This window comes from Halorussus ruber, from assembly GCF_004765785.1.
GTDB classification, from domain to species: domain Archaea; phylum Halobacteriota; class Halobacteria; order Halobacteriales; family Haladaptataceae; genus Halorussus; species Halorussus ruber.
Map to the genome: position 1 here is coordinate 1 of NZ_SBIT01000019.1, position 57,671 is coordinate 57,671.

The window sequence follows — 57,671 nt, forward strand, 5'->3', positions numbered from 1 at the left end:
GCAGTCTAACTGGCTCACGACCCGGTTTTTGAACCCAGTGTAGTGGGCTAGTGCGACATCCTCGTCGCCGGTATAGTCCAGCAAGAGTGCTAGCGCAAGTTGCGACGGGCCACTTCCACTATATCCCCAGCTGAAGCCCGAGGGACTGTGGTTCGCCAGTTCGAGGCTTGGTTCTGGTGTCACCCGCTCTTGACCGGGTTGTTTTTCTACGACAGCGCGTCCGCGTCGCCGGTAGCCGACGTAGACGATATCCTGTTTCTGGTTTGGCCGTGTCTGTTCGAGCGATTGCGAGTCGGTTGTTCCACTCATGATTCGATTCGAGGGACTACTTCGAGTCCCCTGCACTCCTCAGGGGGTGAAAAACTCACCGCGGTCGCTTCTGGCCTAGCGTTTATGGAAGCGAGATCTCCTCGGCTAGCGAGACGTCCGCTCCATCCCGCTCGACAATCCCCTTTTCAGCAAGAGTGGTGACTGCCTTCCGGACAGTTTCTGGCCGGTCAATGGAGTCGTCGTTGTCTGTAACTTCCCGATACAGAACCTCGATTTCCAGAGAGCCAGTTTGGAGATGTTCGATGACGGCCTGCTCGGTGAAGGCACGGTCTGCGAGTGCTTCGACTCGGTCGGTGAACCCCGAGGGAAGCCCATCGAATCGCGTAATTGTCTGCTCAAACGTCATAAGGGGATGAGAGTAGCTGTACAGTTGGTGAGCCTCGACAGTCCCTGAATTGACCGGGAGTTGTGCCTCAAGCTCTTCTCCGACAACGCTAAACTGCAGGCCAGACCGCACAAGCGCGAGCATATCTTCGGGGTCGTATCCACGACCTGCAACGCCTTTCAGGAGGAACATATCCCCTTTTGAGAGCGTGAAACCAGCAACTGACTCTCCTCCGTATATTCGCTCTGCGCGTTCGCGCATCTTCGTCGAGAGCCGAAGCTTCCCGACGATCTGCTCCTCGAACAAGTCCACCTGAACACCCGTCTCACTAGCCAACTCTAATGTCCGTCCAACATCCTCGAACTCTGAGGTCGGCTCATTCTCAATGACAAACCCCATATCGAGGAGAGCATCTCGAACGAGCTCGAATTCCGCGGAAACGCCGAGCACAAGGTCGATGTCTTTTGTCTGATCTTTCAGCTGGTGTGCAGTCATCGCGCTTCCACCGACGAGATAGACCTCGACGCTCTGGTCAAGCTGGTTATCCACGTCTTGGAGAAATTCGGTGATTGCCTCACGGCCACTAAACGGACTCATGGTGAGACCTCGTATTGCTGTTTGAGTGCCTCGAAATCACGTGTAGTTGGGATATACTCCGAGCTAGTTGGTTCACCGTGGAGGAACGAAAGCATATCTTCAATGAGTCCAGTCAAGCCGTATTCCGTTGCAGTTGTGCGTAATTGCTCTTCATCAAATGCGGTCGTCGTCAGTAGGAGGAGTGCGTAGCTCGTCCGCCGGCTGTCGGTCTTGGCGACGAGTGTGTGACAGACGAGCTGTTCGACAGTAATCTCGGTGTCGAGTTCGGAGTAGAAGACCGGCGGTTGGTTCGCACCAAAGAAGGTGAGGCCGTATTCTTCGTACCGTACAAGCCCTGATACTGCCCAATTATCCGTATCTACGAGCTGTTCTCGGTCCTGTTTCGCTTCGACGGACACGAGTGCTTCCGCGGGGGTACTCCACAGAACGACTGCGCTTGGGGCGTCTTCTCTCGCTCGGTGTGCGTGTTCGTGGTCGACGAATGCCCGAGCAAATTCGACGAGGTCCGTGAGGTCGTCTGCAATCTTGTACTGGGTTCCGTCTTTGGTAAGCATTGCACGCTCTTGCAGTGGTGCAAGGAGTTGGTAGACCCGCTGGCGTGTTATCGGGAGTCGGTCTGCAATCTCGCTCACTTTCCGGGGTTGGTCCAGAAACCAGCAGACATGGAGGGTGCGTCGAGAGAGAATCTCCGAAAAATCGATATGGGGGTGTTGGCTTTGGAGTCGCCGGTAGGCGCGAAACACGGCTGTTTCTGTGGCTGAAGCCACTCTTCGATTGCGATTTCCGCGTTTCGTCACGACGAGGCCGTTCTGCTCTAACTCTTCGACCACTTCGTGGACGCGGCCCATGCTATAGCTCGTTTGCTCGTGAAGGGCTGTAATCGATCGGTCCTCGGTCAATGCGTCGAGGACTCGAAGATGCGCTTCCCCCATCATCTGGTAAGAGATACTAAAGCAGTATATAAGAGTCTTCGGCTTTAGTTTACAAACATCGGTTTCGGGTTTTGTTTCAGCCACCGGTACTCGAATATCGATCCGTTGGTCGCTCCACAGTAACTCGGACTTCATGCACCCCTCAGGGAGAACGAAAAACTCATCGCGGTCACTCCGTCACGTTCCCTGGCTAGCTCGGGCACTCAGTAGTGAACGTCTGCTGGAACAATCCAGAGATTCTCGCCCTCGTCGAGGATACGGTCAAGCTGGTCTCGATGCCGAATACCGCTCCCATGTTCGTCGTACAGGAAGATGGTGGGGCCGTCGTACGCGCCGACTTGGTGGAACGCATGTCGGGCAAGCCCTTCATCACGCATGATCTCCTCGCCGCTCAATTCCTCAAGCGCGTCCCGGACGCGGTCAAGGTTCCGCTCGAACTCGCTCTTCGTTGCCTCCCACCCACGTTCCAGCAATTCCTGACCATCGTCGGATTCCACAGGAACGGCTACTGGCAGGTCGCCCCACCGGGCCTTCCCAGCGACTGACGTGCCCGACTCGTCAAACGTTACGTAGTAGTCGAACACAGCATCTGCGTGTGGGCTGGCCCCGACGAGTCGGTCGAATACCGTCTTTCCAGTCGCGAGTGCTTCGTCTCGTGTCGATGCCTCTACCAAGCTGTAAATCACCATATGCATTGGTTCTCACTTCGGTTCGCCGACGCACACGACTACATGCCGCGCTACTGGTTGATGCGCCGGCACTCATCGCCGGCGCAGAAAAACCACGGACCGACATCGTCCAACTGGAAAGGAGTGGTGAGTGGGACTGCAGTTAACCAACAAATGCCGAAATACGCGCTCGACTGTTGGTTAAGATTGTCCCACTGTCTACTGGTCTGCTTTGGGTTCTGGCCCGTATCGAGGCAGCCTACATACCCGGCATTCCCACATCGGCTGACCACTCCACTTGTCGTCAGGGACGGTCTCGAAGTCGAGGAATCGGTGCCTCGTATCACGGTCGCACTCACGACACTCTAATTGTCTCCTGTTCGGTCGCTCGCGTTGCTGGCTGTCAACCGTGGTCTCTTCGACAGATCGCTGGAGTGCAATTGCGGGGACCAGCCACACGTCGTCTGTGTCCTCAAGAAGCGTCATAAGACGATGTTCATCGTGAACGCTATGTCCGCTTTCGTCGTAGAGGAACGTCGCATGTTCGCCGTTGTGACCTGACTGCGTCGTGTCCTGCCACTCCGTCAGTTCACGGGCAGTCTCGAGTAGCTGTCTCCCCGAGTTGGACGTAATCCGTACTGCTTCGGGAAGCGAAGGCCATTCGCTGGCAAGTTGTGAGGCAGGCTCTTCGTCGAACTCGGAGATTAGTTGGCAGTCGTCGACCGCGGGGTCTCTGTCGGCCTTCACGAGGAGGCCCGCCGCCGCAGTCCCCTTCGCGACGGCGCTGTCGAACGTCGATGCTTCCACGACTAGATGAACAACGTGAAGCAGTGTCCACTCGGTATCTGAACTCGACTGGTCCTCTTCGGAGTTATCGAGGTGGTTCACCAGACAGAACCGACATTTGGTCCGACTCGAAGGAATAGTTGCTCCACATGAGGAACACTCGCTCTCCGTTACTGTCGTCTCGTTTGGATATCTTGTAGCGACTGCATCTAGTCGCTGTTGGCTCGACTCCTCGTCACTACTGTTAGAGAGTTTGTCGTCGGGAACATGCGTTGCTTCGCCGAGCGGCCGAAGTTCTTCGTGGTCTGAGTCCCGCTGAGTCATCAAGTAATGTAGTACTGCTGCGTCTTCGTATTTAAACGATAGCCCTTGGTCAACCTATTGAGGCCCGCGAATTAGGGGAACACGCGCATTTACATAACGAGTTCGTTCAATGTGTCTCGGTGGGTACGGATGGTCACCGTCGAGACATTCGCGGCCCGTGCGACGTCTGATTGGACCATCAAGCGGCCTGCGTCACATCCCGCTTTGTATAAACATGCGGCGGCGAATCCTGTCGGATCAACGCCTGAAACGGCACCTGCTGATTCTGCCTGTTCTGCTAACTGCCGGGCACGATTCCTGATTCGGTCGGGGATGTTGAGCTCGGAGGCTAACTGGGGAATGAATCCACTCGGCCTCACCGGTTGGGCTGGAAGGCCGAGCTCCGTATTCAGCGTCTGATACGCAGTCCTCACTCGGGCCTGCTCGACACGAGCTGGCTCAGTAACGTCATCGAATGTTCGCGAGAGGCCGTTACATCGACATGCGCCGTGGACGCTTGCCGCCGCCATCGCCTCGATTGACTGACCCCGAAGCAGGTCTTCATTCTGGGCGCTCCGGAAGAGTTGGCATGCTTGGTCACGAATCGTCTCGGCGAGGCCGAGCGCGCTACTGATACGGCGGACCTCCCCGAGGCCGTGTGCGAGGTTGCGCTCGGCCTTCGATTGGAAGCGCCCGCGGGACTGTTCCCGGCGGAGTCGACCGAGTTGTCGTCGCTTTCGCCCGGACAGGTCATTTCCGTTCGCGTCGGTCCCACGCCCGATTTCCGTCGAGAGACCGCGGTCGTGGCGCGTCGTCGTCAGCGGCGCACCTGTACGCTCTCGGTTCTGTTCGTCGTTACTGAACGACCGCCACTCCGGCCCGTGGTCGATGCGTTCGTCTTCGAGAACGAGTCCACACTCCTCACAGACGGTCTCTGCGACGTTGGTGGTGACCTGTCCGTCGCACTCCGGGCATTGGTTCGTTGTATCGTTCTGTACGTCCTCGTCGAACGCCGTCTCGTAGATAGCACTACTTGCCATAGATATCACGACTTGTTCGAGGATATCGCCGACTCGACACCCTCGCCCCTCGTGGGGTGTATAAAAATCAGCCTCGGCTCATCCATATCCGAAATAGTAGTCCGATCAGTACCGCATAAGCGTTAAATCACAGCGGCGTAACCAGTCTGAGTGAATGGCCGAGACCGAGGAACGAGCGTGCTGTCGCGGTGCCCGCGTCGCCGACAGCGAAGAACTGACGAAAGACGCTGTTCGGGCCGCCTGCCGTGACGGTATCCGGTCGGCTATCGAGACGCAACTCGACGATGCAGACTCGACACCTATCGTTATCGACGGGCTACCAACCATCGGGAAGACCCATCAAGCGTCGCGTGTCGCGGCTGAGCTTGACGAGCAGGTTGCAATACTCACGCACCGATACGAGACGCGCGATGACCATCTCGCCGCCCTCAAGGACCACTTTGAGGGGAACCCGGTCGAGATACCCACCTTCGACCGTACCTGTCCGACGAAACGAGGCGAACACGGCGAGCGATGGAAGGACCGCCTCAGCGAGTACCGCGCTCGGGGCGCGTCGCCGACGTACCTCCACCACTATTTTCGCGACACACTTCCCTGCATGGACGGCAAGGACTGTCCGTACCTCGCCCGACGAGACGTAGTCGAATCTGCAGACGTGGTCATCGGAGGGCCAGCACACGCCGGACTGGAAGATGTCGTCGAAGACCGCGTCGTGATCTTCGACGAGGACCCTCAAGAGACGTACCAGACCGAGTTCGACGCTTCGGACCTCGCCGAGTACGTCTCGGCGTTCCTCGCCAATCGGGACGAACTCCCGATAGACAATTACGAACAACTCCGCCTCGTGGCGGGCAACAAGGATGGATTCGCACCCCAACACGAGACGATTCGTGACTTCCTGACCGACAGCGACAGTCTCGACCAGCAGACAGAAGCGATACGCGACGAGGGTGGTCACGTCGAAGCACCGACGGCCGTCTTCGCATTCCTTGAACTCGATGGCCCGACAATCGGCGAAGCGTCAGGTCACGACTGGGACGATACGCTCCGCTCGGAAGCTCAACTCGATTACGCTGAATTACCGGACGGTGCGAGCGTTGTCTACGACCAGAAAGAATCACGACTCGTCGTTCGGCGCGCACCTGACCTTTCCGGGACGCGTGCGGTCGTCGGTCTCGACGGGACGCCCGTTGAACGACTCTGGCAAGGGCGACTTGGAGCCGACGATATCGAGTCGTGGCGCGTCCTCTGTAACGACTGTCGGAAACAGTACCTCACCGAAGTCGTCGGGTACACGTTCGTCCAGACGACGACGTCGGTGAAACCGTATAGTAGTGGCGAACATGTGAACGAGAACGACGACTACGGACTCATCGAGGGCGTTGCCAACCGGCATGAGACGAAGCCCAATGTCATCACGACACTGGCGGCGGAAGACCAACTTTTCGAGAACGTTTCGTCTGAAGCGTTCGTTTACCCTGACCGAGTAGCAGAGCAGATTGAGGACTCGAAACACTACGGGAACCTCCGAAGCAGTAACGACTTCGAGGGTACCGACGTAGGTATCATCCTCGGCTCCCGACATCCGGGGGACCGCGCGATTCAGATTACTGCAGCCTTAGAAGGGTATACTGCAGTCCGTGACGAACAAACGAAAGGAAACGAACTTGATTACGGCATCCCCGGAAACCCGTTCCTTCGCCATTACCGAGAACACGAGGTCGCCCAAGCAGTCCTTCGGTTTGGACGAACGTCCCCGGCGACGGTCTACATCCACACGTCTGCAATTCCCGACTGGTTGGCAGAGATGGTAGCTACCGACCCGTCCGCGGTCGATATCCGGTCACGTAGAGAAGGTGAACGCAGTATTCTCTACTCGCTTCACGACGACGGTCCGGGAACGGCTGGTGACATCGCGTCACGAGACACAGTCACGGTCGGAGAGAAACACACTCGGGACTGTCTCAAACGACTCCATCGGGAAGGCGTTGTCGAGCGCAACGATACCCAACCCTACTGCTGGCAGGGGACCGACCTCGGCGACGTTCCACATACTGCTGCCGTTGACCTCCCCGAGAGCAATGACTTGACGTCGTCCCAGTGAAAGCCGACCTGCGTTCCATTGGCACGGAAGATTTATATCCCCCGTCTCGTGGTCCCCCGTCGAATCGGCGGTAAATCGAAAGCAGTTCGCGGCGGCCCGCCTCGCGGCGTTTTCCGAATCCCGTCTACCAACCAAGTAGAACGTTCACCGTCTCCCAATCCCTGCTACTTGGCCTTTCCTCCAGTACCTCGGAAACTGAGCTACCACGTATAATTCTCTATACGGATCCCCTCAGATTAATCCCCTAATTCCTACCTGTACCCAACCTTTCCTTCTTCCACTACCCTGGCAATCCGTTTCTTCCTCACTACTGTCCTATCCCCTCCTTCCAGAATTGTCGGATACCGACCTTTCGCCGCGAGGCGGGCCGCCGCGGGGGCGCGCCTCTACGGTAGTGGAGCGCGCCCGTCGCGAAGTTGCGACGAGCGCGCCACCTTCGACCATGACGACAGAACACCCTGTCCGCAACGCGGACACGACTGAATCGAGGTATCGATCGACTCCGCGGTTCGAGCAACCGCTCAGCGACGATGAGGTCTGGACTATGCTCCAGACTGCGGCCAACAGCGACCGCATCATGCCCATCGTGAAGGGCAACTGGCAGCAGTCGGCCCGAGACTACGACTCGGCCGAAAGGGCTGCTCGGGCCCTCGTCTTCGACCTGAGTTTCTACACGAACTACCGGTTCAGCCAGGTTCGTCGGCTGTTCCGCCAGACTGGAATGCGAGACGTCCTCACCGACGTAGAGATCGACGACATTGTCGAGGCGGCCTACTTTGAGCAGGGTGGCCGGAGTTACCCCACGTTTGAGTAGGTCTGCCCTCTTCGAGTTCGTCTCGTCGCAACAAAATTGAATAACTGACAGTAGTTTTCTCCGTTCTCTCTAGAGTTTCTTTCTCGGCATGAAAGAGAGTACATTTCGCTGTCAAGGTCGTGGCTGCGCGCGCAACGAAGTGAGCACGGAGCGGAGGGTGGGGCGGCGGGCGTCGGGTGGACGGTATCAAAAAAGAAAGAAACTGCTTAGCGCGCTACTCCCACCAGCGACCGCGCTCAGGGAACTGGATAGTCGTCCACCCAGTCACGGCGAGGGAGACACGTCCTTCGTACCAGTTCCGAGCCGCCCCACGGATGCACACGCGCTCGCCTTCCTCCATCCACGGCGCATTCGAGTTCTCCCAGACCGTGACCCGAGTTCGCCCGCTTTCGTCTTCGATGAGCCCGACTTGTGCTATACTGGGATGCGAGGGTTCCCACAACGTCTCGACACGTCCGGAGATGCTCACCTCCTTGCGATTCACGTCTTCAAGCTTGCCGATTGGAATCACGTGTCCCGGCGCTGTCTGCAATTCTCCGTGAACGCCGACGACCGCACTCATCATGCTCGCCCCTTCGACCACGCGCTCGGCCAATCGCCGACTGATCGCCGCTCTCGTCCACCCATCCAACTTCTCGCTTAATCGCTGTGTCTGCTCGTTCACGCTCGCTAGCTCATCTTGGGATAGCTCCTCACGTGGGTCTAGACGGTCTGGGTCCGCCATTGGGTCTACGCTCGCCGCCCGCTTCTGGAACTCTCGACGCCGCTCCTTGCTCCGCTCTGCCGCGATATCTCGCGCCCGCTTTGCCCGTCCGTCCTGCGTTCCGAGTTCGGCTTTGGCACTAATTCGCTCTAGTTCCGCTTCTCGTGCATTGATGCGCTCTTCCTGTTCGAGGGTCGCACCTTGGATCCGCTCCTCATCCGTTTCGACGATTCCGTCTGGGTGATTCGCATCCACCTTCGCTTGGGTCTCCTGCTTGACCGTCGCCTTGAACTCCGGCGTCTCGTCCACGACCTCGAACCCGTCCGCATCGACCTCCGCTTCGTCCGCCTGTTCGAGTGCCTGTTCATCGACCGAAACGACCTTGCCGCTTGCGTTGTTACTAGACATTGGTGTACTTGCACCTGAAGGCGTTCACGCGCCCGACACCGCGATGCCTCAACATCGCGGATTTCCTCGACAACTACACCCAACAGACTCATCTGCGCTCTCGCTCGCGCCTTCGCGCGCCCCTTTGGGGCGCGAGCGAGAGCGCGTCCGAGAAGGCGACTCATCCAACACCGCGCGGCGACCCGGCCGCTGCGAGCGTCCAGCGGAGTATGCGTCGCGGGGTGAGCACCCACGGCGCGCAACCCCCGACGGATACCCGCTGGCGTCGAGACCAGATGCATTTTAGCCCGGACCGGGCGCTCGCGGTGCGGAGAGCGCCCGCACGCCCGGAATGGTCGGTCGCGAGCGATGCGGCGGCCGGAAAGCGGCGAGCGGGGCGGGCCGTACTCAATAAAGGCAACCTCGGTGATTAGAGGCCTTCAACTGCCACTAATCAGTATCCCAGCTGAAATAAACAGAGTGTCTTCTTCAGACGGGGGATACGGAGACACAAATGGTGATTTCACTAACCGGAAGACAAATACCGATTATTACGCAGGTTGAACTATGCAACGCCGGACTGCCCTCACTACGATAGGTGGCGTCACGACAAGCGTAGTCGCTGGCTGCCTCACCCCGATGCGCGGCGATTCTGACGATCAAAACGCAAAGTCATCAACCGACGATAACATCGGCGCGGGCATATGGCCGCAAGTTGCCCACGACGCCCAGAACACCTCCCATACGCCGGACACACGCGGTCCTCGCGACGGGGCCTCTATAGCGTGGACTAGTCTCGGTGACCGACCTGTCTACCCACCTGTCGTCGACGATGCCCTCTACTTCACCGAGGCGTGGACTGACGGAACCGCATTTGCGCTTGCGTCCACGGATGGCACAGAACAGTGGTCGAATACCGAACTCCCGCCGATGCGGTGGGCTCCAGCCCTCTACGAGGATTTGTTGCTCGTCATCACGCGCCAGCAGGGCAACGTGGTCCGACTCCACGCGCTAGATACGGCGACCGGCAACCAAGCGTGGGTCCGTGAAGATGGGATCACGGCCTCTAGCGGGGAGCGGCCACCGATTGGCCCAACCGTCGCCGATAGGTCTGTCTACCTCGGCTCGAACCGCGGCATAATTGCGTGTGAGGCGGCGACAGGAGCTATTGAGTGGACAGCTACGCTCGGGAAGCACGTCGTTGACACCGAGGATGGCCCGACGTGGCGGACTGACTGGGCGACGCCAGCAGTCACCGCCGAGCGCGCGTTCACGTTCGACATGAACGACAGCTACCAGCAGACACGAGAGGTGTACGCAGTTAATCGGTCGACAGGCGACCGAGAGTGGACTAGAGAGTTAACGGTCGGAGATGGTTGGTTTCTAAAAGGTCACGTTGTCGCAGGTGCCGACTACGTCTTCGTCTCAGCATTGAAGCCACACGTTTCGGTCGGGTTCGATGATTCGGAGTGGTCGGGGACAGAGAAGTTATTCGCACTTGAGGCCGAATCGGGGGCTGTTGTGTGGGAGTGGGAACTTCCTCGGAAAACACTCACCCCTCCGGCATACGCAGACGGTACGCTATACGTCGGTGAGTGGTATCCAGATGCCGATACCGGCCGGTTACATGCTCTCGTTGCGAGCGACGGAAGCCACAGATGGACATACCGGACCAATACCGGTGCTGTCAGATCACCTACGGTCGCTGGCGATACCGTTTATATCAATCAAGGTAAGGAGCTTGCCGCTGTCGCAACTGCGGATGGAACACGCCGCTGGCAGTTAGAGGTCGGTGCACGTACTGGGTCTCTGGTTATCATTGGAGACACGGCGTATGTTCAGACAAACCCTGGCCACAATTACGATAGCCAGTTATTGGCAATCCGTGAATCGTAGTCTAGATGCTTGCGTGGTGCCCTCTAGAATAGTCGGTTGCGAGCGCAATAGCGTTCTTGTGAGCGAAGCGACTGAGGGTCTGAGACGGAGTCCCGCGCGGTCACAGGATGCTGAGCGGATAAGGACGTTCGAGTATCGTGACTCTCGTATCATTGAACGTCGGCTTGTCAGTTGTCGTCCGTCAGGAGATCCTCGATGAACCGGAATCCATTCACAAATGTGATCGAGTCCTCGTATCCCTCACTCGCGAGCACGGCCTCGGCTCCCTCGCCGGCAAGGGTATCGGTCGTGTAGATATACACCTCGGTCACTACTCCATTACTGAGCTGCTGGGCTGCCAACGCGGCAAGGGCAGGATCAGCCCGCTCGACCTCGTCTGCTGGGCGGTCGTCGGCGTTCGCGATGTACCGCTGGACGCCATCCATCACCCGTGAGACGATTGGCTCCGAGAACTCGAGCGGCGGCGCAACCGTCACCCACCCCTCGTTGATCGCGGCGTCGACGGGCGGCGTTTCGACGTCAGGGTCGTCGACGGTCAACTCCTCGTACACGCGTTCCGGTAAGACGAAGGTGACGTCGTTCCGGCGAGCGAATCGCCGAACAGCCTGGTACCGGCTGTTCGACGGCTGCCCCATCGCGACGAACAGGCCGGTGTCGGCGATATGAAGCGCGCTCACGCGTCGCCAACTGCGTCGCCGTCGTCAATATCCAACTCGTCGAGCGATGCTCCCGACGCTTCGATATCGTAGTGCTCGTGGACGACAGGCCGGAGCGCTTGGAGAATCATCTCCGCAGCCAGCGGCGAGATATCGAGATCCTCGGCCATCAGCCGGTGGGTCACCTCGCCGCGTTCGCGGGCAATGGCGTAGGTAAGCGCCGTCGCGAGGCCGGCGACGCCGTGGCGGTCGATGTAGGTGTCGATGTCAGCGTTCGTCTCGCGACAGCCGACCGCGTCGATGAGCGCCGGCGTGATCTTGTACTTGCGGTCCCCGGCAGCCGTCGTCACGGTCAGGTCTATCTCACGGGCGGCATACTGGCGTGGCTGCTCATCCTGCGTGACTTCGACGACGTTGGCGTCGACGAGTCGGTTGACGTAGCTGTATGCGGTACCCTGTGCGAGTTCAAGGTCGTCCATCACGTTCTGGACAGTGGCCTCGCCCTCACGAGCGAGATACGCGTACAGTTGGGCTAGCTGTGGCTCTTCGAGGAGGTCCGCGACCGAGAGAAAGTCGCGGACGATGTCCCCGTCGGCGCGGTTTGAGGTGCGTGACACGGGCCGTTCTTGATTACAGTTTACAGCGAAACAGTAAAGAGTGTTGGGGTCACTCCGCCAGCGCCGCGACGAGGTGCTCCTCGGGGTAGCGCGTCCGGTACGTCGCCAACCCGCCCAGGTACGCTGACGCGCGCTACACGCCTCTCGGCGCGACCCGACACAAAGCTTTTCCAGCATCTCCGAGGAGTCACGACTATGCGCCGCCGCGCCCTCCTCGCGACCGCCGCCACGTCTCTCCCTGCAATCGTCGCTGGCTGTACCAGTTCCGGCGGGTTCAGTGGGGAAAACGCCGTCGCGGAAGTCTCTACAGCGAGACTTGAACTAACGACGATTGCTGACGCGGAACTCCCGACAGAGGTACTCTATACAGTCCGCTCAGCTGAAGGCGACGACGCGACTGACCAACTGTTCGATCGGATTCTCAACGGCGGTGCGACAACGAAGGCGACACGGCCGCCACTCCCCGAACAACGACATATCGCCTACCAGGAGGGCGTCTACGAGCTGTCCCACGACGTAATTGAGGAAACCCCTGCCACGAGGTACTCCGTAAAAGTGGATATCGTCACAGGCTCAGTGACCAAGGCAGAAGCCATTCAGTTCGCGGATCTCCCCGAGGTCGACCAGAATGAATTTGCCGGTCACGGGCTCGCTGATGGTGATCCGGTCGGTATTGGGACGACATTCCTCTACACGGACGCCGAACGCGAGCAATCTGTCCTCGTCCCTGAGTCAGAGTACTCGTACATCACCTGGGACAACGGTACTGAAGCCGAATGGGTCGTCGACGACGCCTACGACACGACCCTGAACACCTATCGATATACTGCCGAACAGGTGGCGACGGCCGCCGATTACGGCCAACAGATGCGTGAGCGGTTTGCGTTCGAACTCACGGGGCTTCCGGACGCCCAGCGGGACATCGTCGAAACGGCGATTACAGAGGGGCAGTACATTGTCGGCCCCGACGAAACGCCATCTGATGCGCTTGTGGCGCTCGCCGATCAGTTTCGCGGTCACGAACAGGCCCATGGACTCGACGAGGACGGCGAGGGTGATCTGAGCGGCACGTATCTGGTTCGGTATCAGGGTGACGTGTACTGGACGACGCTCGTCGTCCAGCGCGACGCGTTTCAGACGACGGCAGGTTGAACGAGGGGCCGCTTAGGGAGCGGGAGCCATAACAGACGACAGGTGGGACTGAAAAAGGCTGGACGCTCAACGTGCCCCGACGACGCAAGCACGAAGTGTATTATCGAATGCGTCTATATTGGTTATGGGAATCACGCTGGCGCGCATCCACGTGCTTCGGCCTCTTAGGTGCGTCCAAACTGCTAGTTCCAACGTGTTTAACCAACACTACGAAGGACTACGGTTCTGTGTTGGTTAACCAGTGACGGTCTAGAACTGATGTTCGGGCTTCACGTGGAATGTATCTGTGTCTGCGTTCGGCGTCTCGTTGGTTCGTTTCGAGGACGACCGTGAGAGGCGATTGACTAACTCGTCGCGAACTGCTTTGCGGTTGACTGTTGTTTCGTGCCAGCCGAGACGTTCGTCGTAATACCGCTTCTGGAATACCTCACCGACGTCGTCGACGGCGATGAACTGCGTCCGCTTCATGCCCGCTACGCTTGTCGAGACGTACTCGGCACCGACGTCTTCGTGGGTGAGTTCGACGAGTACGCACTCAACAAAGGAGATGATGGAAGTCGGACTTCTGTTGTGGGGAATCGTCAGTTCGAGATCTGCCCACGGTTCTTCGCTCAGTTGCTCAGTTTGCTCGCCATGGAGTCGTGATTGCTGTTGCTCGTGTTCTGAAGACATGGTTGTTGAGTGGGCACTTACTACAGCCCCTCACCCCTCTCGGGGGCGACAAACTCCACTGTGAATCGCAACAGCATCCAATGAGTGTATTCTGATATGTCGGCGACAGACGTTCGTCGTTTGATGGCCCCTCGGCCGGAGAGAGCCATCGGTGTGCTCTAGCTCTTCTTTGGATAATTCTGGAGGTACAGAGAGCGCTTAATCAGGTCAATAGTCACTTGTTTGCTGAAGCTCGTCCGGAAGTCGATCGAGACAGACTTCGAGGAAGCTGAGCGGGGCTTCAACCTCTATCACTCCCGGTTCATGGACTGATTCATCATCAGTTTCGAGCTGGAAATGCGTTGTTCCGAGGTCTGGATGGTCATCGTCTTTGTGCCAGCCGAGATTCACGACATCGTCCGCCCAATGAACGCGCTGCACGTCAGTTCCCTCACGTGGCCGCCAGAGGACCTCCACTTTAGCATCCGTCCGAGGGAATGACTCGCCAAGTAATAGTTCCACATCGACGTCTGCAACGACGGTTCGTGGCCGAATCCGCGAGGGGTCATATCGCACATCGTGGAACCCAGGGACGTTCTCCATTCGTTCTTTGATACGACGAAGGCCTTCTCGTCGGGTAAATCCCCGACCACCAGCAAGCAATAGCACCATCTATCTTGTTATCCTTCCTGCGGAAGCTTTGTAGACGACTCATCACCAAGCGACTCAGCACCTAATGTCGTAAGTGAACTCTTGAGGCTAATTGCGAGTTGAATTGATTCACGCATCTCAATGTTGTATTCCCACTCTTCGATGATTTCGAGGCGTTCACGACGTTCGTCGCCAGTCAAGTCATCACGGCCGATGCTCTGGCGCAGTTCTGCGAGCGACTCAATTTCGTAGGTGTCCTTCCACGCATCGACCTCCTCACCGACTGCATTGAGTTCGTGCGTGAGTTCGTCGAGTGTGTGTGCTTCCGCAAGTTCACGGACCTCACGGAGGAACTGCGTGACGCTATCCGGCTTGTAGCTCTTGCCCTCGTTTGTCTCGACGACCTCTAGATCACCCTGTTCGACCATCCGCTCAAGATACTTCACAGCGGTATCGCGTGAGACATCTGCTTCTTCAGCGATCCATCCTGCGTTACGTGGTTCTGTCCGCGTTAGCGCGACATAGTGGACACGTTCTGCTGCATCCGTGTTCTCGGGCCAGCGGGGTTCTTTCTTACTCATGGGTTGTGTCTTCGTCATGGCTACACTAATAGTTTCGCACTAGTGCGAATTATTTAGCACTCTACGATGGGTCAGTCATAGCGTCCTCGAAAATCTCGTACAGAGTGCGCCTCACCGTTCTGGCGCACAAAAACTATTACTCGGAGTCGTTTCCGAACAACTGCTTCGTCCGCCCCCAGACAGACTCCGACTGTGATTCCTCATCATCCGGACTCCCATCAACAGTACGCTCTTCGTGGGTCTGATCTGTCGCTTGGTCACGCTGTGTAAGTTCGGCTGTGAGCCGCTCGACTTCTGCTTCGAGTTCGTCAATGCGGTCGTTCTTCCATTCGAGGAGTGTCTCTAGCTCTTCGACGCGCTCGTTCAATAGCCGATTCTTCTCGGTGAGATACGCTTGACTCCGGGCTGAGTCGTCACGGCCGGCGTCAGCGGATAAGTCCCCGGTCGAGGCAGAGGCCTGGGTCGATTCCTCCCTCGGTTCTGGGTCGTAGAAGTCGGAGGTGTTTCCAACTGCTCGCTCGATAGTCTTCTCCCCGTACGTCGACCCGTCTGCGTAGTGGACCTCGTCCCATTTGTCCCGAAGCAGACCCGACTGGCGGAACAGATCGTCCATCCGCGTTTGGTCGCCACCAGTCCAGAACGCAAGCAGATTGCAGAGTGCCATGTCGGCCTCCGACTGGCTGTCGTACCCGCCTGTACTCCCCTTCCAAAGGCGCTCGAACTTCGCGCCGTTTGACGCGTCCATCGCCTTCTCAAGCAGTTCTTCATCCTCGAGGTCAACGTCAACCTCACTCGGCCCATCTGCCGCGGACCCCTCGTCAGCGTTCCCACGCCGGTCAGAGTCGGCCTCCGAGTCGTCGTCGGTGTCTTGGACATACTCACGATGGATCGCCGCGAGCGCGTCCTGCCGTCGTGCAACCCGCATCGGTGTCTCCTCGACATGGTCGCCGGTGACGGTGAAGAACCGCGCCGTATCGTACAGCTCGAAACTCCCCCGCCGGTTCCGACCGTCGGGGAGGTCACCTTTGATGAGCACGTGATAGCCGGTGCCGGACGGCGACACCTCCGTGTACGAGTCGAGGCGGTCGATAATGTCCAACGCCGCGTCATCAGCATCTCCGGTTTCGGGGTCCCGGCAGTCGTCGAGGTCCACGCCGACGATCGGATCATCATCGGTAAAGACGAACCCGATGCCGGCCGCGTTCCCCGTTTGGACGTAGTCGAGGGCGGTCTCGAACCCTGTCCATGTCTCCGAATCCGTCGAAGATGCGAACTCACCACTTCCCGGTGTCACCGGAATCTTCGTCATTTTCCCGTCCCGTTGCTCCTCTTTCCAGCACACCCATTGATCGCGCTCGGCCAATTCATCTGGTAGTTCCGATACCGCAACTGGTGATTCAGAATTCATCCTTAATCCTCTTCGTGAAACTTTCTCGGCACATCATGCACCCACCATCACGATGATGATAGAACGACTCTTGACCGATAGACTGTCCACGCACCTGTCCAACGGGTGCAACCCATTCTATAGTAGTTGGTCTCAGGTCGGTGTTTTGCATGGACAGCACTCCCATCTTGCGATTTTGCGTGGACAAGGGTGTCCATGCAGTTTCTTTGGCTGTCCAGTCTGCGTGGACAGGGAGCGCGGACCCCATATTCTGCTTGTATGAAGGTTTGTACTGCGGGGAATCGTAATCTGGCTCCTGCCGGATACGGGTACCTCCTAAGCCACGCCCACATTGTATCATATTTCTTGTGGATTTCATCGTTCGGGTAGTGTCTGGCCGTCTTGTGTCAGCGTGATTCCAACGTAGAACTGGACACGCTCACCGTCTACTCTCGACCGATCAGTCTCGAATTCAATGACGTTTCGCAACTTCCGAGTGAACCATCCCTTGTTCGTCCCGTCGATATCGTGCTGATCAGTCCATGTGGAATACGCCTGAAACAGTTCCTCCTGTGGAACTTTGGCCTCGTCCACCTGCCGGACATACATTGCGGTGAATGCCTCGACACCGTCGCCACTTGGATCGACGTCCACCGACTCAGCAGGTGGCTGGGAGTCAACTTCCTCGGGAGATGAGGAGATCGCCTCACTCTCAGTAGAGCTCTCGGACTGACCTGAATTGTCGGTCGGAGCGTCCAGCCACAAATCCGCAGGGCCGGGATTCTCTGAAAGCGCATAGGTCTCGCCCTCCTGGAAGAGCGTCGGACTGCCGTCTTCAGGTAGAACTAGTACGACGTAGCTGTCTCGCGGAACAGTCGTCTCCGGCAGTTCGTCACTCGGGATGAACGGGCGCTTGATTGGTGTCCAGTCTGTCTCGAACTCGTCTTTTCCGTCGTAGACGTGTGTTTCGCCGGGTTTATGAACGGTGTACTGTCCGGTTTCGCGGTCGTAACTGTAGTAGGCCGGAACACTATCTTTCGAGAGCGTTGCCTCGTCTGGTACACGGGCGAACTCTGTCTCGCCGTCAGAGAGTACACGCTCGTCACCGTCGCGCGTCCAGACTGTCCGGTTCGTGTCGGAGGTACACGGTCGGACCGCGGTCACGCCGCCGTGGGCGGTCGCGCCACCGCCGAAGGTGACGACCTCGTCACAGTTGTAGAACTGCTCGGTCCCATCTGCGCGCTCACGGAATGGCGGTGAGAGGATGTTCTCAACTCGTGTTGCCCATTTCGTCTCCGACTCACCCGGCCGAACAACCAAGATGGGCGTTCGGTCTGCGTCGTGGGCGCGCTTGAAATTCTGCAGAACCTTCACGGGGCGATCTGGTGTCGTGGTCTCGGCTTCGATATTGAACACGGTGTCGTGGTCCGGATGCGTTGCGACGGCGTCGGGTTGCTCACTCCCGTCCTGTTCGACAATCTCGACGCTAAACCCACGCTCGGTGAGTGCTGACTCGGTATCGACGAGAACTGCATCATGAGTTTCACCACCCGCAGATCGAACCGACCCCGTCTCTGGCTCGACCATCGTCTCTCCATCGTCAGTAAGTCGGACCACGATATCGTCATTTTTCAGTTTGACTTCCATCAGCCCCGAGGCGTCGCGCACGTCGGGCAAGTCCTCGTGCTTGTAATCGATATCGGCGTCCTGATTGTCGAGGCGGACCGCGAGTTCATCGTCGACGGCGGCGACATCTATCCAACCATTCTCGTCTCGCACACCTTCTCGAATCTGGACTGCGCGAATCGCCTCGGCCATCGTCCTGTCCAGTATCTGTGTCGGAGTGGCCGCTTCATTCGAGTCGCTGTAAACGAGGTTTTGCATAATCTCCTCGTCAGTCAGCGGCTCCGTCCCATACCGCTCTAAACTCTGCTCGATGATGTCGTCAACCGCCTCAGTTGACCGGAGCGGTGGATACGGTGGGAAAGAATTGAGCAGGACCGGTTCTGAGTAGCGACCACCGTCGAGTGGGAGTTTTGTCCACGCTTTGTACTGGTCGGTCGAGATGAGGTCCTCGGCCGTGTAGTCGCGGAACCGCTTCATCAACAGGCGGGCGTCGTCCACGTCGTTCACTGAGAAGGCGATGAGGTTGTCGCAGTTGTTCTGCATCGCTTTAAGTGTCTCGTCGTCGAACTGCGATGGATACTGGGACGCAAGCGTCACGGAGAGACGCATCGACCGGGCGCGAGCGAGCATCGATTCGATGTCGAGGTTGTCACTTGCGATGTCGTCGAACTCGTCGCAGAGGACGAAGTACGGCTCGGGGTCATTGTCGTGTTCGTACGACCGCTGTTGGATTGCGCTCCAGAGATTGCGCATCACGCCGAGCGTAATCATCTTCTTGATGTCCGTGTTCTCGACGGGCGTACGGACGATGACGATGCGGTCGTTGTCGATGATATCCCGGAAGTCGATAGTGCTCTCGCGGTGGGAGATAATCCGACGGATGACCGAGTTCTCCACCCACGACTTGATGCGTTTTAGGATTGGCCGCACCGTTTCGTCGTCCATCTGGGCGATTTCGATACAGAACTCGCGGACGTAGGGGTCCTCGACGTTGGCCGCAAACTCCTCGCGGCGCTCGGCGTTCAACAGCGTGAAGTACATATCGATCACCGAGAACGGTTTCTCGGACTGCATCATCGCCCGACCCATCGACTCGGTAATCGACTCCATGTTGATCCCCCAGTACTCGTCGGTATCGAAAATCGCCTTCAGATTCTCGATGCGATTCTCGATCTCGTTTTCACGCTCCTCCTCGGTGTCACAGTCCGGTACTTCGAGGAAGTTGAGTCCGACCGTCTTGTTGAACTCGGACGAACCGGGTTCGATCCAGACTACGTCGTCAAGGCGATCTGCAGGGAGTTTCCGGAGGAGTTCTCGGGAATCACGGCCTTTCGGGTCGAAGTAGACGAAACCGTAGCCAGTGTTCGCCCATTGGACCATCATATTCTCCATCTCGGTGGTTTTCCCGTAGCCGGTCGTGCCCGTGATCCAGATATGGCGGAAGAGTGATTCGAACTGGAGCGGGGCTTCTCGAAAGCCGCGTTGGGGGTCTTCGTTGTAGCCAATCCAGAGCGGGGCAGACGACGTGTTGGCACCCGACTCGAGCATCTCACGGATGTACGAGCCTGCAACAAGGCCCTCGGTAGCTGTGTCGGTAATCGCTGGCTTTCCACCGACGTACGTCGTATCTCGCTCGGTGATATCGTACACCTCGCCGAGACGCGACTGAGCAGCTTTTGAAGAGTCGGACGCTGAACTATCGTCGCCAGGCGTCGATGACTCAGGCTGTGCTTGGTCGTCGGTCGTCTGTTCTGCAGAGTCGCTTCTATCGAAGAATCGGTCAAACACCATTGTTTCCTCTGTCTTCTGGGTTGTAATCGGTAGACGGACCGTCGTCGGTGGGCCGGTCGTAGTGGCCTGCGTCGGCAGGAATCCGATCGCCGCGCTGAGTGTGCCGCCAGTCAATATTCGGCGTTTCGATGTCGTCGTTCGGGATGTGTGCAACCCCGGCGAGTTCATCGACAGTCATAATCATCCGCCGGTCGATCCAGTCACGGTCGGCCATTCGGGTGATGTGGTCGTGGAGTTTCTGCGCTCGTTTGTTCTCAGTCCGGTGCCAGACTGGCGTATCATCGAGGCCCTGCTCGGTGATGCCGTTGTAGTAATTCCGGAACATCCCGGCAACCCCGTGAGCACGGGCCTCGGCTTCCTCCTTGTCCGGAGAGACTGCGAGAATACGGATATTGACGTGGAACGCCTGCTGGCCACGCTGTTGTTCGATGGTTTTCGCGGCCTGCTTGTCCTTCTGACTGGCTGGCCGGGTTCGTGGATTCAACCACCCGACCGAGGTTCCCTGGCGGAGGGCGTGAGCCAAGTCATCAACGCTGTTGTGCTTGAATCGGTCACCACTCGTCCACGATTGCTTTGCTGGTCGGAACACGACCTGTGTGACGACCTTGCTGTCGTCAAGCGAGAGCATCTCACTAGTGATTTCGCCGTACGGGTCGGCTTCGAACTCCTGGCTGTTGTAGTGGCGAATCGGGTAGTAGGGTATCTTCTCCATCTTCAGCCACGCCCCAGCGACGTACTCGTCGGGGGCGATTCTGGGGAATGCGTGGCCGTCCTCGACGGGGAAGACCTCGCTGTTGGCATAGTTGTTGCCGACGCGGCGACGGAACTTGTCGGCGGCCGCCTCGGTCGCGGCGTGCATGTAGAACTTGATCTTGCCCTCGTCGAACCAGACCTCGAAGGAATGGTGGTCGCTCGTGTTCTTTCCTCGGAAGTTCGTGGTCACGTCGTGGACTGATTGCAGGAGGCCTGCACCGTCGACCACGCCTTGATTCTCTTTGAACGGCCGAATCCGGAGGAGGACACCGGGCGTACTCTCCGGTCGCTGGACGAACGGGTCGTCAATCTGGAGTTGTGTTGCATCGTACTGGGACGACCCGAAGAGAATCTGGCTGAGTTTAGACATGGTCGTCCTCCTCGGTCATTGTTTCAGTTTGGTCGCTCTCTGCCGGTGCGCTTCCACCATCCATCCGAGCAGTTGCTTCGGACGTCCTGGTTCCGAGTGTCTGTGCAACGACTGCATCCACGACTTCTTGCTGTGAGAAGTCGTCTTCGAGGAGACGCGTCGCTTCTTCCTCACGGAGGTCGAATCGATTGGTGAGTGCGTTGCGGCGGGCCTCATTCTCGACGAACTCCTCGAAGGTGACGAACTCCTCAGGCTCAGCGTTAATTGCCTGCTGGATGAACTCCCGATCGTCGGGTTCGTAGTCGATGACACGCTTCTCGAACTCGTCGGCCACGACGTGTAATGGGTACGTCCCGTGTTCCTCAACGCGGACAAGCGCCTGACTATACCCGAGGTCTTCCTTGCCAGCGTCGGCACTCCGGACGTACTTTCGTTGCTCACGAGTCAGCCCAATCTTGTCTGCCGTTTCCTCGTCTAAGTCCGGCAATTTGTGGAAGACCTTGATCGGACACATACCGATGATTTTCTCGGCTTGGTCGGTCTCGTAGAACTCTTGGGCGGTCTGTGAGAGCAACACCATCCGAAGGCCAGCGTGGCGCTGGTGACGGAACGCGGTTTCGAGGAAATCGAGATTCGCCTGGTCCTCGAAGAGGTAGTGAGCCTCGTCGATTGCGAGTTCGACGTTCCGGTCGGTCTTCTTCGCCTGCTGGTAAACCGTCGAGAGGAGCAACTGCATCAGGAACGTCTGGCGGTCAATACCCGATGCACTTCCCTCAATTTGGCCGAGGTCGATGTAGACGACCTTGTTGTCACCTTCGAGGATATCGATCTCCGAGCGCTCTGAGAGATTCGCGTACGCGCCTCCTTCACGGAATGGTTGGAATGCGATGGCGAGTTCGTCGGCGTACTGGGCGGCGCGCTCGCGGGCAGACTCGGACGTAGCGATATTGTGTTCGTCCGGATTCTCAGCGATGTCCGCAAGAATTCGATGCACATCCGTCATGGTCGGCGAGTTCTCAGGCGTGTGCGTCGAAACGTCGTCTTCAACAACTCCGGCCTGCCGGTAGGCCTCGTCGATGACGTACGAAAGAACACCCGTTTCGGTTCCGAGGTTGATATCGCGTGCGGTCAGGAAGTTCTCAAGTACGGCGTACACCTCGTCTTTCTTCGCAGACAACGGTGAGATGCTGTCGTCAGATTCGAGGACTTCCTGGGGCGTCTCACGAATCTCTAGCGGGTTTAGTTGTGTGTCTCCCCCAACGGAGATTGTCTTCGCGTTGAGCGCGTCGGCGATTCCTTTGAACCCGCCGACCGGGTCGATCATGACCAGCATCATCTCCTGCTGGCGTTTCATCATCCGCAAGTGACGCATGATATCGCCGAACGTCTTCCCAGCGCCGGGCATTCCGACGACGAGTTCGCTATGGCCGGTTTCGAGATCCCACGGATTGATGCGGACGGGCGACCCGTTGTGGCCGTGGTAGCCGTACTCAACGCCGTCGTCCATCATCATGTAGTTCGAGGAGAACGGGAACATCGCGCCGACTGCCTGATTGGTCAGCGTCGACATTCGGTCACGGCCGAGTTCGTTCGCACCGAGCGGTGATACCGTCGCAAGCCCTTTCTCCTGCCAGCGGTTCGCCACCTTGAGCGTACAGTTTGCAGGAGCGTCCTTGACGATTGAACGGAGGCGCGTCGTCTGGTTGTCGAGTTCCTGCTTGCTCTCGGCGGAGAGGCGAATGAAGACGCCGCCGCGGTAGAACGACGCCTTGTTCGCCCGGACGAGCGACCGCATGAACTTCCCGCGGTCGATGTCCTTCTGCAAGTCCTCGGCTTTGAGGCTGTTCGCGTCGTGCTGATTGACCTTCAGATCTGAGATCCAATCGGCCATCATGTCCTCGGCCGATTGGGTATCGAATGGGTCAAGGTGGATGCTGATGTCCGTCTGTAGGTCCGTCTCTAGCAGGAGACGCTCCAGTATCCCATTGGCAGGTTTTTCCGGGAACTGCTCGATCCAGAATGTGCGGACGTACGTCTCGTCGTTGAGGACAGCGTAGGTCGTCTCCCAGTCAACAGCCGATGGTGCAACGACCGACTGGTGCATCGTCGAGGCATCATCGAGACGGTCCTTAGAGGCGACATTCGTCTCGGTATCTGGTTCTGTGGCGTTGATGTCCTCGCTGTCGTCCATTGCATCAATGACACTGTCTGGGTCGGGAGTCGACGGCACGTCGTCGCTAAGACCGTGTGCGACAACCGGAAACGTCCCGATGGCGTTAGCGATATCGTCGTACTCCTCGGTATGGCCTGTCCAGTATTCTTTCGTCACGCGAGCGAGGTCGTAGGCGTCGACCGGACTCATCGAACATCGGTAGAGTGACGACCCACCGCGGCGAATCTGGCCGAGACGTGATTCTAACTTGTCCTCTTTGAGGCGGTCGCGTTCGGCCTCAGAGAGTCCGTCAGACTGGAACCGGCTAAATACACGTCCCAAGACAGGAACATCAGCGAGATAGGCGAGGACACTATCGCCGGTTTCGTCAAGTTGTTCGACGTCGGCATCACGAACGGCGGTGATGATGTAGTATTCGCGGATGGTCGTACTCTCGGAGTCGATATCGCCGTTCTGGTTGGTGTTGGTGGTGATGTACTCTTCAAGTAGTCGCTTGAGGACGGGGCGAGAGCGAACGTCGGCGTCACCGAGGCGATGCTGGTGATCGCGGACAACATCGTCCTGATCAACCTCTCGACTGGTGATGTAGAGCTTCACGGGGAAGTCGACGGTCGAATTGACGAACTCGGAGAGCGACTCGACGGCTTTTGCCCACGCCTCGTCGTCTTCAAGTGCCATGTTCGCTGGCTCTACTCGCATTGCACCGACGAGCGCGCCGTCCGACCGTTCGATAGCGTGCGGGAAGACCTGTCCAACGCGGGTTAGGTAACGGACGTCGCTGTTGTCTTCGCCGTGAGTGTACTCCTTGTTCTTGACTGCCCAGCCAAGGCGTGCGGCCAGCCATTCGGTCAACCACAGGTAAGAGGGCTTTACCTTGTGGAGCAACCCGAGGAGAAGGCTGAGCATGATGCCGAGCCCGAGGAGTGGAATCGTGAATGTCGCCGGGACGAGTGCTGCGCCGATGAGCGTGACGAACGCCACACCGACGAACAGCATGAGTTCACCGAGAGTGTAGCCGCGGAAGAACGCGGTCGTCCCGCCGAGCGACTGATGAATTCGTCGTGCACTATACTCGTGATCGTCAGTGTTGGTACTCATAAGAAATTACCACCGTGAAACCTTCTCTTTCGTGTTTCTGAATGCCTGCTTGGATCGCGCCTTCGCCGCCTGCGTCGCGTCTGTTACGTCTGCTTTTGCTTGGTCACGCATCCGGCCGGACTCCGACTTCCGGCGGTCGTTGTAGCGGCCTGCGTGTTCCTTCGCGGACTGAGCAGACGACCCCAGTTTGTAAGCGTTCGAGTCGCCGCTGCCAAGCTGCGTCTGCCCACTCTTCGTGACCGGACCGTGTGCGTTCTGAGCGTACCCGCGATGGACGTTGCGGGCACCACGAACCGATTTCCCAGTTCCCTTCTTCGCCGCTGAGGCAGCGGTCGCCGGATTCGTCTTGATCGCGCCCTTACGAGCAATTGTTCTGATTGCAGGGGAGGACCAGTAGACAGTCATAATCGAGGCAAGACAAGCTGCGGGGATGAGAATGAGTCCGAGGAACAGCGAGAAGATACCACTTGCACCTGCTGTGAGATCCATCTGCCAGCCGATCCGGAAGAGAACTGCAGCAGGAAGTCCCGAAAGAACGAGACCCGGATATATACCCGCTGCACGGCGAGCGATTTCTGAGACTGGACTGAGCGGCCATATATCAAGTGCCCAGAAGACCCCCAGCAACGGAATTAGTAACGTCAGTACAAGGATTCCAAGCCATCGGAGGCCGTAGACGAGAGCTGCGATAATAAGCAGGGCGTTCGTGACGATTGCCATAGTGAGCACGACGAAGAGGCCACCAACTGCTGACTCGACAAGGCTCCCTAATCCAACCGACATGCTGTCGACCGGGGAAAGGGTGAGTCCTATCGCATTGATAAACTGGAGCGGAAGCGATACAAGGGGGAACCAAACGAACGACCCGAGAAACACGAGACCAATACGTCGGACGAGACGCTTGCGGCGATAGTGACTGACTGATCCGGACCGAAGGCCAATGTACGCGAGCCCGATAACGAGCAATATAATCGTTAGCGGCAGGATGTACTGGAGATAGAAATCGGCATATAGGCTCTGCCATGGTGCATTATCGGGTGTACCGACGACGATGTACCTGGAGTTAGATTTCGGTGCTGGAACGCCAACGATGGGATTGAGGAGCGCCTCGAAGATGTCGTTCGCAAACCCAAGAAGCGCATCTTTTACGCCCGCGAGGACGTTCTTAATGGCGTCCTCAACCTGCTCTTCAAACCACCCCATCAAGCATCACTCCTGTTCGAGGTCGTTTGGGCCGGGTCAGTCGGACCACCGTCGACAATAGACAACTCGCATGAGTTGTTTGTCCCGCCGTATTCGATTATCTGTGAGTACGACGGGTTCACCCCGGCTTGGACAACTCCGGTGACGGTGAGAGGGGCCGTCCCAAGTTCGTCACAGTTCACGTGCGCTCCCATGCCGAGACGCCCTTCTGTTTGGTAGATTGGCGCTGACGAGTAGACGACCGTTGCCTCACCAGCGGGAAGAAGAGCACCGTGACCGAACTCCATTGTCTCCTGAGACTTGACTCGACAGAGCGGGGCGTTCGACCACCGGGTCTTCGTAAGGAATGATGGTGCATTCCCTGTATTCTCGATAGTGAACGCAGCGTGTTGTTCCCATGTCGATCTATCCCTCTCCCAGGCCATATCCGGGTGATTCCGCGCCCACTTGAGGTCTGTAATCATGAGCTCGGGTTGGAGGGAAATCGTCGTCTCACCAATAGTCTCATCACTAGCGACAGCGACCACGCGGTAGTCACCTGGCGTGTACCCATCTTCGGTCTCACCGAGTAGCTGAAACGATACCTGTGTCACTCCTTCCTGAACTTGCTGGAGCGCGTTCATGTCACCGGCAGGGTTGAGGAGGTTCACCGAATCTACCTCTGTATCGCTGGCGAGTTTGACAACGAGATCCGTCTCGACCATTCCGACGCGCTCAAAGACGTTGGTGTCACTTCCAGAGGCAGGAGATGTACTAGAACTTGTGCTGTTAGTCTCTGATGGCGATGATGAACAGCCAGCAAGCGTAATGATTGCTCCGCTAAGTCCAGTAAGAGCTGTTCGACGGTCGATACACCTACCGTGATTGGATGAAGTTGTGTTCTCGCTCATGTTCTGTTTGAGAGTCCGAGCAATTCGCCACCAGACATGTAGTTGAAGCCGAAGAGCAGGACTGCTACAGGGAGGAACCAGAGTATCGTCACGACGACGAGTTGGATGATCGACTGAGCGTCCGGAAAGTCGGCAGGAAGCGTCGTAACGTCCGTCGATACGGCATACGGTTTCTCGGCCTGCCACCACGCTGTTGGAGTGTACTCCCCGCGAACAACTGACCCAGAATCCGAGAGCGTCACAATACCTGTCCCACTACTGTTCAGCGCCGTCGTCTGATTCTCGATTGCCACACGGCCGGTTGTGACAGCGTCGCCGGTCGCGTTCTCCGTTACTTTCGCACGGACGACCGCATGGGTCGCATTGGCGTCGACGACTGTGAGGGTAAGATCCGTCTCGCGAACAGTCTGCTGCTTGGAGAGCGAGACCGTTCGTGATTGGCCTCGAACGATACCGTGAATCGTGACCTCGCGGAAGTCGCGCTCGTCCAAGGTTGTGGAACTTAGCGCGAGCGAGTCCGCGTTCACGTACGGATCAGCCGATTCAAGGTCGATGTTCGGCGGGAGCGACGGTCCTGTCTGTTCTGTCCCCCACGATTCCTCAATAGCAAGTGGGTGCGTGCCGTCGTCGGTTGGTTCAGTCGGAATGTACGGTGTCTGCTGGCTGGGGAACGCGTGAACCTGTACGGGACGTACTGACGATTCAGCACGCGACGTGTTAGTCGCAGTCCGCGTGACCATCGTCTGCCACCCGTCACTTCCTGCGGTGTAGAACCACCAATTGCTTCGCGCTTGAACCTCCTCGTCGACCGCGATTGTTGACCATTCCGTGTTCGGATGGACGACTGCGCCGGTTCGGTTCTCGTCGGTTTCAAACTGGACACGGTTCCCAGTGATACCGGAGAGTTGGTTGACAGAGACGTTCTGAGAGGTCGACACCGTTTTCGACGCTTCGAGGGTCTCAACGTTGCGCGTCCAGTCGACACTACAACCGGAACCCGTATCGTTCCACGTTGGGCACTCAAGCGTAACGTGACGGAGTTGCACCGTGATGGTAGCCGTGACAGTCAGCTGTGGCGACCCTGAGAGGTCGGTGTACTGGAGTGTCGCTTGATGGCCGCTCCCAGCATCAAGGGATTGGCCATCTGCGGTAAGCTCAACGGATTCGATTTGAGTCTGGTCGATTGACCAGCGGTCACGCTCCGATCCGTTTTGATCACTTTGTGGAGTGGCCACCCGATAATCACTTATTGCGCGGACCTGACCCTCCGGGGAAACGTAGCGTGTCGTCTCGTTCCCCTGATGGAGGACTGTCGACGGTTGGACAGCGAAGATACTGACGTATGCATCTTTGATGTACACACCATCCTCAAGCGATGCTCCCGCTGGGTGGACCGACGACCGCTCGCTTCCTGGAGTGTAGTCCCCGAAATCGCCGCGGTTCCAGTCATCGGCGGCCTGTGGTGGCTGGGCAAACGGAATGTCCGTCGACTGGGCAAGCCGCCGAGTGAACTCGCTGCGAGAAGCGACGTTCGAATCACCGAAATCGTCCGCGGACAGGTTACCTTTGTCTGTGTCTTCCGACCAGAGACGCTGGAACGTACTGTTGTTCACGCCGTAGTCGGGCCCATCGTCAGGGACTGGAGAGTCGCCATTAGATGGTGTCGCGGTATGTACGCTTCCTGCAATAACGATGGTGCTACTGCTCACGAGGAACAGGGCAAGCACAGCGGTTATTGAGCGGCGGGCAGACATTCGTTCGTTGGAGGACTGCGGAGGATGTTCGATATCGGTTCAGGGCGGGTTAGAATGGCTTCACGCAGTCCGAGAAGCCAAAGCCCATCTGACTGCCGACTTTGTCGATGAGTTCGGGTGAGACGAGAGCGAGCGCGACGATGCCGAAGCCGATGCCAGACATGACAAGTTTCTCCTTGGCCTCGTTCTTTTTCTCAGGATTGCCGCCCGCACGCATGTACGAGAGTCCGGCCTTGCCGGTGTAGTAGCCGGTTGCGGGCAGGCCGAGTCCGGCGACTGCGCTAAACACTAGTTCGATGCCAGTCGCGACGCCAGTATCGCAGTAGACATCGCCGACTTGGCTTTGTGCAGCAGCGGGACCGATTGCGGCGATAAAGAACGTAAGTCCCATTGCAAGGGTCGTCACTCGCGGAGAGGTGCGGGTGATGATTGCTCTGAAACGGTGTCTGAGTTGGTACATAGGGTGTGACTCGTTACTCGAACACTCAGTTGATACCTCGCTCGTGAGGTCTGTTGTTTGTTCGTTCATGAGGTGGGGTTGCTCTTGCACCTGAACACGGTCATGTCGGTTGTCCGACCGCGGACCAATACCAAGGCGGCAGAGTTGTCACTACTATATCCGCGATATGGCGTATTGTTCCGCAGTCAAGCGACCGCGATTCGGCGGTAACTCGTGGTGCTGGTCACGGTCGTATATACCTTCTGTTCGTCTAAGAATAGTCAGTATATTTCTAGAAGTGCCACAGATAATGCTGTAGAGAAACGCATCTGACCATAGATGATACGTCGCCAATGACAAGAAATCTGGTTAATGGTTTTCGACAATACACTAGTACTGGCCGACATACTCGGACTTTTTTGTCGGGAGCGTGACCACTACGTTCCACACCAATCTCACGGATGGTGCGGCCACATCACTTCGGGGGTCTACTTGTCGGCGTCCGACTTCGTGTTATACTGGTTGTCGAGCCATTTTTTGATAGCGGTCGCTTCGTTCTCGACACCGTCTTCAGCAATCCAGAGTACCTGCCATCCATTGTCGGTGAGTGTCTGATGTTTCGTGCAGTCTTTCGTGGTCGGCGGTGAGTAGACCTCTTCGGGGTGGTCGCCAAGATCAGAGTTCGTCTCGCCAGCACATCCATCTGGGGTGTGCCAGTACGCAGCACCAGGTTCAAGTGCGATTTTCGCGTCCGTATCGGCGAAGTCAAGTTGGTATCCCAAGTGGCGGTAGTCGTGCTGGAACCGATTTCGGTAGTCCCACTCCGTGAGATAGCTCTCTACTTGTTGTTCAAGGTCCGTTCCTGTGCCACGTATCTCAGGTTCTTCTTTGACGTGTACCTGCCAATTTCCAGGAGATGCTCCGAACGGTGTGCGACCCCAGACGTAGCCGTCAGGCGGTGAATTGTTTTTAATAAATTCTCGATATTCTTCGTCGCTTCCTACCTCCTTCGCCCCTGCAACGGCTTCGAGAACCTCTTGGTCGGCTCCCATCAAATCCCGCGCATTAAATGTTACCATAGAAGTGGTGATGTGGAAGAATATATAAATTTCTGGCGTTACCGCGGATCATCTATAAATAAGCAAGGCGAGCACATCCGGTTTTGACGATGAAGCAGTATACTACTAGCTCTATTGCTGTCTACGCAGCTTCCGGGTGAACGCCCGTCGGTGGAGATTCAAATTTAAGATTCTCAACCGAAAACAGATACCTCGTTGCTGTCTCACGGGGACCGTTCAATTCTGAATCAACCCAGTTGCAATAGAGGGACTTGCCACATGAGGCAGACTCCTAGAGCTACCGAACTCTTAATTCATCACCTTCAGGAACATCTTGTATGACTGATGGCTGGTCTTTCGTGAGACGGAATCTCCGGAATACAGGGACAACCTCCAGTACAGTCCCATCACATGACCCCGAACTGCTGTGGCAACACGATACCGAGGCGCGAATATTCGGCACCCCACTCGTTGTCGGAGACCGCGTGTACGTGACGACGAGCGCACAAGCACACCACTCGATCGACTGTGCTGTTGCAATTAACCAAGAGAGCGGCGACAGGGTGTGGATGACTGCTTCCGAGGCAACTGAGGCACGGGGAACGCCCGCAGTAGCAAATGGAACACTCTACTTCGGTGACCTCGACGCTCGAATCTTCGCAGTTGGCGTTGACGATGGAACCGTCAGCCAGACAACCGACTATCTCGGCGGATCTCCGACCGACGGTATCTACCCACTCGTCTACGACGACACCATATTCCTCAGTCGGTACCGTCTAGAAGCACGGGACCCCGAAAGCTTCGAGCTACGCTGGCATTCAGACGACAATTGTTGCTTCGAGGAACCGTTTGCTATTGCGGACGGACAGATCTTCGCTGGCGGATTCCGGATGACTGGCGACCGAATCTACGTTGGACAGGACGATAGTGACCTCCCAAGCTTCGTCAACGAGTCTGAACCCGTCCTCAAGGCGCTCGATACGGAGACGGGAGCATCGAATTGGGAAATGTCTCTCGACGGACTGCCACGCGCTCCTGCCGTCGTCGGTGAAACCATCTATGTCCCGACGGCTGGCAGTACTCCCCAGGGTACTCGCGTTAGTGTGATACAATCTAATACTGACGAACAGCCGATACCAGACGAAGAACCTGCTGAGTATCGAACGTATGGATCTGTACATGCAGTTGACGCCCAGACCGGAACTGAACGCTGGACAACCCGACTCTCGGAACCAGCACGAACGATGCCAGCCGTCGATAGAGACTACGTCTGTTTTGGAACGGCGGACGGCACGCTCGTCACCCTCAACGCAGAAACCGGAGAACAAGAATGGCAGCAACAGATCAACGACGACAAGAGCGTTCTCTCCTCACCCACAATCGCCAATGATATCGTCCTCGTCGGAAGTGATGATTCATATCTTGTAGCATTCGACGTAGAAACTGGTGCGGAGCTATGGCGCTTCAAGACAGAGGCTGCTGTTGATGCGAATCCGTCCGTCGTTGACGGAGTTGTGTACGTTGCAGACAACGTGGGGAATGTCTATGCGCTAGGGTCGTAGAACTCCCGATACCCGGCCGGCGTGCTGTTCCCTATCTAAACTGCGACCACGTCGTCGCGGGTCACCTCAAGAATCTCGAAAATGGCAAGTCGTTTACCCAGTAGCCATGAACTCGGTGGCAGCGTTGTCGGCCATTATTGTTGTAAGCTACTCGCCGGACTTGATCCACGCCTCTGCCTCTTCTGCCCGCTCTGGAGGGAGGTGCCGTATCTTGTCGGGGGACAGCGGCCATACTGGAATCTTCCAGAGCGCCATGAAGAGTTTCATCCACATCCCTCCACCGACGGCGACGACCCTCCCGATATCGCCGCGATTACCGTGCTTGAGGTCGCCCGAGGCCTTCGTGTGCATTGAGAGGTAGTCCGTACCGGAGAGTCGGACGCGTTCGTAGACGTGAACCTTGTCGTGTTTCTCGGCGATGTCCATCAACCGCTCGTAGGACTGTTCCAAGTCCGTGGCACTCGCGTCCGTAGTGAGTTCCGTGTAGACGATGTTCCCGTCTATTTTCGTGATTCGCATCATCGTTAGTGGGCGTGATTGTTCAGATGCGTGTCGCGGTCGCTGTAGCTGGGACAGAGTTCGACGGTGGCGTGGTCGACGCCGTTGTGGGCGAGTTCCTCGTGGACGCGCCGAGACACGTCTTCGGCCTCTGCCATCGTCTCCACATCGGTCTCGATGTGCGTGGTAGCCACGGTGATCTGGCTACAGATCTGCCACGCGTGGAGGTCGTCCACAGCGGTCACGCCATCGATCTCGCGGAGGACGGCCTGCACTTTGTCCGAGTCGAACGGCGTCCGGTGCAGGAAGATCACACTACTCCCGCGCAACACCTTCCCCGCCGACCACGTGATGACGACGGCAATCAACCCCGCGACGATCGGGTCAATGATCTGGAAGCCGGTCATTTCGATGACGATAGTGGAAACGATGACGGCGACCGACCCCCCGGCGTCGCCGAGCAGGTGGTAGAACGCACCTCGCTCGTTGAGGCTCATCTCGCCGCCCTGCAGGACGTAGACCGACCCGACGTTGACCAGCAGGCCACCCGTGGCGATGACGAGCGTGGGGCCCGTACCGATAGCCACCGGGTCAAGGAACCGCTGGTAGGACTCCCAGAGGATGAACCCGACCATCGGCAACAATAAGAGGCCGTTGAGGAAGGCCGCGAGCGGTTCAAGCCGGTGGAGGCCGTACGACCAGCGGTCGCCCTCGCCGTAGTGGTCGGCGACGTGGGCGGCGGCGAACGCCATCACGTAGGCGAGGGCGTCGAACAGCATATGGAAGGCGTCGCTCAGCAGCGCGACCGAACCGAAGAGCAGACCGCCGACGAGTTCGGCGAGGAACCCGAGGAGGTTGATGACGGAGACGGCAGCCAGCTTCCGACTGCTCGTGGATGACGTGCCGTGCCCGTGGCTGTGGTCGTCGTGCGAGCCATCGTGGGCGTGGCCTGACTCATGTTCGTTCATCTTACCTCAGCTTTGACACTCCTTTTTTATTAAAATAGCTGCTACAAATGCGGCTTCTATAGATAGAGATTAACAATAGATACGAGATATATTATTAATATGGTGGACGGGTTGATGGTCGAGATGTACAGCCTTGACGATGACGAACTGACCTATGTACAGGATAGCTGACCAGTCTCGACGAGAACAGTTGCAGGGCGGATACGGCGGATTCTGACCTCTCGCAGTACGTGCCCGAGGTCGTCTCAACAGAAGGCAGATTACGTATACCGTTTTTTGGTTTACGATGTTTTGTCATGGTTTCGCTCGTTATAGTGCTTAGTTCGGTTGTGTAGGACTGTACAACCGACTAAGCAAAAACATAAAGTAGATAGAATGAGGACCAAGAAACCAGAATGACCCGCCTTAGAATCACGCACCCCCGCAGAAATCTGGCTAGACCTCCATGAGCGAGAACATCAGCTGGAGCCATCACGACCTCGACGGTCTCGAAGAACTGTACTGGGATGAAATCGCGCCCGCATTGCGCCGTGATGGACGCGACCCGCATACTCGGCCATCCTACGAGACGCTCGCTGACCTCGGATATAGTGGTATCAGCTATACCCTTCGCGAACACCACGGCCTCACCGTCAAAGAGTTTCTCACCGACGTGGTCGACCTCGACGACCCCACCGTTTCCAGTAAATCACATGACGACTACGTCTGGCAGATATCGTCCACCGAGACCATCGACGAGCTCGAAGCCTACCTCCGCGCGCTCGACCGCCGTCGGAAGCTTGCCGACTCCACGCTCGCCTCGAAACGCACCCATCTAGCGACCTATGCGCAAATCTACGAGGACCTCCACGGGACGTCGGACCTCCTCACACCGCTTTCTGATCCGTCAGAGCAGGCCACAGAGACGGAACGCGCCTACCAAGTCGTGGAGGTCCTCGACGACAAACTTGCAACCGACGGCACGAAATTTACGTACGTTGGGACGGTTCAGGGCTGGTACGACCGACTCGACCGGCACGGCGCGGCCGCCTATAATCCCTTGGACGGCGTGACAACCGACTTCGGCTGGGAGCGCACAGAACCCGACAATAAGGCACTTGCGCCGTCGGACGTCCGCGCGCTCAACAACGAGACCAACACGCCTGCAGATCGCCTCCTACTCGTCGCACTCGCCGCGTGGGGGTTACGGTCGGGTGAGGTCGCGCGACTCCACGTCAGCCAGTTCGTTGGGGTCGACTCCGACGACCCACACCTCGAGTTCGAGGAGCGGAAGAACGGCCCGAGCACGGTCAGCCTCCTCTACGGCTTGGACGCCTACCGGGAGCGCCAGCACGAACTCGTCGACGACTACGACGAGTGGAATGGCTATCTCTTTCCTTCGACGCAGGCTGAGACCGGCCACATCGACTCGGATACCGTCCGAAATCGGTTCCACCGACTCGCCAAACAGGCTAATGTCCGCGTCGACGGTGGTCTCCCGAAGCCCCACATGGCTCGTCGGTTCTGGTATAGCCAGTACCAGGACGCGCTTGCAGACGTGCTCGACCGCCTCGATATCATCGCTGATGAGCAGGGGAGTTCATCCGCGGATGTAGTTCATCAGAACTATCTCTCCGAGGAGAAACGCCGGGAGGCTCGGCGACCTGCGATGCGGAAGTTGCTCGCAGACGCGTTCAGCAAGTAGTTAGAAATATCTCCCGACAAACTCAACTCGAGGAACGTCAACAACCGCTAAAACCACTAACTATTTCATACCTATGGTGTGAGGGATCCGTATATGAAACAAACTCGGGTTCTTCATGTCAGCGACACTCATTTAGGATACAGACAGTACTGCTCTGACATCCGTCGGAACGACTTTTTTGATAACTTCGAGCAAACTATTGAGATAGCAGTTGACCGTGATGTAGACGCGGTTGTTCACACTGGAGACCTGTTTCACGGTTCTAATCCTTCTATTCAGAATATCGACAGATGTGCTGAAATCCTCGGACAACTTGACAGGGCCGGTATCCCAATGTATGGGATTGTTGGGAACCACGAACGGAAGAACGACACACAACTCCTTGACTTGGTCGGGCGAATGGGTGACGTACGACGATTGAAGAAAGAACCAACACTCGTCGGTAATATCGCGCTCTACGGGATCGACGCAATCCCGGAGCGACGTTGGGAGGGAGCGTCCTTCGAATTGGCAGAACCACCGGCGGAGGCGACTACGACCGTACTGTGTCTTCATCAATCTCTCGCGCCGCCGTTAGATGAAGAACACGCAAAACACGATCTCGAAGACGTGATTGACCGAGTCGGGATCGAGCTCGACGGAATCGCTTTGGGTGACATTCACCGGCCGAAGAGTGACCTGATCGGGGACACGGAGGTGTGGTACGCAGGGTCGACTGCCCGAACACAAAAGAACCAGACTCAGGCCGGTACCGTCCAACTGCTCAAGGTCAAGGACGGGGATTTATCTCGAAAGCAGATCGGACTCGACACCCGCTCGTTCTGCCCTATCACCGTTGAGTTCGGATCCGACGACGGTGCTGGTCACTTGCGAGACAGACTCAGACAGGAATCGTTACAGGACGCGGTCGCCGCGCTGGAACTCACTGGTGAGCGCGGTGCGGTGACGGCGAACGACGCTGTGACCGCGGCTCGTGAGGAAGGAGCGGCGGTGGTGACTGTCTCTGACGAACGCGGACGGGTCGATCTCGACTCCGGGAGTCTCGACGTGAGGGAAGTGGCGAGCCATGACGACGCCGTTGAGGAGCGTCTCAACGACGAGGAATTCCCATCTGTCGTCCACGAGGCGGACTCTCGAATCCGGACGGACGACGACCTCCCGACTCGCACGGACCCCGCCGCAGATGAGTTTGAGTCAGACCTGAGAGAGGCGATGGCCTCCGAGTTCGACGACGAGGAGGCAGCGACGGTGGAGGTGGACGAATGAGAGTCAAGCGCATTGAGGTCGAAAATCTCCAGAGCTACGACACGGAGACGGTGTCACTTCCCGAGGGAGTGATCTCAGTTCACGGCGAAAACGGGGCTGGGAAGACAACGCTTCTGCGTGCGATCTTCGGTGGGCTGTTTATGACGAACATGAAGAAGCTAGCAGAAATCAACATCCTTGACGACCTCATTCGTAGCGGACACGACAGTGCTGAGATTCGGCTCACCTTCGTCGCCGACGGCAAGCAGTATGAAACCACCTGGCAAATCGAACCGGGGAAGACCGCCGGAGCAACTCTCACCTCGCCGTCACTCGACAGTCCAGTTGAAGGATTCGAAGATGTCCAGAAGCACGTTGAGGAGATTGTCGGAATGGACGCCGAGACGTTCGTCCGATCCGTCTACGTCCAGCAAGGCGAGATCGACCGGTTGCTACGGGACGACGACCGGGAGGAACTGATTGACGACCTCCTAGAACTGGGCCAGTTCGACGAGTATCGAGCGCAGGCCAAGGGTGCGCGTCGAGCAGCCAGGAACCTCCGCGACGAAGCAGAGTCGAGAGCGAATACTCTCGATGAGCAGGTTGAGGACGGGTTCGAGTACGATACCGACGGCTATCGTGACGAGATCGGGGTAGTTGGAAGGAAGATCGATGACACGGAAGGTGAGAAAGAGGAGCAAGAGGAGAAGCTAGACAAACTCCATAACCTCCGAGAGAAAGCCAATGAGCAGATCGAACGTCATGGAGAACTTAAGTCGGAGATCGAGTCGAAGAAAGACGAACGCAAAGATCTCGTCGAGAAACGGGACGAGCAAGAGAAGGAGAAGTTGTCGGCCAAAGAGCAAATTACCGAGAATGAAGGTCGGATTGAGGAACTGCAGTCGGAGGTCACCGACCTATCGGAGACGGTGGCCGAGACGGAGACGCCAGTAACTACGGACGAGTTCAAGATTGACCTGAGTACCCGCGAGGACGCTGAAGCGTCACTCGAACGCGCCCAAGATGGCGTTGAGTCGGCCAAGGTGACGATGAACGACCGGGAGAACAAACTGAAGACGGCGAAGAGCGACCGAGAGCGACTGGAGAGCAATCAGTCTGAACTTAAAGGAAGACGTGACGAGAAGAAGACGGAAATCTCCCAACTGGAGAGGGAAATCGAGGCGGCCAAGCGGAATGCTGGCCGTGCGAAGATACGTCTAGAGGACGCCGTCGAATCCCGCCGGGAGACAGTGATCGAGTTCCTGCCCGAGGAGCAACGTCCGGATGAGGTGTCCGACGATACCGAGAAAGTTGTAGCAGACGCACTTGAGGAATACAACAACCAAGTTCAAGAGTGTCATAAGAGGCGCGCTAGTGTCGAGACGGAGCTTGACAACGTCAAAGAAGACCTCGAAGACGCACAGAAGTCGGTCAAGGACACCGAAGAGAGCATTGAGGAGATTGAGAGGGATGTGGAGACCCTCGAAGAAAAGATGTCAGATGCCGAGGACGAACACGACCGCCTCCGTAAGGAGTTCACAGAGCAGGTGGCAGAACTTGACGACCGACTGGCCGTATTCGACCTCGGAGTTAACACGGAAACCGTCGACGAGGTGATCGACGACGACCTCCCGGCGAAGCGCGAAGAATTGCAGTCGCAACTCAGTGACGCCAAAGAACAGGTTACAGAACTCAAGACCAAACTGGAGAATCTCCGCGAGACGCGCTCGGAGCTGGATGGTCTCGATGGCGGTGCCGTCTGTCCGACGTGTCAGCAGGAGGTCAAGGCGAAGCATCTCGAGACGAAACGCGAAGATGTCGAGAAGAAGATTCAAAAGCGAAATGAAGAACTAGAAGATGCCAAGCAGCGAGAAGCGGAACTGAGCGAAGAACTGACGACCTTGGAGGAAATCCGAGAGGACCTCCTCAACTTCCGGACGTTCCGCGACGACGATCTCGCCGAGGCCAAAGCACAAGTCGAGGAAATTCAGTCTGACCTCACGGATCGCCGTGAGGACCGCTCGAACGCTGAGGACGAACTGTCGGCGGCCGAGTCGGAGGAATCCGACGCCCAAGAGTTGGTAGAGAAACTGCGAGCGGAGCGAGCGGGGATCCAGTCCGAGATCGATGATATTGAGTCCCGCGTCTCGGCCGGAAAGGAGGCGCTAGAGACGTTCGAGACTGTCGAAGAGCGACGGGAGGCAGTTGATGACGCCAAAGACCGGGTTGACGACCTCCAGTCGAAGCGGTCGGATCTCATTGACGAACGTGAGGAACTCACGGGAGAGATCGAAGAACTTGACGAGAAGATCGAGAGCCAGATGGAGGCAGTCACGGAGGCCGAAGACAAATTCGAGGAGGCGAAGGCGGCGGTCGATACTGCCGAGACGATCCGCGATTACATTGACGACGCTGTCGACGCATACGACAAAATCGATGACCTCCAGCAGGAGATCAATAATCTTGAAAACGACATCGATAACGCCCAAGAACGAATAGACGAACTGGAAGAGAGAATCGATAAACTGGACGGAGAGGTCGAAGAGCGACAGGAGGAACGTGACAAGATCAACGTAGACGAGCTTGAGGAGAACCTGAAGAGATTAGACGACGAGATCGATACTGTTGAGGGCGAGATTGGCGATTTGGAAGACGAAATTCAGAGTCTCCACGAACGCAAAACCACCTTGGAGAACGAACTTGAGCGACTGGAAGATCTCCACGACAAGCGCGACACAGCTCAAGAGAAACGCGAGTGGGCACAGAGCCGCGCCGACGAATTTGAACGGCTTGCAGGTATCTATAGGGAGGTCAAGACGGAACTCCGGGATCAATACCTCGACTTCGTTGAGCAGTTTACGAACGACATCTTCAGGGAGGTGTACAAAAACGAGAGCTACCAGCAGGTAGAAATCGTAGCAGAGGACGAGTCGGAGACGGCCTACGCCATCACCCTCCACCGCTCCGATGGGGAGACCGTCGCACCTCACAACGCCAGCGGCGGAGAGCGCGCGGTGGTGAACCTCGCGCTCCGGGCTGGCGTGTACAAACTTATTGCCCAGCGACGAGGCGGCGACGCTGAGCGGCTGCCACCGTTGATTCTTGACGAACCGACGACGTACCTTGACGACGGTCACGTCGGCCGTCTCGACCAGATGTTGGACACAATTGCCGACTGGGGCGTCCCGCAGATTCTGGTCGTCTCACACGACGACACGCTCGTCGACGGGGCCGAACACGAGTGCCGCGTCACTGTCGACGACGGGGCGAATGCATCGCGCGTCGATCTCCAGCGTGGCGCGGCTCTAGGTGACGACTGATGGACGAGCGAACGCTGTCGGTCGTGAACGACCTCGTCGGGCGCGTCGACGAGGAGCTTACCCGGGACACAGACGACCAAACGGCGAACGCACGGGAACTGTTCGAACTGCTGTCTCTAGACGGCGGATCCGTCGAACCGTTCGAGTCGGTGGAGTACCTCAAGACACCGACAGCCGAACTGGGGACATGGGAGGACGACCCGTGGGGGGATCCGACGTACGGTGTCGACGCCAGCACAACACGACCGATGGAGTACGACAATGGACTCATCGTTGATGTCGCACACGCCAAACTTGGTGTGAACGGGGCGTCGGCCGACCGGAGCGTCGAGCGTCGCGGAACAGTGGTCACGGGATTGTACTCTGGTAGCCGAAATCTCACCGTTCCTTCCACGGAGACAAACGACACCGATATCATCGGCGAGGTAATTCAGGTCCCAGATAGTCGGGTCCAGCGGAACGTCACCTCGACGCTCACGTCTGCCGTCCAACGCCGAGCCGAGGCGCGACACGCGAAGCGGTGTCTCGACGCCGTTGACGGTCCCCTGTTCCTCGACGGCTCAGTGTACCCACTGGGCCTGCTCCCACGTATCCCTGACTCTGATGGAGACGGCTCCCTCGATCCGGAGTGGGAGCTCCCGACGGAGGTTGTCCGGACCTACGTCGACATCGTGGACGACTGTTTCGAGCGTGACGTTCCGGTGTACGGCGTCGTGAAAACCTCCGAGATAGATACCCTGATAGAAGCGCTCCGGAGGAAGATCGAGCGCAACGAGGTTCGGACCGACGACGGCCGCCGTCGGCGTGTTCCATACCGGACAGACGCACAGTTCATCGCCTCCGTACTCCGGAACGACAGCTTAGAGCATCTGGCGTACACGACGTGGTTCGTCGAGACCACCCCAAACTACCCGTCGGACCGCTCGGAACGACTTGACCCGCTGGCGGCACACCTTGATCATGGGACTCCGGCCGATTACCGGCGGGCGTTCTGTCACATCAGGCTACCCGAGACGGGCAACGTGTTCCGCATCGAGACGCCGTTGCTATTCCTTGAACGTGGGGCGGGTCCAGAGGCACTCCGGCTGAAAGCGCTCCGGGAAATTGCACGACGTTGCGACGTGCCAGGCGCAGTAGCGCGTGCAGACCGGATCGCCCGAATCAGTCCGAAGAACCGCAACCACATCAGAAACCGATTGGAGAAAGCAGAACCGTCGTACGACTATAATGACGGGCGGTGGGGTTACCTCCACAACAGAAAAGAAGGTGAGTGACATGAGAGACAGTTTAACCGATCAAATCGACGAAATCATCGATGACGACGAGACCGACGACGCACAGAGCGAATCAGACGACCGTGACGAGTCGGGCTCGGTGACCGACGACGAAATCCCCGAACGACACGTTCCGAGTTCGATTGACTCCGACGATACCTTGGGCCACGTCCTAGCCAGTGAGGAGATCCACGTCAGTCGGACGGACCATCAGGTGAACGCCTTCGTCCGAACGAGCTGCAGAGATGAACTGCGTTTAGGAGACTACGTCCAAATTCCGTACCCGCCAGACGGCGACTCGGAACTGTTCGCCGTAACCGACCGACTCCGGTACGAACCGTACACAGAGTTCGACGATAAGACGGACGCACACAACCGTATCAGTTCACAGGCTGCACTCGACGAAGCAGAGTACGTTCTCGTCGCCGAACTTGACCCGCTCTCTATCCTCGGCAAGTCCGAGGATGGGGAGTTCGAACAAAACGTCGTTGACAGGGTTCCGAAGCCGAACGCCCCGGTACAGTTGACCCGTGACGAGGACCGCCTCCGAACCGGTCTCGGTATCCCAAGCGATGGCGTCTTCGCCGGATGGCTCTCTGTCGGGGGTGACTGTGTCGAAGTGGATGGTCAATATGTGCCGTACTACCTCTCAAATCCCGGTGTTGACGACGACGGTGACGCGCCAGCGGTCTTCCGGCACACGCTGGTCGCCGGGTCAACTGGAAAGGGAAAAACACAGTTCACGAAGAACATTCTCCGTCAGTACGTCGACGGAACGCGATACCAAATCAAGGCTCATGACAGTGGGGTAACTAGCCAGAAACGTCTCAACGTTGTCCTATTTGACCCTGAAAACGAGTACGCACAAATGGCGGACGACAACGACCTGAGTGAGGAACTAACGGACCGACTCCTGAAACACGGTGTCGAGTACGGCGGCGTCGACGATCTGGAGGTGTTCGTCCCGCAGGTATCCGAGACACCCTCTCCACAGTATAAGGACTCAAGAGAGTCAAACGAGTTGACGATTCCGTTCGAGATCGTCCGTGGGCGACCGCAGCTTCTGATGCCTTTTGGAGGAAGTCCGGTGACCAGAGGCGCGCTAAAAGACTGTGTATCGTCGTACTTTGAGGAGTTCAACCAGGAGGACAACGGATGGGAGACGGATCGTTCGGTCAGCAGACCACGGTACGAAGATTTCGTCAACTATGTCGACAGCGAGGAAGACGACCTCGCGGACACTCACGAAATCGGGTCGAACACGATGTCTGCGGTGAAGCGCCGAATCGGCCGACAGGAGTTCAATCACGTCTTCGATTGTGGGACTGGACTTCTTCCCGACATCTCGAACGAACTGTTCCGAGAGGGGCGTGTGTCGGTGATTCCGACGAGTCACCTCCGTGGGCGAAAAGATACGCTGACGGTCTTGTCGATCCTCTCCTATGTAATCGACAACAAAATCCGGGACTTCCGGGTCAATTCAGAGGTCCGCAACACGCCGATCCTGCTCGCCGTCGACGAGGCTCATAACTACTTCTCCTCGCCAGAGACGATTCAGGAGGAGTACGTTGTCGAGCGTGCTCGACGGACGGTGAAGCAAGGACGGAAATATCAACTTGGCCTCTGTCTCGTGACACAGAACCCGCAGGACATTGACGACGAGATTCTGACTCAGATCAACACGAATGTTTTCCTTGGGATGAAATCGCGGGTAGTCGAAGAGGTTCCTTCAGTTCCGAAACAGTTCGCACAGGACCTCCCGACGTTCGACAGGGGCCAAGCAGTCGTGCAGGCCCCTGATGTCGAACCTGTCGAAGTGCAGGGGCTCTCGTTCTGTGTGACACGCCACAGTTAATCCCCTCTCCATGTTGTTTTAAGTGATAGCGTTTCAACTATCCGAGTAATGACTGCGACGCAGTCGGAACGCACGAACTGGGGGGAGCTAACGGAGGTGGAGGAAGAGACCATAGAGGAAGTAGTCTTCTCGATGGATGGGGATTCGACGGACCGAGTAGATGTCGAAATCAAATGTATCAAACCCGGCCCGAATGGGTGGAAGTTCCACCAGTTCGTCGAAACACTACACGATTATTTCCACACGTACGTCCTTCCTCCGAGCGTCCGTGCCGACACCCCAGAGTTCCGGTGGCATCGGAAGGCGCGTAAGAAGGCTGCGCCGAATGAGAACTTTGAGAGTGGTGGTGTTGTCTCTGAGTTCCTGCTGTACCTGTTCACTGAGGCGTACCTTGACGCGCCACTCGCCGCCCACAGACTCTACGAACTGGACAGTCGAAATCAGGAGAAAAAAGGGTCAGACGGTCTCTTCGTCGGGAGACACCGCGGTGAAGAGTGTCTCTACGTCGGCGAAGCGAAGTTCTACGACAGTATCGCCTCCGCGATTGAGGACGCGTTCGACAGTATCTCCGAGTTCCACACACGGGGTGTCAACGACCGGATGGAGCGCGAACTCGAACTAGCCAGTACCGACTTCGCCGAGAAGACGGACTCACTGTCGACTGATGAGGTCGAGGCGCTCGCGAACCGGCTCTCGCCACGTGCTCATGAAGACTACAAGATCGTCCATCCGTTATTCCTCGGTCACGAGACGGCTCGACTCGACTGGTACCCGAATCCCGGTCCAGATGTACTCGAATTCGGAGACGACAGTCCACCAAGAGAGCAACAGATAGAGGACGAACTCAAAGAGAACCTTCGGGAGATTCCGTACCTGAAGCGGCGGGAGGAGAAGGCTTCAGAACTCGGACCGGCTCGGGGAACCGTTGAGATGGTGTTCTTCCCATTCCCAGTTCACGACACCACCGAGTTCAAGCGGCTACTCTACGAAGGCCTGTTCAATCCAGAAAATGCCTAGCGACGGCCCCACCACCTACGAGTCAGCTGCGAACAGCGACCTGTTCCGGAACTGTCTCGAACAGCTTGCAGTAGAGCGGTTGTTCACCGATCTCGGTCTGGACAGGAACGTGACCGTTGACGACTCACGACTCCGTCGTGCAGCCTGGATCGCCTCGTTGCTGGCGAACAGTGACGACGAAACCCATCGCCAGCTGGCGGTGTCATTCGCCATTCTCGCATACCACCATGCCGATAGCGAGCGTAACGAAGAGCTCTACCGCAACTACCTCTTCACTGTGATGAGCCGTCTCGGAAACGTTCCAGTCGTGCAGTCGTACTTCGGAGACGGTTCTGAGACGGCTGTTGCATCGGGCCCGTCCGGACCGAACGACCCCGAAGATGGAATTCCAGAAACACTGAAGTACGAACTTGAAGGTACAGAGGCACACTACTCTGTCGGGACTAACAACACGGCTACCGGCGGAGTAGACGACCTCGTCTTGACGCGGTTCCAGAAGGATGTCTGGGACGAGTTGGTGACTGGACGCGATACGGCCTTCTCCGGACCGACTTCCTCGGGGAAGTCGTTCCTCGTCCGGAAGTATATCGAGTACCTAGCCACGACGTGTACTGAGTTCTGCGGCCTCTACCTCGTTCCGTCTAGAGCACTAATCGCAGAGGTCAGTGCGGAGTTGGGTGGCGACCTCCCGGACTCCGTTCAGGTGCGGACAGAGGTGGTCAATCCTAGTGAACTAGACGAGACTGCCGTGTACGTGCTGACACCTGAACGCACGCTCAGCTTACTGGAGTCAGCAGATGATGTCGATCTTGACTTTTGCTTTATGGATGAGATCCAGAGCGTTGAGAAATCGCAGCGGGGACCATTATTCGAGTTCGTCTTGGACTCGATTATCAACGTGTGGCCCGATGCACAGGTAGTCGGTGCGGGCCCGTTCGTCGAAAACGTTGCGTCGCCCATCGAGAATGCAAAGACGTACCTCGATGATGAACCCTCAGAGGATTCGGATGTTGAGGAGGTTGTGACAACGTACTCGCCGGTGTATCGTCTCCAGTCGGAGTTTACCTTTGAGCCTCGCTCGAACGAACTCAGACTAACCGTCGGTGATCAAACGAGCTTCGAGACTGAAAAGCAGATCGAGCGTCCAAACGACGTGAAGTTTTCGACAGTGAAGGGGAATAAGAGTGAGACGGTCAGGGCTTTCGCCGAACTGTACAGAATGGGGGACCCACTTCTCGTGTATGCCGAGACGGTTACCCGAGCGGAGAATCTCGCTGAACGGATTGCTGGCGACCGGGAAAAAGACACTACTCGGTTTCCCGAACTCGTTTCATTCCTCCGTGAGGAATTGACAGAGTCATACCCGCTCATCAAGTGTCTCCAGGCCGGAGTGGCGTACCATCACGGTGGTGTCCCACCATTTGCACGCTCCGAAATTGAGTCGCTCTACCGAAACGGCGAAATTGATACAATCGTCTCAACGACGACCCTTCTCGAGGGAGTGAACCTCCCAGCGGGGAAGATTTTGGTCGTAGATCACACGGTTGGTGGTGAAAAAGGAGAAGAACTCTCACAGTTCCAGCTACAGAATCTCGTAGGCCGTGTTGGTCGGGTCGGTGAACGTCTCCACGGCGAAGTATTGTACGTCGATCATAAGGATGACCGCTGGGCAAATGATCAGATTAGTGGAATTGCCCGCAAGCAAATCAAGCCCACAACCACTGAAATCCTCGGTACGAGGACGGAGGCAGTAGTCAATCTTCTTAACTTTCCGCTTCACCGGGTTGCGCCTGGGTCAAAGAGATCAACCGCAGTGTTCCTGAAATCACGGTATCTCATCGATTCGGACCAGACAGAGCGATTCGTACTCTGGAGGCTGAAACAAAGCGAAGAGTCCGATGTCGAAGAGTATTTCAAAAGGATCCGGAGTGGGCTTCAGGAGCTCCAAGAACGAATAGACGTACCAGTAACAGTCGTTGAGCAAAACCCGGCCGTCGATCCAGACATTGCAAACAATTTGTACACCGAAGTCTGTGCCGACCCGTCGGGGTGGGTCGTTCATCCTGAGCGTATTGCCAAGGATCTCTCCGATCTCGTCGAACGTCTTGACGAGGTGGCTGCGCTCGTCCCTGAGGGTCGTTGGGAAGACCAGGCCAAGACAAAATGGATATCCGATACTTCTACGCTCGCTGACCTCGCTACTGGGTGGCTCCAGGAGAAAGACTACAAAACCCTCGTGACAATTAGTGGATTGGACGACATCTCGAAACTACTCAGAGCACTCCGACAGGACGTCAGGTACGTGCTCTCGAAGTATTTCAAAGTGGTCGGCGACATACTTGCGCACGTCGACACCGGCGGTGTGGCTTCCGAAGCTGTTGAGTTCACGAAACGGCTGAATCTTTATTTCGAACACGGTACCTCATCGGAGGCGACATTACAGTTGATGAATCTCGGACTCTCTCGATCTGTTGCGCTCCGTCTCTCACTACCTATTGAGTTGCCTACGAGAAGCCGAATTGAACGCTATCTTGCCGACTCAGATGAACCGTTAAACCCATTTGTTGAGCAGCGAATTAATCGGCATGGCATCGGCGAGTAAGTCGGTCCTTCTTACGTTATCGTCCAGTTTTTCCTCCTCAGCTGGGTGCGTCCATTGAGCGTTTGGTGCGGTCGCTGGAAGTTATAGTAATAGACGAACCACGCAAGCCACTTACGGACGCTCCGCCGACTGCCCACCCACGACGAATTGAAGCGGTTGATCCGCATCTTGAGGATGTGAAACCACTTTTCGATCTGTCCCGTTTCAAGTACTTAAATCCGCTGTGCGCTCGTTAGATCGGGCTGATGGGAACACAAATCAAACGACCGATTGACTGTTCATCCCCATTAACCGTCGGGGCTGAATTTTACTCGCTGCTCGACGTAGTCGACAGCGAGTCTATTGCCGATGATTTCGAAATCGGCACTCACACCGCCAAACACGACTTTGCCAACCATCTCAAAGTCGCCATCTTCGAGGGTGTCCACCCCTCCGATTCGCTTGCTGAGCTCGCTGAGAAAACAGATACCCATGATGAGTTAGAGTACATGGCTGGCTCGACCTTCTCTCGGTTGACGAACGACCGCGACTACCGCGCGGTCGTTCGTCTCTTCTTTGAGCTACTCCACTCACCCCAGCTCTACCACCAACGTGGTGTCCAACGCAAACAGCTCGACTGGCTTGATCGAACTGTTGTGGCGACTGATTCCACGAATCTCACCGTGACTCGGTCGGTCGCAATCCCTAGCGAAAGCCGTGACACCGAGATTTTGCACGTGATACAGCCAGGTGAGAAAGGCCTTCATCTCAATCTTGCCGCACGCGTTGACGGCAATGCCAAGCATCCGCTTGGCGTGACGATTACGCCAGGCGTGATGCGGGAACCGACCCAGTTCGACCATCTCCAAAGCGACGTCGAGGTCTTTGCAGACCTCGACTCGCCAATTCACGTGTTCGATCGGGGCTACCTCGATTACGAGCGGTTCTGCTCACTTAACGAGCAGGACAAGGACTTCATTTGTCCGCTTCAGACGGACGCAAGGGTCGACGTCCTGGAGCACGTCCAGGACGTCGAGATTACCGACGAACAAGGGACACGACACCTCCGCGATGAACGAATCGAACTCGCTGAGACCAACGAAGAATTTCGCCGCATCGTCTTCGAGGATGTCGACGGCGAAGAACTCGCGTATCTGACGACGTTGTCGTCAGGATACGCTCCTGTGGAGGTGATGAGCATCTACACGCTGCGAACCATGATCGAGATCCTCTTCCGCGAACTGAAACAGTACACGAACATTGAGAATTTCCACTCACAATCGCTGAACGGAGTCCTATTCGAGATCTTCTGTACGTTAATCGGGTATGTGCTCGTCGAGTGGTTCCGGCAGCGCCACCCGCTGCGGGGTGGCGTGCCGGAAGCGATTCGAGCGATCCGTACGCGGTGGAACACGTCGCTGCGAACCTACGGCTGAATTCGTCTCACGGCGACTGGAGCGCCGCCGCTGGAGCGGCGGCACTCCTCTGTCTGTCCGTTTCCCGTCCAAATCTGGAGAATGACCCGAGATGGACGCTTTCTCTCCGGGCAGTTCTTTCTGAGAACGTTGTGCTGCTTGAGCACGCGTACAGTCGTCGACTGAATCTGTTGAGTCGCTTGCTCGGTGACTTTATCACCTCGAAACGGGACAGTTTTCGATGTGGTATCGGTCGGTGTAGTCAAGCCGACCGCTCAGCCCTGATCGAGAGAGTAATTAGATACCCATAGCCATCGACCAGAAAACACTGCTTGTGAACAATCGTGTTTCTGGGTGAGACCGTGGAGGAGCGCAGCCGCCGGATCGGTGCCTCGACGACCAAACATGGAGGCATCAAGCAGCACCTTCGTTTCGAGGTTGATTGCAGCGTACACCCAAGATCATTCACCGTTGATGCGGACAGGTTTCGTCCAGAAGATTACCCCTTATTAAGATCGTCTGGTATGTCGAGGCCGCGGGCCTCCATGATGTAGCGGGCCCAGAGTTCGGGATGGTCGGCAGCCATCCGGAAGATTGCGTCATGGTGTTCGCGGCCAGCTACGTTCTTCACGCCGTGTTCGTGGAGGATCCGGTCTACCTCGAACTTCTGGGTTTCCTCTTGGGCTTCACGGGTTTCTTTACGGGCGTAGATGTTCATCTGCATATCGCCTTGCACGAACGGAAACGCAGGCTCCTCGTAGGGGTCAGTTTGCTCCGACTCTTGTTCGTGACCGGTGGTCGTCTCGGAGTCGATTTCAGTCGTTGTTTCGGAGGTCGTCGTCTCAGCCGTTGAATCCTCATCCTTGTCCTTCGATTGCTCGCCAGCAGCTTCATCTAAATCCTCAAAGCCCATTATCGAATCACCTCTCCGGCTTCGACGATTGCGGCGAGTTCCGCGTAGTATGGAAGCTGGTCACACTCTGGGTCGTGGTCGCGGAGTGGTTTACCGACGTCGTGGGCTTTGTCGATAGCACCACGGTGTCGAATTCCGGGGAGGGGGCCGTCGTAATCATCGGCGTCAATGGCCTGCCAGTCTTCATCGGTAATACGGGCGAAGTTCGGGATGATCGCATCTGCGTTTCCGAGATTGTTCAGCTCCTCCAGGAGACTTCGATCCCGTGTGTCGTAGTCTATGCGCGCGCGAAGATCTGTCGGAACAACGGCGAGGATGTTTAGGTCGAAGTATTCGCGTGCTTCTTTGACGAGTCGGTTCATTGTATTGGTCAGTCCGCTCTCGTAGCCATTCTCCGGGCGAAGTGGAAGGATAATATTTCCGGTCGCGTACATCGCGTTGTCGTTCAGTTTCCCACGATTCGCCGGGCAGTCCACGACGATGTAGTCGTACTCGTCGCCGAGAAGTCGGTCCACGATGTTCTTTTTCAGTCTCGTCGTCCCCATCGTCGCTTCCTTGAGCGCGCTTTGAACGGTTTCGAGGTCCTCATGAGCAGGGAAGAGGTCGAGGCCCTCTGCAACCGAGACAATGTGTTCTCGGGGGTCGTCGCCATCGACGATAACGTCCTTCGCGTGGTTGTCTTCCTCGTCGTCGGCGCTCGCGTAGATGTCCTCGTGGCCGAGGTTCAGCGTCATGTGGCCGTTGTCATCAAGATCGACGATAAGCGCCTGCTCGTTCCGGTGAGCGAGCTCACGGGCGAGATTGATCGCCGTCGTGGTCTTTCCGGACCCACCCTTGAGCAGGTTGACGGCGACAGCGCGCGGTTCCGGGCCGATACTCTCGTAGGGTTCGAGAACCCCTGGGGGGTTATTCTGTGTCATGGGGGAGTGTTCTGGAATCGGCGCACACGATACCGATTGTACAATTGGTGGCGTTTGTACAAACGATACCGAGTGCGACGAGTCCGACGCTTGTAGGCTAATCCGCTCACGCAGACTGTATAAAGATTTCCACCGATTGTACAACAGATAACGGTTCTGAAAGTTGGACCGATTGTACAATGTGTAGCGATTGTAGCGTTTGTACCGTGAGGTGAGTTTATTGGTAGAGCATCATCACCTATCGATTATAGAGTAACCATCCATTGTACAATCGGTACCGTTTTTCTAATTTGTAAATTGTATAATGGCCAACGACCGCACCAAGCTGTAGTCCTATTTACAGCCGATTATACAATTAGCCCCTTTTTGTACAATCGGTGCCAATTCTACAACTCGTGCAAATGGTGCAATCGGTAGTGAGTACTTAGTTTGGCTATTCCACCGATTAGATCGGTGAAATCCGCCCTCGATTGTACAATTTGTACAAATGGCACAAATTGTATCGTTTCTAGTCTCTCGATCAGTTGAGTAACCTTTCAGTAGCTCGCCGAAGGCAGTCTCGTTCACGCTAGCAATACCACACCTACTACCGGGGCACAATCGATACCAATTTCACAATTTGTACCACTTAGACAAACGGTAGCGATTTTATATATCACGTGTACGCTGGTCTTCTCCGGAGTCTCGACCTGGCTATCAGCGATAAGGTCGAGTTTACACATCGATGACGGGGGGTGGCTGGGAAAGTCGAAGTTGTATACACTTCGTTAACGCTATAGTGTCTACTCGCTATTTTTTCGGCTTTCACAGGGGTTAGGGTGGAGAAGCTGTTATTTAGACTCCGACGATGGTGAAGGCTTTTATGAGTGGAGTATATCATAGGGGATATGCGCCGCTCTGATGGGGGACAAAACCCAGAGGACAAGCCCGCCACATCTGATACGGAGGAACGCGGTACAAACGTGGAATCCGACCAGCAGACAGACGCGCCCATAGCTGACCAGCAAACAGATAGTGGGACGGGTCTTGATGACGGGGAGACGGAGTCTCAGACTATTCGTGAGATGATCGAGGAGCAAGAGGAAAACGACACCAATGTCTCTGTCTTCGCCAATCCACGGCTCGTCGATCCGAACACCATTATTGACGCCGATCGCATCGTCGGCCGTGATGAGCAACTCAATCAAATTATCTCGTTTCTCCGCCCCGTTCTGAACGGCCATCGGCCGCCGAATATGCTTCTCTATGGTCCGTCTGGAACTGGGAAGTCCCTGATCATCAACGCCGTCGCCGAACAAATCAACGAGCTGTGCGTCACGCGTGACATCAGCTTTGGCGTCATTCGTCTTAACTGCCAGGCGGTCGATACGCTGGACCGTGCTGCGTACGAGTTTGTAACGACGGTGGCTGACGACGTGGACGTTGATCCTGGTGTCCCACCAACGGGGGTATCCACCAAGCAGAAGTTCAACCGACTGTACGAACTCGTGAGTACTCACTACGAAGTCGCTCTATTCGTTCTCGACGAGATTGACTATCTCAAGGGGCGTCGCGACCGTGATGAGCCAGCGTACTCCCGTATTCTCTACCAGTTGTCACGGGCGAGCGTCGAGGGTGAGATCGACGGTCAAGTCTCGGTCGCCGCGCTCACGAACGACCCACAGTTCATGAAGAACATCGATGGCAGAGCAGAGTCGTCGTTCAACCCTGATGATGTCACCTTCCCGGACTACGACGCGAATCAACTCCGCAGCATCCTCAAACACCGTCGCGATGCCTTCCGAGATGGCGCATTAACTGAAGACGTCATCCCGCTCGGAGCCGCGTTCGCTGCACAAAGTCACGGAGACGCACGGAAAGCCATCGACCTCATCCGGAAGGCTGGCGAGCTCGCTGATAAGTATGGCCACGACCAAGTTACGGAAGAACACGTTCGTGAGGCTCAGAGCGAAATCGATGTGGACCGAACGCAGAAACTGATCGAAGGATTGTCCACGCAAAAGAAGCTCTGTCTGTACGCGACTGCCGCGGTCCACTACTATTCTCACTCATCGCTGGACTCAGTCCCAAGTCCAGTCGGGTACGAGGTGTACAAGTGGTTGACCGAGAGTATCGATGCTGATCAGATGACGCGTGAGACGTATGTGAAGTACGTGAAGGAACTGGAAGCCTACGGACTTATTGTTAGTGAGCGACGTGGCCGTGGTCGAGGTCGTGGGATGCATATGGAGTTCCAGTTCGGGAAGAATACCGAGGCGATGATCGACCATCTCACTCACGATTCCCGCCTCACGAGTATCGAGGACGACTTGTTGAAGAGTGTCGTTAACGCGCAGGTCAACGATTTTCTTGACTGAGAAGGTGATTTGCGCGAATCGTCGGAATCAGGCGTTGATACTAACCTCAGACCCCCCGTCATCGATGTGTATTAGGAGCTGTGACCCCCCGTTGTCGAAGTGTAACTTACGGGCACCCCCCGTCATCGATGTGTAAGTCATAGTTGGTAGTGACGAAGTGTCGTGTACACTTTGATGACAAGCCAACAGAGGTATGTGTCGGTATATGATCAAGAAAAGAAATTCTCCTCAAGACGTCGAGATAAGCAGTTATCGGTGGAGACGAAAGCTATCGATGTGTAAGCCGAACCCCCTCCCCCCGTTATCGATGTGTAAATGCTTCAAAGGAGGGAGAGGGTCGAGCAACAGATAGTACTCAGAGGCCGAAAAACGGTGTAGGACGCCGATAGAGACCGTCAAACAGGCGAACCCGCTTAGTTATTAGAATACTTATTAGAAAGGGAGGTTTTTTATCGCTACAACATAAACCAAAGCCGCACTAGAACTCTCGTGGAAGTGAGGGAGAACGTCCTCGACCGACCGAACGAACACTTAACGTCCTGCATCTGATTCTCAACTGATTCGCTAGTCTTCCCTATTCCATCGTCTCATAACCGTTACTGCGGCTTTCTCCTTCCCGCAACGTCATCTATACTGTCTTCTTTGCTTCCACCCTTGACCGTTTACACATCGATAACGGGGGGAGAGGGTTCACGTTACACATCGACGTTTCTACTCCTTTCCTCATCACAGCTCGAAAACGGGGTGTAGGACTGCTATCCGCACCGATAACTAATTGCCGAATACCAGTTCACTCCTCGTCTGGATTGACGGGGCCTTTGTACTGTGAACGGATTTTGTCTCCGTCCCGCCATTGCCAATAGTAGTAGCGATTGCCGTTAATCTCCTTGATCGTAATCGTCGCCTTCGACGGGACGTCATCTGGGAGATCGTCCGGCCGTTCTTCGATTTCATTTTCTTCCTCTTTCTCGGCAAGACGAGCTTCACGCTCACGGTATTCAGCAAGGTCCTCGGCATAACTGGCGACGTGACGAAGAAGCTCAGGCGAAGAATCGTTGAGGGTGTTGACGATGTCGGTGGGAAGTTCAGCTGGAGGTGTTGGTGGCTCGTAGGACATACTTTAAGTGTGTTAACCAACACTACCGCTGGCGTCTTAGGAATGTTGGTTAACAACGAACTCGTCACTGCAACTTTCGCGTCCAGATATTGTCGGCTTCATCGGAGTTAGCTAACACACAAGTTCTCGTACCTCTCTGAATAAAAGAAATCCCCGCAAGGTCGTGAAGCGGTGTTTTGGATTCCACGTATTGACGGTATTTAAAAGCGGAATAGACAGGAAAATTATTTGTATTTCAAATCAATCGTTTGACTATATGGCTGCGCCCTCCCTTACCGACGGAATTTCAAGAGCAATCGAAGTTATTGCGGTTCCCTCTATTGTGGTTCTAGCACTCGTTGGAGGAACAAAGGTAGTTTACGATGCACATACAGCGGGTATCGTATATCTTGGAATGACTGGACTATTTCTCCTCGGCATCTACACTTCCGCCAAGTACTGGAATACTCAATACACGATCGGATTCGTAGGATGTGGGGTCCTAATTTGGTTTGGAGTACCTGGAATCATGCCAGATCTGATTCCATCGCTGTTTGCCGATCTCGGCAAGCTCCTAGTCCTATTATTCCTCGTCTCGGTGGGTTTAATGATACGCGATAAGTGGTAATGTATGAGTGCCGTCCAAGATGGACTACCGTTATGAGTTGATCCAATACATCTCCATCCGTTTCTCGTTCCGCCCTCAAGGAAATGTAGAGATAAAACTATAGAGCACCATAATCCTAATATTAGCTTTAATTTAGGTGGCGTGCGGGAGGTTCAAATTCATCGTTATTGCGGATTTTCCACGGAGTACAATTGGTGGAGGTGAAGTGAGGGTACTTAAATGAATAGTTGTATATTTTACCTAAATTCGGGGACGGCGGCCGATTTGGAAAAATCACGAACCCTATGGGTATTGCGTGAGTATCCGATTGTATGGCTGGCGAACAGGAACAGTCGAGGCAAACCAACGAGATTGCTGGTCACCAGTTAGATCTCTTCGAGAGGTTATCTGATGATGATATAGAGCGAATCGTCCCGCTCAGTACGCTGGAGACTCAACACTACTGCGAGCAGAAAGCACAATTTGCATGTGCTGAAGTCCCAGATGAAGAAAGCCTTCCAGAACGACTTGTTCGTGCACAGGCACAACACAGCAAACTGGTCAAAACAACGGGGGCTACCGATGATGACTACGGCTTAGCCGAGGTCTGGTCAGATATACAAGAAGGGGACGTTTCCTTGTTGTATCCACCGTTCGCTCACGAGATCGTTAATATGCTCTTGGTTGGGCGGCCGACCTTTATTCGGTTTGCAGAAGGCCTCCCGACCCAGTTGACGCTTGTTCGAGGTGTGACTAAAGAACGCTACCTTGACCAACTCTTTCCGAATGAGCAATTTCTCTTGTGGTGTCACGGGAACTTACTTGATCGGATTGGATTCGACGTCTCGGAACTCTCCATCCGCTATCTCAAATATCCACAGTCCAAATTCAATGCGGTGGAAGTGAGCAGAGCCCAAATGCTACTTGCAGCCGAGGACGGCGACAATATCACCGTTCAACTTGACGAGAACTCAACACTCCATCCAAATATCCGCCAACACCCACTCGAATACGAACGAGATACCCAGCGTGGTAAGCAACTACGAGACTATGTAGCCTTCTGGCGCGACAACGGCGAACCCTCCGGTGCAGGTCACTGGAAGCAATGTGCCAGTTGTCGGTTCCGAACGGATTGTGACTTAGCACTAGCGCAGGGAGAAAACCGAGGGTGAAAGCTTCATGCACAACGCAAACAAGAAACAACAGACGCAGTCGACCCAAGAACCGCTTCTAATTGCTGGAAAGAATAGCATCGGTGGAGACTCATGATTGGGCTAACTGTCCTGCCGGAGGTCACGATGCAACGGTGTCAAGGTCAACAGCTCCAAGATATCGTTCGCTATTTTGACTCCGATATCATCTTCACTCCGTCACAGGTCCACGAGCCTTTCCTCAAGCAGCAAATTGGTAACTCAGTGGAGGTGATGACCCAACCGCTCCAACTTGGCCGTCCACTCGAACTAATAGAAAACAATGGCGTCAGGTTGGTTTGGATATCAACCCCCACCGATCTCAAGAAAGTTATTGCAAATAAACAGAAACACCGAGAATACGGGTGCTCAGATACGTATCTTCTGTCCGATCTCCTCGCTGTTTCCATCGATTTGGTGAATCTAGATGCGAATCTCGAAGGTCTCGAACAATACCGTACACCCCTTGTTGAAAACGATGCGTTGGGTGAGTTCACTCACTTAACCATCGAAGCAAATCCAGACTACCGTGCTGAATGGCATGGCGTTGATGTCCAAGGCGTCATGCCTGGAGCTAATGAACAGCAAGGGACCACTCATACTAGTGTCGCACACTTCGAACTACAGGCAGACGGCATTGTCGGCGGAAAAACCAGAAAGCTGAGTAAATTTGGACTCCGAGCCGTCGACCAAGTTGGTGAATCACGGGCGGAGACGTTGAATAAGGCCGGTATTGAGTCGAGACAGGGCCTCTCGACAGCGTCAGTTCACGAGATCTCGAATTTGTCTGGGCTTGGTCAATCAACTGCCCAGACGATGATCGAATCCGCACAAGTGATTGAGCAGGGAGAGATACGGAAAGCCCCGAATGCAAGCCTCCCCGATGGTGACCCAATCTTCATCGACATTGAGACGGATGGCCTCAATCCCACGATTGTCTGGCTCATCGGCGTTCTACTCCCGGGTGAGGAAGGCCGATATATGCCGTTTATCGAGACGGACCCATCACAGCCAGAGGTGGCCCTTGAGGCGTTTCTCTCGTGGCTTGCCGAATTTGGGCGTGGCCGTCCAGTCGTGGCTTACAACGGCTGGAACTTTGACTTCCCAGTCATCAACGAACATATCGCAGACTACTGCCCCAGATATCTCGATCTCTGGGAGAATACGTATCGGTTCGACCTCTACGACTGGGCAGTCAACAAGAACAACGCTACCCTCCCCGGATTAACAAATAAATTGGATGATGTCGCTCAGGCTCTCGGATGGGAACCACTCGATACTGGCCTGACTGGGGCTGAAGTCGCCCGACTGTTCCAGCGGTATGCTGAAAACCCCTGTCCGGCAACTGAGCTAGATTGGGAGCGACACAAAAAATACTGTGAGGACGATGTTCGAGCCTTAGCGCACATCTACAACCGAATCAAGGAATCGACCAATCGAATGACGACTAGTGGGAGTTCTCGCTCGTCAATGGCAGACTCCACGTCACAAGGAACCCTGAGTGATTTCTAATCCATGACCCAGAACCCAACCCCATCGCTCGATGCCGTACTGAATACCGATACCCTCGAAGAAACCTTCCCAGATTACGAGGAACAACTCGCCAACACAATCGCGGACCCGCCACGACCAGCAGACACCGTTCCAGCCGAGAATGTCTTACCATCCGAACTCGCAGAACACCTTGATAACGACCTCTATACTCATCAGGCTAAGGCAATACAGGAGCTGAAAGACGGCAACAATGTCACCGTCGCAACCTCCACCGCGTCTGGGAAAACCTGGGTCTACACGCTCTATTATTGCCTCCAAAAAATGCGGAACCCAAATGCCAGGGCATTGTTCCTGTATCCGACGAAAGCACTGAGCGCCGATCAGGAAAAAGCGGTCAACGACTTGCTCAATAAGTTCGATATCGACGCTCGGGCCGAAACCTACGATGGTGACACGAAGCAGGACCGGAAGAAGCTCATCAGGGACCGAGTAGACGTGATTATCTCGAACTTCGCAGGGATCAATCAGTACCTTGACTCCCACATGAAGTGGCGTGATGCCTTCCGGAACTGTGAACTCATGGCCATCGACGAATGCCATACCTACACAGGTGTTCACGGGATGCATGTCGCGTGGGTCATCCGGCGACTCCGCCGACTTCTTGACCATTACGACTCCGACCCACAGTTGGTTTGTTCGACCGCTACGATAGGGAATCCTCGAGAGCATTCGGAGAATCTGACCGGTGCAGAGTTCCAGGTAATCGACGAAGACGGAAGTCCGCACGGCCGCCGTGAGATAGGATTCTGGCAACCGCCGATACAGGAGACAGACGATGAGGTCGTTAGCGGATTAGACGAGGACGAGGTTCTTCCTTCGATGCGGCGAAATGCTGATGATGAGGCTGCAGGTACCCTTGTACATCTCGCAAAGAACGATATTCAGACGCTGATGTTTACTGATTCCCGCCAAGGAACTGAGATTGGCGTTAAACGAGCCATCGAAGCCTCACGGAAACATCCCGATGGAAAGTACATCGACGTCGAACCATATCATGCAGGACTCAGCAAAAAGAAGCGACGCGCGGTTGAGAACCAGCTGAACGCCGGACAGGTTGACGGTGTAATCTCAACTAGTGCACTCGAATTGGGAATCGATATTGGGTCAATGGATGCAACGGTGCTAGCTGGATATCCCGGAACGAGGCAATCATTCTGGCAGCGCATCGGACGTGCAGGCCGGGGGAATACCGACTCGCTGTCAGTATTCGTTCCGCAATCCGATGCAATTGACCAGTACATACTGAACAACCCCGACTACGTGCTTGAGGATAACGTGGAGGATGCTGTAATCGACCTCTCAAATAATCCGGTGTACGCGAAGCACGTTCTCTGTGCGGCATCTGAACGCCCGCTTACCGAAGAGGACACTAAGTGGTTCGGACCAAGAGAGCGGCTTGAGAAAGCGATTGGGATGTGGCACGCTGCGGGACAGATGGTCGGTGATTTGAACCGCGGCGCACAGTATAATGGGACTGCTCGACCCCAGAGTGACATTTCGCTGTACGCGACTAGTGACGAACAGTACGATGTGAGACAGGTAGATGGAGAGATCGACATGGAACCCTTGGACAAAGAGCGCGTGTACCGAGAATACCATCCCGGTGCGTTGGTGCTGTATGATGGGGTCCAATACGAAGTGCAGGACGTTGTCGAGGATCGGCCCAATCCGTACGTCACGGTAGAACGCTCGAATTCAACGAATTACACCCAGGCGATACACGACAAACAGATTACTGACCTAGAGGTTGAACGGTCGTACGACCTTGGAGATGGATATCAACTCTGTGCAGGAATGGGAACAGTGCATATCGATTACAGCGCATACAACGTCATCGATATGCATTCCGGAGAGATTGTCGAACCGATGGTTCCCATCGA

44 protein-coding genes and 2 pseudogenes (1 of these 46 running past the window's edge) are annotated in these 57,671 nt (G+C 56.2%); 18 read left to right on the forward strand and 28 right to left on the reverse strand.

What is annotated here, in order from left to right:
- From EPL01_RS20110 to EPL01_RS20135, 6 genes are all read right to left on the reverse strand, one after another.
- A partial coding sequence (locus tag EPL01_RS20110; protein WP_135827076.1) for a DUF6166 domain-containing protein occupies window positions 1–309 on the reverse strand: 309 nt, incomplete at its 3' end.
- Window positions 310–391: 82 nt separating this feature from the next.
- On the reverse strand, window positions 392–1,252 hold the full coding sequence (locus EPL01_RS20115; RefSeq protein ID WP_135827077.1) for a hypothetical protein: 861 nt from the start codon (window positions 1,250–1,252) through the stop codon (window positions 392–394).
- Window positions 1,249–2,187, reverse strand: a complete 939-nt coding sequence (locus tag EPL01_RS20120; RefSeq protein ID WP_135827078.1) for a MarR family transcriptional regulator — start codon at window positions 2,185–2,187, stop codon at window positions 1,249–1,251. Before EPL01_RS20120 ends, EPL01_RS20115 begins: the two co-directional genes overlap by 4 nt.
- Window positions 2,188–2,387: 200 nt before the next feature.
- On the reverse strand, window positions 2,388–2,879 hold the full coding sequence (locus tag EPL01_RS20125; protein ID WP_135827079.1) for a DUF7995 family protein: 492 nt from the start codon (window positions 2,877–2,879) through the stop codon (window positions 2,388–2,390).
- Between the two features lie 192 nt (window positions 2,880–3,071).
- On the reverse strand, window positions 3,072–3,962 hold the full coding sequence (locus EPL01_RS20130) for a biosurfactant protein 1 (RefSeq protein ID WP_135827080.1): 891 nt from the start codon (window positions 3,960–3,962) through the stop codon (window positions 3,072–3,074).
- Window positions 3,963–4,051: 89 nt separating this feature from the next.
- Window positions 4,052–4,981, reverse strand: a complete 930-nt coding sequence (locus tag EPL01_RS20135; RefSeq protein ID WP_135827081.1) for a transcription initiation factor IIB — start codon at window positions 4,979–4,981, stop codon at window positions 4,052–4,054.
- A gap of 154 nt (window positions 4,982–5,135) precedes the next feature.
- Here EPL01_RS20135 and EPL01_RS20140 point away from each other — a divergent pair, with 154 nt between their 5' ends.
- Both EPL01_RS20140 and EPL01_RS20145 read left to right on the forward strand, forming a co-directional pair.
- A complete protein-coding gene (locus tag EPL01_RS20140) occupies window positions 5,136–7,085 on the forward strand; it encodes a hypothetical protein (RefSeq protein WP_135827082.1) in 1,950 nt (649 codons plus the stop codon).
- 442 nt (window positions 7,086–7,527) lie between these two features.
- Window positions 7,528–7,899 carry a hypothetical protein gene (locus EPL01_RS20145; protein ID WP_135827083.1) on the forward strand — a complete coding sequence of 124 codons (372 nt, stop codon included), beginning with the start codon at window positions 7,528–7,530 and terminating at the stop codon, window positions 7,897–7,899.
- 214 nt (window positions 7,900–8,113) lie between these two features.
- Here the strand turns inward: EPL01_RS20145 and EPL01_RS20150 are convergent, their stop codons facing one another.
- Window positions 8,114–9,010, reverse strand: a complete 897-nt coding sequence (locus EPL01_RS20150; RefSeq protein WP_135827084.1) for a DNA-binding protein — start codon at window positions 9,008–9,010, stop codon at window positions 8,114–8,116.
- Between the two features lie 546 nt (window positions 9,011–9,556).
- On the opposite strand from EPL01_RS20150, the gene EPL01_RS20160 reads away from it, so the two are divergent.
- Window positions 9,557–10,885, forward strand: a complete 1,329-nt coding sequence (locus EPL01_RS20160; RefSeq protein ID WP_210424207.1) for an outer membrane protein assembly factor BamB family protein — start codon at window positions 9,557–9,559, stop codon at window positions 10,883–10,885.
- A gap of 167 nt (window positions 10,886–11,052) precedes the next feature.
- Here EPL01_RS20160 and EPL01_RS20165 read toward each other — a convergent pair whose 3' ends face one another.
- Both EPL01_RS20165 and EPL01_RS20170 read right to left on the reverse strand, forming a co-directional pair.
- Window positions 11,053–11,562: a PIN domain-containing protein gene (locus EPL01_RS20165; protein ID WP_135827085.1), complete on the reverse strand. Its 510-nt coding sequence runs from the start codon at window positions 11,560–11,562 to the stop codon at window positions 11,053–11,055.
- On the reverse strand, window positions 11,559–12,158 hold the full coding sequence (locus tag EPL01_RS20170) for a TrmB family transcriptional regulator (RefSeq protein ID WP_135827086.1): 600 nt from the start codon (window positions 12,156–12,158) through the stop codon (window positions 11,559–11,561). Before EPL01_RS20170 ends, EPL01_RS20165 begins: the two co-directional genes overlap by 4 nt.
- Before the next feature lie 195 nt (window positions 12,159–12,353).
- Here EPL01_RS20170 and EPL01_RS20175 point away from each other — a divergent pair, with 195 nt between their 5' ends.
- Window positions 12,354–13,310, forward strand: coding sequence for a hypothetical protein (locus tag EPL01_RS20175; RefSeq protein WP_135827087.1), 957 nt, complete (start codon window positions 12,354–12,356; stop codon window positions 13,308–13,310).
- 249 nt (window positions 13,311–13,559) lie between these two features.
- On the opposite strand, the gene EPL01_RS20180 is transcribed toward EPL01_RS20175, so the two are convergent.
- The 12 genes from EPL01_RS20180 to EPL01_RS20235 all read right to left on the reverse strand — a co-directional run bounded on the left by EPL01_RS20180 (window position 13,560) and on the right by EPL01_RS20235 (window position 29,729).
- Complete coding sequence (locus EPL01_RS20180) at window positions 13,560–13,982, reverse strand: DUF8030 family protein (protein WP_135827088.1); 423 nt, start codon at window positions 13,980–13,982, stop codon at window positions 13,560–13,562.
- 207 nt (window positions 13,983–14,189) lie between these two features.
- Window positions 14,190–14,564, reverse strand: coding sequence for a hypothetical protein (locus tag EPL01_RS20185; protein WP_210424208.1), 375 nt, complete (start codon window positions 14,562–14,564; stop codon window positions 14,190–14,192).
- 77 nt (window positions 14,565–14,641) lie between these two features.
- Entirely contained in the window at window positions 14,642–15,193 is a 552-nt protein-coding gene (locus EPL01_RS20190) for a TrmB family transcriptional regulator (protein ID WP_135827089.1), read from the reverse strand.
- Between the two features lie 136 nt (window positions 15,194–15,329).
- Window positions 15,330–16,601 (reverse strand): phage NrS-1 polymerase family protein, encoded by a 1,272-nt coding sequence (locus EPL01_RS20195; protein WP_135827090.1) that lies wholly within the window; start codon window positions 16,599–16,601, stop codon window positions 15,330–15,332.
- A 354-nt stretch (window positions 16,602–16,955) separates the two neighbouring features.
- Window positions 16,956–19,997 carry a type IV secretion system DNA-binding domain-containing protein gene (locus EPL01_RS20200; protein ID WP_135827091.1) on the reverse strand — a complete coding sequence of 1,014 codons (3,042 nt, stop codon included), beginning with the start codon at window positions 19,995–19,997 and terminating at the stop codon, window positions 16,956–16,958.
- Complete coding sequence (locus EPL01_RS20205; protein WP_135827092.1) at window positions 19,987–21,120, reverse strand: DUF8128 domain-containing protein; 1,134 nt, start codon at window positions 21,118–21,120, stop codon at window positions 19,987–19,989. Before EPL01_RS20205 ends, EPL01_RS20200 begins: the two co-directional genes overlap by 11 nt.
- Window positions 21,113–24,391, reverse strand: a complete 3,279-nt coding sequence (locus tag EPL01_RS20210; RefSeq protein WP_135827093.1) for a VirB4 family type IV secretion system protein — start codon at window positions 24,389–24,391, stop codon at window positions 21,113–21,115. Before EPL01_RS20210 ends, EPL01_RS20205 begins: the two co-directional genes overlap by 8 nt.
- Window positions 24,392–24,397: 6 nt before the next feature.
- The gene (locus EPL01_RS20215; protein WP_135827094.1) at window positions 24,398–25,594 is read right to left on the reverse strand and encodes a TrbL/VirB6 family protein; all 1,197 of its coding nucleotides are present in this window, start codon (window positions 25,592–25,594) and stop codon (window positions 24,398–24,400) included.
- Window positions 25,594–26,298, reverse strand: a complete 705-nt coding sequence (locus EPL01_RS20220; protein WP_210424209.1) for a hypothetical protein — start codon at window positions 26,296–26,298, stop codon at window positions 25,594–25,596. Before EPL01_RS20220 ends, EPL01_RS20215 begins: the two co-directional genes overlap by 1 nt.
- 182 nt (window positions 26,299–26,480) lie before the next feature.
- Entirely contained in the window at window positions 26,481–28,238 is a 1,758-nt protein-coding gene (locus tag EPL01_RS20225) for a DUF8186 domain-containing protein (protein ID WP_135827096.1), read from the reverse strand.
- Between the two features lie 49 nt (window positions 28,239–28,287).
- Window positions 28,288–28,698 (reverse strand): pilin, encoded by a 411-nt coding sequence (locus EPL01_RS22280; RefSeq protein WP_394346260.1) that lies wholly within the window; start codon window positions 28,696–28,698, stop codon window positions 28,288–28,290.
- A 467-nt stretch (window positions 28,699–29,165) separates the two neighbouring features.
- Window positions 29,166–29,729, reverse strand: a complete 564-nt coding sequence (locus tag EPL01_RS20235) for a hypothetical protein (protein ID WP_135827097.1) — start codon at window positions 29,727–29,729, stop codon at window positions 29,166–29,168.
- A 344-nt stretch (window positions 29,730–30,073) separates the two neighbouring features.
- Here EPL01_RS20235 and EPL01_RS20240 point away from each other — a divergent pair, with 344 nt between their 5' ends.
- Complete coding sequence (locus EPL01_RS20240; RefSeq protein ID WP_135827098.1) at window positions 30,074–31,297, forward strand: outer membrane protein assembly factor BamB family protein; 1,224 nt, start codon at window positions 30,074–30,076, stop codon at window positions 31,295–31,297.
- A 147-nt stretch (window positions 31,298–31,444) separates the two neighbouring features.
- Here the strand turns inward: EPL01_RS20240 and EPL01_RS20245 are convergent, their stop codons facing one another.
- Together EPL01_RS20245 and EPL01_RS20250 are read right to left on the reverse strand one after the other, a co-directional pair.
- On the reverse strand, window positions 31,445–31,816 hold the full coding sequence (locus EPL01_RS20245) for a SpoIIAA family protein (RefSeq protein WP_168215968.1): 372 nt from the start codon (window positions 31,814–31,816) through the stop codon (window positions 31,445–31,447).
- A 5-nt stretch (window positions 31,817–31,821) separates the two neighbouring features.
- Window positions 31,822–32,763: a cation diffusion facilitator family transporter gene (locus tag EPL01_RS20250; protein WP_135827100.1), complete on the reverse strand. Its 942-nt coding sequence runs from the start codon at window positions 32,761–32,763 to the stop codon at window positions 31,822–31,824.
- 445 nt (window positions 32,764–33,208) lie between these two features.
- On the opposite strand from EPL01_RS20250, the gene EPL01_RS20255 reads away from it, so the two are divergent.
- The 7 genes from EPL01_RS20255 to EPL01_RS20285 all read left to right on the forward strand — a co-directional run bounded on the left by EPL01_RS20255 (window position 33,209) and on the right by EPL01_RS20285 (window position 45,760).
- Window positions 33,209–34,447 carry a tyrosine-type recombinase/integrase gene (locus EPL01_RS20255; protein ID WP_135827101.1) on the forward strand — a complete coding sequence of 413 codons (1,239 nt, stop codon included), beginning with the start codon at window positions 33,209–33,211 and terminating at the stop codon, window positions 34,445–34,447.
- A gap of 93 nt (window positions 34,448–34,540) precedes the next feature.
- Window positions 34,541–35,713, forward strand: a complete 1,173-nt coding sequence (locus EPL01_RS20260; protein ID WP_135827102.1) for a DNA repair exonuclease — start codon at window positions 34,541–34,543, stop codon at window positions 35,711–35,713.
- The gene (locus EPL01_RS20265; protein ID WP_135827103.1) at window positions 35,710–39,012 is read left to right on the forward strand and encodes an AAA family ATPase; all 3,303 of its coding nucleotides are present in this window, start codon (window positions 35,710–35,712) and stop codon (window positions 39,010–39,012) included. The genes EPL01_RS20260 and EPL01_RS20265 overlap by 4 nt, the downstream gene beginning before the upstream one ends.
- Window positions 39,012–40,286, forward strand: a complete 1,275-nt coding sequence (locus EPL01_RS20270; protein WP_135827104.1) for a DNA double-strand break repair nuclease NurA — start codon at window positions 39,012–39,014, stop codon at window positions 40,284–40,286. Before EPL01_RS20265 ends, EPL01_RS20270 begins: the two co-directional genes overlap by 1 nt.
- Window positions 40,240–42,141 (forward strand): ATP-binding protein, encoded by a 1,902-nt coding sequence (locus tag EPL01_RS20275; RefSeq protein WP_210424211.1) that lies wholly within the window; start codon window positions 40,240–40,242, stop codon window positions 42,139–42,141. The genes EPL01_RS20270 and EPL01_RS20275 overlap by 47 nt, the downstream gene beginning before the upstream one ends.
- Before the next feature lie 48 nt (window positions 42,142–42,189).
- Window positions 42,190–43,158, forward strand: a complete 969-nt coding sequence (locus EPL01_RS20280) for a HamA C-terminal domain-containing protein (protein WP_135827105.1) — start codon at window positions 42,190–42,192, stop codon at window positions 43,156–43,158.
- Complete coding sequence (locus EPL01_RS20285) at window positions 43,151–45,760, forward strand: DEAD/DEAH box helicase (protein WP_135827106.1); 2,610 nt, start codon at window positions 43,151–43,153, stop codon at window positions 45,758–45,760. The genes EPL01_RS20280 and EPL01_RS20285 overlap by 8 nt, the downstream gene beginning before the upstream one ends.
- An 11-nt stretch (window positions 45,761–45,771) precedes the next feature.
- On the opposite strand, the pseudogene EPL01_RS20290 reads toward EPL01_RS20285, so the two are convergent.
- Window positions 45,772–45,954 (reverse strand): annotated as a pseudogene (locus EPL01_RS20290) (integrase core domain-containing protein); the annotation flags it as partial.
- A gap of 51 nt (window positions 45,955–46,005) precedes the next feature.
- On the opposite strand from EPL01_RS20290, the gene EPL01_RS20295 reads away from it, so the two are divergent.
- Window positions 46,006–47,175 carry an IS4 family transposase gene (locus tag EPL01_RS20295; RefSeq protein ID WP_135827107.1) on the forward strand — a complete coding sequence of 390 codons (1,170 nt, stop codon included), beginning with the start codon at window positions 46,006–46,008 and terminating at the stop codon, window positions 47,173–47,175.
- A 216-nt stretch (window positions 47,176–47,391) separates the two neighbouring features.
- Here EPL01_RS20295 and EPL01_RS20300 read toward each other — a convergent pair.
- The 3 genes and pseudogenes from EPL01_RS20300 to EPL01_RS20310 all read right to left on the reverse strand — a co-directional run.
- Window positions 47,392–47,636, reverse strand: a pseudogene (locus tag EPL01_RS20300) (IS6 family transposase); the annotation flags it as partial.
- A gap of 17 nt (window positions 47,637–47,653) precedes the next feature.
- Window positions 47,654–48,067 carry a DUF7970 domain-containing protein gene (locus EPL01_RS20305; RefSeq protein WP_135827108.1) on the reverse strand — a complete coding sequence of 138 codons (414 nt, stop codon included), beginning with the start codon at window positions 48,065–48,067 and terminating at the stop codon, window positions 47,654–47,656.
- Window positions 48,067–48,987, reverse strand: a complete 921-nt coding sequence (locus tag EPL01_RS20310) for a ParA family protein (protein WP_135827109.1) — start codon at window positions 48,985–48,987, stop codon at window positions 48,067–48,069. The genes EPL01_RS20305 and EPL01_RS20310 overlap by 1 nt, the downstream gene beginning before the upstream one ends.
- A gap of 887 nt (window positions 48,988–49,874) precedes the next feature.
- Between EPL01_RS20310 and EPL01_RS20315 the strand changes: the two genes are divergently transcribed.
- The gene (locus tag EPL01_RS20315) at window positions 49,875–51,344 is read left to right on the forward strand and encodes an orc1/cdc6 family replication initiation protein (RefSeq protein ID WP_394346262.1); all 1,470 of its coding nucleotides are present in this window, start codon (window positions 49,875–49,877) and stop codon (window positions 51,342–51,344) included.
- Window positions 51,345–52,134: 790 nt separating this feature from the next.
- Here the strand turns inward: EPL01_RS20315 and EPL01_RS20320 are convergent.
- Entirely contained in the window at window positions 52,135–52,461 is a 327-nt protein-coding gene (locus tag EPL01_RS20320) for a DUF6788 family protein (protein ID WP_135827110.1), read from the reverse strand.
- Between the two features lie 256 nt (window positions 52,462–52,717).
- Between EPL01_RS20320 and EPL01_RS20325 the strand changes: the two genes are divergently transcribed.
- The 4 genes from EPL01_RS20325 to EPL01_RS20340 all read left to right on the forward strand — a co-directional run.
- Window positions 52,718–53,068 carry a DUF8216 family protein gene (locus EPL01_RS20325; RefSeq protein ID WP_135827111.1) on the forward strand — a complete coding sequence of 117 codons (351 nt, stop codon included), beginning with the start codon at window positions 52,718–52,720 and terminating at the stop codon, window positions 53,066–53,068.
- Between the two features lie 311 nt (window positions 53,069–53,379).
- The gene (locus EPL01_RS20330) at window positions 53,380–54,219 is read left to right on the forward strand and encodes a hypothetical protein (protein WP_135827112.1); all 840 of its coding nucleotides are present in this window, start codon (window positions 53,380–53,382) and stop codon (window positions 54,217–54,219) included.
- Between the two features lie 93 nt (window positions 54,220–54,312).
- Window positions 54,313–55,749: a ribonuclease H-like domain-containing protein gene (locus EPL01_RS20335; RefSeq protein ID WP_135827113.1), complete on the forward strand. Its 1,437-nt coding sequence runs from the start codon at window positions 54,313–54,315 to the stop codon at window positions 55,747–55,749.
- A 3-nt stretch (window positions 55,750–55,752) separates the two neighbouring features.
- Window positions 55,753–57,671, forward strand: the 5' portion of a protein-coding gene (locus EPL01_RS20340; protein WP_135827114.1) for a DEAD/DEAH box helicase. It continues 520 nt past the right edge of the window; 1,919 of the gene's 2,439 nt are visible here — the first part of the coding sequence; the start codon lies at window positions 55,753–55,755; its stop codon lies off the right edge, out of view.

Bases quoted from the DNA above. Each gene is read 5' to 3' on its own strand.
- EPL01_RS20150 (WP_135827084.1), bottom strand. From the start codon at position 9,010: ATGTCTAGTAACAACGCAAGCGGCAAGGTCGTTTCGGTCGATGAACAG.
- EPL01_RS20235 (WP_135827097.1), bottom strand. From the start codon at position 29,729: ATGGGAGCCGACCAAGAGGTTCTCGAAGCCGTTGCAGGGGCGAAGGAG.
- EPL01_RS20310 (WP_135827109.1), bottom strand. From the start codon at position 48,987: ATGACACAGAATAACCCCCCAGGGGTTCTCGAACCCTACGAGAGTATC.
- EPL01_RS20205 (WP_135827092.1), bottom strand. From the start codon at position 21,120: ATGTCTAAACTCAGCCAGATTCTCTTCGGGTCGTCCCAGTACGATGCA.
- EPL01_RS20215 (WP_135827094.1), bottom strand. From the start codon at position 25,594: ATGGGGTGGTTTGAAGAGCAGGTTGAGGACGCCATTAAGAACGTCCTC.
- EPL01_RS20160 (WP_210424207.1), top strand. From the start codon at position 9,557: ATGCAACGCCGGACTGCCCTCACTACGATAGGTGGCGTCACGACAAGC.
- EPL01_RS20115 (WP_135827077.1), bottom strand. From the start codon at position 1,252: ATGAGTCCGTTTAGTGGCCGTGAGGCAATCACCGAATTTCTCCAAGAC.
- EPL01_RS20220 (WP_210424209.1), bottom strand. From the start codon at position 26,298: ATGGTCGAGACGGATCTCGTTGTCAAACTCGCCAGCGATACAGAGGTA.
- EPL01_RS20260 (WP_135827102.1), top strand. From the start codon at position 34,541: ATGAAACAAACTCGGGTTCTTCATGTCAGCGACACTCATTTAGGATAC.
- EPL01_RS20120 (WP_135827078.1), bottom strand. From the start codon at position 2,187: ATGATGGGGGAAGCGCATCTTCGAGTCCTCGACGCATTGACCGAGGAC.
- EPL01_RS20125 (WP_135827079.1), bottom strand. From the start codon at position 2,879: ATGCATATGGTGATTTACAGCTTGGTAGAGGCATCGACACGAGACGAA.
- EPL01_RS20240 (WP_135827098.1), top strand. From the start codon at position 30,074: ATGACTGATGGCTGGTCTTTCGTGAGACGGAATCTCCGGAATACAGGG.
- EPL01_RS20285 (WP_135827106.1), top strand. From the start codon at position 43,151: ATGCCTAGCGACGGCCCCACCACCTACGAGTCAGCTGCGAACAGCGAC.
- EPL01_RS20175 (WP_135827087.1), top strand. From the start codon at position 12,354: ATGCGCCGCCGCGCCCTCCTCGCGACCGCCGCCACGTCTCTCCCTGCA.
- EPL01_RS20255 (WP_135827101.1), top strand. From the start codon at position 33,209: ATGAGCGAGAACATCAGCTGGAGCCATCACGACCTCGACGGTCTCGAA.
- EPL01_RS20180 (WP_135827088.1), bottom strand. From the start codon at position 13,982: ATGTCTTCAGAACACGAGCAACAGCAATCACGACTCCATGGCGAGCAA.
- EPL01_RS20330 (WP_135827112.1), top strand. From the start codon at position 53,380: ATGGCTGGCGAACAGGAACAGTCGAGGCAAACCAACGAGATTGCTGGT.
- EPL01_RS20325 (WP_135827111.1), top strand. From the start codon at position 52,718: ATGGCTGCGCCCTCCCTTACCGACGGAATTTCAAGAGCAATCGAAGTT.
- EPL01_RS20315 (WP_394346262.1), top strand. From the start codon at position 49,875: ATGCGCCGCTCTGATGGGGGACAAAACCCAGAGGACAAGCCCGCCACA.
- EPL01_RS20200 (WP_135827091.1), bottom strand. From the start codon at position 19,997: ATGGTGTTTGACCGATTCTTCGATAGAAGCGACTCTGCAGAACAGACG.
- EPL01_RS20275 (WP_210424211.1), top strand. From the start codon at position 40,240: ATGACGGGCGGTGGGGTTACCTCCACAACAGAAAAGAAGGTGAGTGAC.
- EPL01_RS20250 (WP_135827100.1), bottom strand. From the start codon at position 32,763: ATGAACGAACATGAGTCAGGCCACGCCCACGATGGCTCGCACGACGAC.
- EPL01_RS20245 (WP_168215968.1), bottom strand. From the start codon at position 31,816: ATGCGAATCACGAAAATAGACGGGAACATCGTCTACACGGAACTCACT.
- EPL01_RS20195 (WP_135827090.1), bottom strand. From the start codon at position 16,601: ATGAATTCTGAATCACCAGTTGCGGTATCGGAACTACCAGATGAATTG.
- EPL01_RS20185 (WP_210424208.1), bottom strand. From the start codon at position 14,564: ATGGAGAACGTCCCTGGGTTCCACGATGTGCGATATGACCCCTCGCGG.
- EPL01_RS20140 (WP_135827082.1), top strand. From the start codon at position 5,136: ATGGCCGAGACCGAGGAACGAGCGTGCTGTCGCGGTGCCCGCGTCGCC.
- EPL01_RS20280 (WP_135827105.1), top strand. From the start codon at position 42,190: ATGACTGCGACGCAGTCGGAACGCACGAACTGGGGGGAGCTAACGGAG.
- EPL01_RS20130 (WP_135827080.1), bottom strand. From the start codon at position 3,962: ATGACTCAGCGGGACTCAGACCACGAAGAACTTCGGCCGCTCGGCGAA.
- EPL01_RS20320 (WP_135827110.1), bottom strand. From the start codon at position 52,461: ATGTCCTACGAGCCACCAACACCTCCAGCTGAACTTCCCACCGACATC.
- EPL01_RS20210 (WP_135827093.1), bottom strand. From the start codon at position 24,391: ATGAGTACCAACACTGACGATCACGAGTATAGTGCACGACGAATTCAT.
- EPL01_RS20270 (WP_135827104.1), top strand. From the start codon at position 39,012: ATGGACGAGCGAACGCTGTCGGTCGTGAACGACCTCGTCGGGCGCGTC.
- EPL01_RS20265 (WP_135827103.1), top strand. From the start codon at position 35,710: ATGAGAGTCAAGCGCATTGAGGTCGAAAATCTCCAGAGCTACGACACG.
- EPL01_RS20335 (WP_135827113.1), top strand. From the start codon at position 54,313: ATGATTGGGCTAACTGTCCTGCCGGAGGTCACGATGCAACGGTGTCAA.
- EPL01_RS20145 (WP_135827083.1), top strand. From the start codon at position 7,528: ATGACGACAGAACACCCTGTCCGCAACGCGGACACGACTGAATCGAGG.
- EPL01_RS20295 (WP_135827107.1), top strand. From the start codon at position 46,006: ATGGGAACACAAATCAAACGACCGATTGACTGTTCATCCCCATTAACC.
- EPL01_RS22280 (WP_394346260.1), bottom strand. From the start codon at position 28,698: ATGTACCAACTCAGACACCGTTTCAGAGCAATCATCACCCGCACCTCT.
- EPL01_RS20305 (WP_135827108.1), bottom strand. From the start codon at position 48,067: ATGGGCTTTGAGGATTTAGATGAAGCTGCTGGCGAGCAATCGAAGGAC.
- EPL01_RS20135 (WP_135827081.1), bottom strand. From the start codon at position 4,981: ATGGCAAGTAGTGCTATCTACGAGACGGCGTTCGACGAGGACGTACAG.
- EPL01_RS20190 (WP_135827089.1), bottom strand. From the start codon at position 15,193: ATGAGTAAGAAAGAACCCCGCTGGCCCGAGAACACGGATGCAGCAGAA.
- EPL01_RS20225 (WP_135827096.1), bottom strand. From the start codon at position 28,238: ATGTCTGCCCGCCGCTCAATAACCGCTGTGCTTGCCCTGTTCCTCGTG.